This is a genomic window from Cytobacillus sp. T106 (genome assembly GCF_040492155.1).
Classification (GTDB): Bacteria; Bacillota; Bacilli; order Bacillales; family Cytobacillaceae; genus Bacillus_AB; species Bacillus_AB infantis.
Map to the genome: position 1 here is coordinate 1 of NZ_JBEUMK010000026.1, position 42,039 is coordinate 42,039.

The following is a 42,039-nucleotide window of genomic DNA, read 5'->3' on the forward strand; positions in this document are numbered from 1 at the left end:
AAGTACATGACTCCCCTTTGCAAGGCCGGGTCATGTATCCCAGGAGCCTGTTGAAGTACATGACTTCCCTTGCACTGCCGGCTCATGTACCTCAGAAGCCCAATGTAATACAGTACAACCCGTTAGAATGGGGAGTCATGTACCAGCCCTGACTTCCCCTCCCTTCTCATAGAACCGCCATAGCCAATAATACTATCAGTTCAAACAAAAAAGCCACAGCCATCAAGGCCATGACTAATCGCTATCTTCACTTACAAAACTCAGTCCCCCGGAATAATACCCTGCTACATCAGGATGACTTTCAAGCTCCTTCCTCCCTTTTTCTGTCAGGGAATAGGTTCCGCGGCTGATCCTTTCAAACCAGCTGTAGTAGTTTTTATGAAGGATTGATTGGGTTTTATCACCGGTGCCCATTTCGCGGAGCTTCTTTGGCGACAAGGGGCCAAAGCGCTTCAGGCAGCACGCGATGTGGATGCAATTTTCTTTATAGGCGGTCATGATCTTTGTCTGGGTGACTCCTCCAACATTATAGAATCCGTTCCGCCCGCTGATTTCAGAAAGCAATTTATCCTTCCTTTTCTTGTTGAGGCGGGAGCTTTTTTTGCGGTCGAATGCTCCCGGTTCAATCTGAATCTCCATTTTGGCGGAGCCCGCCTGGAAAGAAACTAAGATAAGGCCGAGCTCAAGCCGCCGGATGAGGTGGCTGATATCATTCCACTTTTTCGAGCGCATCCTGTACTTTGGCTTTGGGATCGCGATATACACCTGGTCGGACAGCTTTTGCCTTTTGGCCGCCTGCACCAGCAGCTCGACTGTCAGATTGAGCTTCAGCTCAACAATAATGAGCTCCTCTTCTTTCACAGCCACAACATCACAATCATGAACTTCTCCATAAACCTCGTAGCCGAGTGCAGAAAAATGCTTTTGTATGGGTCTGTATAAATCTGCTTCATATCTTTTCAAATTTGTGTTTTTCATTGCTGCTGCCTTTCTGTCTAATGGTTTCTCTTAAAGAAGTTCGAGGCCGCTATAAGGAGGATTCCTACTATAATGACAGGTATGGACAGATTGCTTACAGCTTCCGGCACATCCCCGATATCAAGCAGCGGATTGACGGCAAAACCAGCTGCAAAAAGGGCCATGCCAAGGAAATAGAGTGTCTTGCCTGTTTTTGAAAGGCGATTGATCATTATTATTTGCCTCCTTTATACTAAACGGCTTTAGTAACCGGCATCTCCCTCTGTTGATGATTCATGCGGTTAAGGAGGCTGCCGGCCGAAGCAGCCAGAATCTGCTGAAACAGCATGCCCATGATAACCGGAACTGCGACCGGGGCCGGAAAATAGGCAATGGCCAGAACGGCACCTGCACTGATGTTTCTCATGCCGCTGTTATAGGTAAGCGAGATAATTCCTGCTGTTTCTTCTTTCATGACCCTCCCTGCAAGAAAACCAAGGAGGTAAGCAGTGATAGAAAGCATAAGGACAGCAGCTGCTATCCCCCCCAGTTTGCTGGACAGAGTCTCAAGATACGGGGCAATCGCTGAACTGTTGATGGCGACCACCACCCCGATGCCTATTTTGGAAAACGGTGATAGGAATGGATTCAATTTTTTTGGGGCTGTGCCTTTAGACAGCTGGTTGGCTGCCATCCCCGCAATGGACGGGAGCACAATCATCCAAATCAGCCCTCCCATCATATCGGCCGCATTCATTTCTACCGATGCACCTGCAAAGAGATGCAGAATGAATGGCACTGCAAACGGGGCAATCATAGTGTCGACAAGAATGATGCATAAAGTCAAGAAGGTCTTGCCTCTATAAAGAGTCACCCAGACGAGGCTGGTGATGCCGGTTGGAATGACAAAGGAAAGGATCAAACCTGTCTTAGTGTAGTCATCATCCGGGAAAAACAGGGCTCCAGCGCCAAATGCTGCTGCCGGCATCACCAGGTGAAGGAGCAGCAGGCAGATGATGATCGGAAGCGGATGCAAAATGACCTTCTTCAAATCGCTGAAGCTTGAGCCGAGACTTCCGGAAAATGTCATGAAAGCAAATAGCCATGGCACGATAAAGACAAGATGATGAAGCTGATCTGCAAATGTAATGCCGAAAAGGACGGCCAGAGGCGTCATGAACGGCATGAATTTTTGTAAAAATCGGTTTAGCTTATCCAGCATAATTTCTCCTCCGGCCTTTGTGGTTTAAAAAGAGGGTGAACGGGTATTACCCTTTTGGGGCTGGAGGATTTCCGCCTAGTTCATCGATCAGCCTTTCAGCTGTCCTTCTATACATATTACCCATATGGACGAGCGAGAGGATCAGGAGGATTTGTTCAAGCTCGCTGCTTCCTGCTTCCAGCTCTTCTGCCTGTTCGCGGGCCAAGCGGCAGCGGAGCGGGACATCTTCTTTAAAGCCGGCCAGATTCTGTTCTGCCAGCTGGAGATAGCTGCTGTAAAATTCCTCGATCCGGAGATTCCCTTTCAATGCTTTATTATTCGCCCCATCCAGGGTCTGTTTGATATCCTGGATGGACAGGGAGCCTTTAAGCTGATAGATGAGGCTGATCATCATAAGCTGTTCACGGGAGTATTTTTTATTTTTGACCGGGGTAAACAGCTTTCCTTTGGCATAATTGTTGATCATCGTTTTGGTGAGGACCTTTTCCCCTTCATTGCGGGTGGCTGAACCAAATGTGTTCTCAAAAAGCTGGATCACCTGATCCATATACAGATCAATGCTTGGAAGCTCTTCAGGCAAAAGCTGCCTTTCAAAGCCAAGGGATTCGATCAGTTCTGTCATATTGTTTTTATCCATATTGTTTACCCTCTAGCTTTCTATGTAGTACGCTTCCTTTATTTTACCATAAGTGAGAACTATTTGTTGACGGGAAGGGATAATCGTTATATTATGATAAGTAGTTATCAATACTACGTATCGTTATGTAAGGGGGAATTGTCATGAATTCTTATATCCGCGAGCCAATCAACGGGCTCACACATCTTGCAGGCGCAATCCTGTCGTTCATCGGTCTGCTGGCAATGGTCATCAAAGCCTCGATGGTCACATCATCTGCCGTTGCAATCGCATCCTCTATCGCCTTTGGCGTCAGCATGATCCTTTTGTATTCTGCTTCAGCCACGTATCATATGGTGATTGCGAAGGACAAGGTAATCGCTTTCCTGCGCAGGCTTGACCACTCAATGATCTTTGTTCTGATTGCCGGGTCTTATACTCCCTTCTGCCTTGTGAGCCTGAACGGGACGACAGGCTGGGTCATTTTTTCCATTGTCACCCTTGTAGCCGTCTGCGGCGTCATTTTCAAAATGGTGTGGTTCAATTGCCCAAGATGGCTTTCAACTGTCCTGTATATCGCAATGGGCTGGATCATTGTATTGGCTTTCTCGCCGCTTTCAGAAGCCATGTCCTTTCATGGCGTATTCCTTCTATTGCTTGGTGGGATCTTCTACACGGTCGGAGGCATCATCTATGCAGTCAAGCCAAAGTTCCTGGAATTCAAACATATGGGCTTTCACGAAATTTTCCATGTCTTCATTATGATGGGCAGCATGGCCCACTTTCTCAGTGTTTACCTTTATGTGCTGTAAGCGAAGCTGAACGGATTATCCGTCGGCTTTTTTTATTGCCTTTTACACCAGGCCCTCAGTTATACTTATGCTGTTTATTTAGTAATGCAAAACCCTTAAATTCCTGTTCGCCTTTTGATGAGATTTCAGACAGCTCTTCCTGCGTCTGCCCCAATGCTGAAAGAACAGAACCGGCAGCCTGAATCCAGCTTCCTGATATATCGAGCGATTTGCCGTCATTCCTCACTGCTGCGTCCGGATGTGTTAGAAAGGTGCTGAGGAAAAGCAATGTGCCGAAGGCCTGAAGGGAATTGCCGATAGCCTGCAGGAAACTGCCGATGATTTGAAAGGTTCTCCCTTCTGCTGTCGGATCATTCAGTTCGTCCCCAAGCACAGTGAGAGATCCGAGTGCCTGAATCAGATTTCCTGTAATGACCAGCTTTAACTCGCTTTCTTCTCCGGGATCTAAGACTAGTCCGGCAATTACGGATAAATTGCCGGCCGCCTGCAGTTCATTGCCTATTTTCTCCAAGGAAGGACGGTCTTGTCCGTCCGCCTCCAAAGCGCTTCCTGCAGCCTGCAATTCATTGCCTATAATAATCAGTGCCTCGGCGGCGCTGTCATCCAGAACAAGCCATTCAGACGTACCAATCGCGGCTATGATCGTCCCGGCAGCCTGTGTCCAGGCACCGGCAATCTCCTTTTTTTGATTTTTCATAACAGATTCCCGCCTGTTCTGCTGCTGGCTTACCAGGGGGCAGATGTCCGCCCTTTCACCAGTATATTCAAGAGCTGCTCAGCTGGTCAGCTTTCTGTTAAGTTTAAGCTATTATTTCTTATAGCCATATTTTTTGGGGGAGAGTATAATAGGGAATAAAATTCAGTATATTGGGATAATTAGACCAGAAAGGAGCTGGCTATGAAAGAAATAATGATCGGCATTCTTGCTTCCGTGTTTTTTGCGGTCACATTCATTCTGAACAGAACGATGGAGCTTGCAGGCGGGAGCTGGCTTTGGAGCTCCTCCCTAAGATTTATGTTTATGGTTCCTTTTCTTGTCATCATTGTAGCTTTGCGCGGTAATGGAAAGCAGCTATGGGCAGAAATGAGGAAACATCCTTTCAGGTGGCTGTTGTGGAGCTTTTTTGGATTCGTCCTTTTTTATGCCCCCATCACCTATGCGGCAAGCTATGGGCCAGGCTGGCTTGTTGCCGGTTCCTGGCAGCTGACGATCGTCGCTGGCACCCTGCTTGCCCCCTTATTTACTTCAGGCAGCATTGAAGGAAAAAGAAATAAAATTCCCTTTAGGGCCCTTTGCTTTTCGCTTATCATACTGGCTGGTGTCATCCTGATCCAGCTTCAGAAAGCAGACACTTTGTCTCCCGCTGAAATGGCCGCAGGAATCCTGCCGGTCGTAGTGGCAGCCTTTGCCTACCCGCTCGGAAACCGGAAAATGATGGAGCTTTGCGGAGGAAGGCTTGATACCTTCCAAAGAGTGCTGGGCATGACAATGGCGAGCCTCCCTTTCTGGCTCATCATCGCAGGTGCCGGCTACGCAAGTGCCGGACTTCCTTCCTCAAGCCAGCTTTTGCAGACCTTCATTGTCGCCATTTCATCAGGCGTTATTGCGACAACCTTGTTTTTCATTGCAACTGACCGGGCGCGCCATGATCAATCAAGGCTTGCAGCAGTGGAAGCGACACAGTCGACACAGGTGCTGTTTGTGATGGCAGGTGAAGTTCTCCTGTTTTCTGCACAGTCTCCTGACACCCTTTCTTCAGCAGGACTGCTGGTCATTGTAATCGGAATGGTGCTGCACAGCCGGTTCTCGCAATCTAAGGCTAAGCCCTCTCTGGCAATTCCTGCTTCACCTGTTAAAAAACAGGCTTGAAAACCCAAAGGACGAGACATTTCAATTGTCTCGTCCTTTTTCTGTTATTGAAAAATCATTGCTTTTATCCCCTGCAAGCATCCGGTGGAACGGGCATTTGCTAAGTGCACTGTCATCATCCCTTAAGAAATATTGCTGCCACTCATAATTATTATCGCTTCCATAACTGTTTAAATGAGGATGGGCTCCGATACTGTCGTAAGCTGCCAGCCGATCGCGAATTTTGCTTTTTACTTTAGAAGCACGCTCCGGGGCCGAATTGAACTCATCCAGCACCCAGCGGGGTGTGATTGCAAGCATGAAATAGGGAAAATATCTGCTTTGCCTTTTTACGTGCGCAGGTGTGGCGCAATACATGAAATACTGTTCTCCATGGCTGCAGAACTCCCAAAGCGGATCGTGAGGGTCCTCTGGAATATGGTCCGGCCATTTTTCCCTGTCCCTTTCTGCCAAAAGGTTCATCTGCTGCCAAAAAAGGGTTTCAAACTCCTCCACCGTCCCCTGCTCAGCCAGCTGTTCATTTGTTTCAAAAAAGACAATGAGCGAAGTATAACTGCCAAAGCTCCTTGAAAGTACTGTAAACTCCCTCATCATTTCTGCCAATTCGCCTGCTGAAGAAATATTCCGCGGATCTCCGGCAAATCCATAGCGCAGCTGCTGAAGGGCATGACCCTGGGTAGCCGGGATACAGGGGAATCGGTCTTTTTTATTGCCCAGCTTTGCCTGGAATGCCCTCAGTGCATCTTCTTCCCAGCAGTCTGTTTTTTTTAAGCCGGATATGTCGCTGATTAATTGCATGATCATCCCTGCCTCCTGTTTGCTTTTTCATCTTATTCAGGATGGGCCGTAAATGGGTTTGTACAGCGGAAAACCGGGCTTATACAGCGGAAAATTGAATACCCGTTTCACAGTTGGACAATACTGATAAGGTTTTTTACTAACTTAAACCAAGGAGATCATAATGGAACATATCGCTTACACCCAATCTGCCGAAAAAGTTTTGAAGCTCCCTACAAGTGCACGGCCATTGGTGAATCCTGATGATGTGTGGGTTCCAGAAGGGTACAAAGTGGAGGTGGCCGCTGCCGGCCTGTCCTTTCCGACCGGGATGGGATTTGCGGAGGACGGCACACTTTACATATTAGAAGGCGTAAGCACATGGCCGACAAGGCCTGCTCTCCCGCCAAGGATTTTAAGCCTGGATCCTGGTGGAATGCTCGATGTTTTTGCGGTGGAGACACTTGGCGGACCGCGCGGAGTCGTCTGCAGGGACGGGAAACTCTATGTATCCTGCAAAGGCGGCTATCTTGCACGCATTGTGGCATATGACAGAAAAACGAAGGAGCGCACCGTCCTTCATGAAAAAATACCAAGCGGCGGCTGGCATGAACCCGGAGGACCCGTTTTTGGGCCGCATGACGGATTATTGTATTTTGCCAATGGATCGGTTTCCCAAAACGGCGTCTGCCTCCCTGCAGGCTTTACAGTAGATTTGGCGAAACACCCCGAAGCCCATGATGTCCCCGGAGCGGATATTACCTTGACAGGGCATAATGTTACATCCCGAAACCCTCTCATGCCCTTCCCTTTCTTAACAGAGACAGGCGCTTTCAAGCCATTCGGGACACCAGCGCAGAAAGGGGAAAAAGTCAAAGGGGAATTATGGTGCTCAACGGGCCTCTGGAGATCTAATCCGGATGGAAGCGAACCTGAACTATTGGCCTGGGGACTCAGAAACCCATATGGATTGGCTTTCAGTGAAGAGGGCGAATTATATGCTTCAGACAACTGCCTGGAGGAAAAAGGCGAACGGTCGATCGCCGGCGACCCTGATAGAATCTGGCATATCCGCAATGCCAAAACAAAGCATGGAACAGTAAAAACACCTGACTGGTACGGTTTTCCCGATTACCGGGCAGATGGCGTGCCTGTATGGGATGAACGCTGTAAGCCGGCAAAAGGCAAGGCTGCCGAGCAGCTGATTGAGAATCCGCCTGAATGGGCCGGCCCTCCGGTTTACCTGGAGAAGCCTCATTCGGCCATGACGAAAATGGAGTTTTGCACATCCGATTTCTTTGGTCACCGCGGGAAGCTGTTTGTAACAGAATGGGGTACCTACGCTCCCCTCAACACCCCGCACGAGAAAGACCTTAATAACGGATTCAGGGTGGCGATGGTTGATGTTAAAACAGGAACTTCCGAGGTATTCCTCCGCAACCGTGCCCCTGGTGCCGCTTCCTATTCAGGCACAGGCGGAATAGAAAGGCCGGTTGACTGCAAATTTCATCCGGACGGAAAAAGCTTGTATGTACTTGATTTCGGATACTCCCCTGTGACAAAAGGATATATTCAGGCATATGGCCATACGGGAGTGTTATGGAAAATAACAAAAGAATGATTGGAGGGTATGAATATGCAGGAACAAAAGGCCATTCTTATTGAACTGGGTGAGGATTATATTGAAATGCAGAAAAATGAAATGGAAAAATGGTTTGAACATATCCTCACAGCCCAAACCGCTCTTGAGGTTATGCTGGTAAAAGCTGTGCCCGCAATCAGGGAGCCCCATATCAGGGAAGCCATTGAAAAAATCCAGGAATCACAGCAGCATCATGCGGAAAGTGCGGATAATCTTTTTCGCTTTATCGGCCGAACAGCAGATGACCGTAAAGACCGGATTCTCGGCACGGTGATCGGCAAAGTGGAGGAAGCTTTATTATCTTTTCAGGACTTCCTCGCAGGTGCAAAAGGTTCCTGGCAATCCCTGCATCACCTTCTCCTGTTAAACCAGCAGGCAATGGGCGCTTTTGCTGTTGGTGAACAGCTCGGTCTTTCTGTCGGGAGCAGAGAAGTTGCCGACGCATGCTTTCTGATCGTCCATGATAAAACGATGCACCAGCTGCTTTTGCAGGAATATATGCTGGAGATGGCTCCTATCTCAATTTTATATAAAGAACAGGTATAATCCCGCACAGAAGCGCATTGCCTATAAGGGGGTGGAAAAATGAGCAGAAAATGGTTTCCGGGAATATCAGCGGCAGAAGAGATGTCCTACCATTCGAGTACGGTCAAAATGGTGATGGGCGCGATCCTTGGAGGCTTGGCGGCAATATTCCAGTCAGCAGGGCTTTTCGGGGGTGCAGGCTATGCGCTCAGCATCCTGACCACATGGCCAATCATTATAGCCTGCTTTCTATCGGTGCGGATCGGCCTGCTTACATATTTGCTCACAATTATGATGCTTGCTGTCCTCCAGCCTTCTGAGCTTTTCGTATTCCCATTTACCACCGGCTTGCTGGGCATCAGCATCGGCATTGCCCTCAATAAGCTGAAACATACTTTTACTGCCGTCTTATTAGGGGCTGCCTCCCTGACAGCCGGTATCTTATTCCTTTTGTATGTAGTGGGTTTTCCGATTCTTGGCCCTTCCCTGTCAGGTTATTCCGCATTGCTGACCGTCGGACCAATATTCCTGTTTGGCCTTGCCTACAGCAGCATCTGGCTCTGGCTATCACTGGCAGCAATGAAGGCCCTTAACCGGACAGTACGGAAGAAATCGCCTGAGCTGACATGAAAAAAGGCTGCCATTCAAGGCAGCCTTTGATCATGGACTTCATCTTGTCCTTCTTCAGCTTTACGGGCAAAGTATTCTTTCAGCATGGCTTTGTTTTCAACAATATCTTCTAGTGTATACTGATCCAGCACCTTTAAAAAACTTTCAAGCGCATGGTTTAAGATGTGCTTCAGAGAACATACCGGAGTGATCACACATTTATTTTTATGGTCAAAGCACTCAACAAGATAAAAATCCTCTTCTGTCTTCCTGACGATCTCCCCAATATTGATTTCCGCCGGGAGCTTAGCGAGCTTAAATCCGCCGTTGCGGCCGCGCACTGTCCTTATATAGCCCATCTTTCCAAGATTATAGATGATTTTCATTAGATGGTTCTTTGAAATATCGTAAGCTTCAGCGATTTCTTTTATGTTGACGAGCTTATCATTTTGATGTGATGCGAGATATATTAATACTCTTATTGAATAATCCGAATAGGTTGTAAGCCTCATGATTTTCCCTCACATTCTGTTCTCCCCCCCATCTTATCATAATTGTGAACAAATCATAAACTTTGCTGTCCTGCCCTCCAAAAGATGTATTTGCAATATTGCTTTTTAGTTATTTGGCCACTAAAATAAAGATGTATTCAATATACTACTTAAGCAAAGAAGGGATTCAGCAATGTTATCTCGAAAAACAATTGACACTATCGTATCAACCGTTCCTGTATTGGAAGTGAAGGGGACGGAAATAACAACCGTTTTTTACCGCAACTTATTTTCAAGCCATCCTGAGTTATTGAATATCTTCAATCATGCCAACCAGCAGAAAGGCAGGCAGCAGACCGCTCTTGCCAATACAATCCTGGCAGCCGCCGTTTATATTGATAACCTGGAAGCAATCATCCCTGCAGTGAAACAAATTGCCCACAAGCATAGAAGCCTTGGAGTCAAGCCGGAACATTATCCGATTGTAGGAGAACATCTTCTGGGAGCAATCAAAGAAGTGCTGGGCAATGCGGCAACTGATGAGATCATCGGAGCATGGGCAGATGCCTATGGCGTAATCGCCGACGCCTTTATCGGAATCGAGAAGGAAATGTATGAAGAAGCAGCCAGCCAGCCTGCAGGCTGGGAAGACTTTAAAGAGTTTACAGTTACAGATAAAGTAAAAGAAAGCGATGTTATTACCAGCTTCTACTTAAAGCCTTCTGACGGTTCAACTGTACCAGCCTTCTTGCCTGGCCAGTATATTACAGTTCGCATTGGCATCCCCGGTGAAGAATATCTGATGAACAGGCAGTACAGTCTTTCAGCAGCACCTGGCAAAGACTATTTCCGGATTTCTGTCAAACGGGAATCAGAAGAAAATACACCTGAAGGCAAGGTCTCCAATTACCTTCATGATGCCGTTGAAGCAGGCAGCATTATAGAAGTGACGGTCCCAGCCGGTGACTTTGTACTTGCAGCAGATGCTGATGAACCGGTTGTGTTCCTTAGCGGCGGTGTCGGCATCACTCCTTTCATGAGCATGATCAATTCTATTGCTGAACAAAACCCGGGACGCAAGGTAGAGTTTATAAATGCCTCCAGAAGCAGCAGCCACCAGCCCTTCAAAGAGGAACTTTCCTCACTTGAAGCTGAACTTGAAAACAGCAAGCTTCTGTATGTATACGAAAAAGCTAAGGAAACTGACCGCCAGGATGCCCGCTTTGCTAAAGAAGGCTATATCGATGCAGACTTCCTCCGCGAAATCCTGATTGATGGCGCAGACTATTATGTATGCGGGCCGGTGCCATTCCTCCGTGCAATTGTCAAAGGATTAAAAGAGCTGCATGTTGAAGAATCGAAGATTCACTTTGAATTCTTTGGTCCGTCATTGAATCTGGAAGTATAGGAATATTTGAAAAGAAAGAAGCCGGCGTCCCTTGATGGGCTCATCAGCTTCTTTTTTTTGCGGTTTGAGAGCAGATCTAGCGGCGGAGCTTGGGTACTCTCCGTGTGAAAAGGAGAAAATGCGGCTATTTTGGTGATTTTCAGGGAAATTCCGGCTGTTATTGTAAGCAGTCTTACAATATTGTAATTTTATTGAGTTGACAGCCGTAAGTGCTGGCTGCCTGGTTGGCTGACCCTTAGGAGCAGCAGCCAATTTCCGTTTTTTAATCGAAGTTCGGATCATTTCAATCATTTGCAGGATTATTTTAATCAATTCGCCCGATAATTCAATCAAACTGCCAATTATTCTACCACCAGGGCTCATTCGGCGGTTTCGATGGATCCCCGGCACAGCTGACCTTTCCTGAGCAGCAGCCAATTTCCGTTTTTTAATCGAAGTTCGGATTATTTTAATCATTTGCAGGATTATTTCAATCAATTTTCCCGATAATTCAATCAAACTGCCAATTATTCTACCATTTCAACAAAATCAGGGCACATTCAGCGGTTCCAATAACTCCCTTGCACAAACCCAGTTGCCTCAAATGATTTCGCCAACCTTGGGACAGCATCACCATACCGCCTCACTATCTTCCCTCACACTCTCCGCCATCCTCCTTATTTCCTCCGCCTTTTCCTCCTGCTTACTCTCGCTCAATCGGTATTCGTCCTCCAGCAGGCTCCAAAGCAGCCGGTCTTTTTTTTCGGCGGGAAGATCCAGCCTCTTTATGACCAACCGGCAGTTCCCGAGGAATTCTGTATACACTGACCATGTCTCGTCAAAGAGCACCTCTAATTCTTTTTTCAGCTTCCGTGTCAGCTTAGGGCTGGTTCCGCCTGAAGTCACAGCAATCTGGAGGCCGCCCCGCCGCACTCTTGCCGGGAAAGTGACATTGCCGGTTTCAAATTCGTCAACTACACAGACGAGCTGATTGGCCGGGAGAGCCTTCTGCAGCTCATCATTGGCACTCCGGTCGTTTGTGGCCAGAATGGCAAGGAAGGCATCCGTAAAATCTGCAGCCGCTGCCTTACGTTCAATGAGCCCATAACCTTTACTCTCGGCTATCAAAAGAGCTTCCTCCGAAAATGCGGGGGCAATGAAAGTGATGTCAGCTCCCTCCTCTTCAAGTACACGCGCCTTCCTGGCTGCAATCCTGCCGCCTCCTGCAATGACTACTTTTTTCCCTCTTAGATCAATGAACAGGGGCTGCATCCTTCTCCTCCTTCCCTGCTGCACGGGCAATGACGATTTCCTCTATCGCAGAATGCCTGCTCAATGCGCCGGTATGTACAATCTGGATGCCTTGCTTTTTCCTTTTCCTCACCGCATTCTCAATTTCACTGAGAAGGAGCCCGCCGAACAATAGATAAGGAACGACTATGACCCGTCCAGGGCTATCAGCACATGCTTCCTCAAGGCCTTCACCGAAGGATGGGGAAGCCGCAGCCAGAAAGCAGACCTTCACCGAGGCGCCAATCTTATCAGCGACGCCCTTTTTAATCTCTTCAAACGCTTCAAGAACAGAAGGATCGCTGCTCCCCCTCCCAACCAGCAAAACAGAATCGTCTTTGGAAAGCACCAATGCCTCCTGAAATATCATTTCACAAACTGCCTGAATGATCGCCTGCTGGACACCAAAGGGATCTGCCATTTCAACCGGTATATCCGGAAAATTATTTTTTAACTTTTCAAGAATATCCGGGATATCTTCTTTTATATGCCCCGCTGATAATAGAAAGATCGGGACCACCCTGATAGAGGTGGCCCCCCGGCGAATACAATTTTCGTAAGCCTCGCCGATTGATGGTTCTGCAAGCTCCAAAAAACTGATTTCCTGGATCGGTGCGGCAGATTTCCCAATGATCCTATTCAAAAAGTCCCTTGCTTCCTGTGCCCCTTTTTTCGAGCGGGTGCCGTGGCCTATATAAAGGATCGATTCCATGTTCCTCCTCCTATATTCCCTGGATGACCGGCAGCCTGGGCGCAATTTCTTCCTCAAACCAATGGAGTTTTTTGTGCAGCTTTACGACTTCCCCGATAACAATCATGCTTGGATTGCTTATGCCGGCCCGTTCAACCAGAGGCAAGATTGTCTCAAGCGTCCCTGCGACAGTCTGCTGGCCAGAAAGCGTGCCCCAGTGCACAAGTGCTATCGGCGTTTCCTTTTCCTTGCCGTTTTCAAGGAGCTTGTCGACAATATTAGGTAGATGGGAAACCCCCATATAGACACAAATTGTATCAACCGCCCTTGCAAGATGGGCCCATTGATGCTCTGCTTCCCTGTCACCAGCCTGGTGTCCGGTCACAAAGGCGAAGCTTTTGCTGAGGGTTCGGTGGGTGACAGGAATTCCTGCGTAGGCAGCAGCTCCGATGCCGGCTGTTATGCCTGGAACTACTTCAAAAGGGATATCATTAATGGCGCATTCCTCGGCCTCTTCCCCTCCGCGGCCGAACACGAAGGGATCTCCGCCTTTTAATCTCACAACATTCTGGCCTTTTTTGGCGAATTTAACAAGGAACCGGCTGATTGTTTCCTGTTTCATTGTATGATAATGAGGCAGCTTGCCGCAGTAAATCAGCTGGGCGCCTTCTTTTGCGTACTCCAGCAGCTCAGGATTAACGAGCCGGTCGTATAAAATAACATCTGCCTGCCGGATACAGCGCAGCCCTTTTACCGTTATCAGCTCGGCATCCCCCGGTCCTGCTCCGACCAAATATACTTTTCCTGGCATCACTACCACCCTTTCTCATCTTCATCAAAAATATAGCCTGCCGTTTTTGCAGCCCGCTTTTTTTCGCGGAGGGCCACTTCCTGTACGCCCGGTTCTTTTAAATAAAATTTCTCGAGCTCAACATCCAATTGGCGGAAGGCCGCCTCGTCATTTTCAGCGAGGATGACAGCGGATATCTCTTTTTCTTCCAGCTGTACACTGAATCTATAAAGGTAGGCCATGGGCTTCTCTTCCCAAAATAATATCAAGCTGCTGCTGGAAAAGCTCCAGACCGGCCCTGCCGACAAAATCGAAGAAGGATTCCCCTGCTGACTTTTCATTCTTGAAAAAGTGCAGCAATTCCTCAAGCACATCGGCCAGCTTTTCCGCTTCTACTTTCCCTTTCAGCTTTTCGTTGAATTTGCCGCCGGCATTAAGCGTTCCTCCTACATAGATTTCGTAAGCCTCCACCATTTCCTTGTTCTCATTCCGCACCTTCATTCCCTGCAGGCCGATATCGGCAATCTGCCTTTGGCCGCAGGAGTTCGGGCAGCCAACCATATGGATTCTGACCGGCACATCCAGGGTGATCCGGTTATCCAGCTCTTCAGCTATCACGCGCATCCTTTCTTTAGTTTCTACAAGTGCCAGATTGCAATATTCAATCCCGGTGCAGGAAACCGCGTGGCCGATAAAGGAATTGGGATTGATGGTGATGCGGCTGAAAATCGGCTCCTGGAGCAGTGCTTCAACGTTTTCCTCAGGTATATTGGGAATGATCAGGTTCTGCGAATTGCACGTCCTGATTTCTCCATTCCCATAATGGGCAGAAATGCGGGAAAGCTCGAATACTTCATCAGCCGACAAACGCCCCACCGGTACATTGAACCCAAGGAACTTCAGGCCGGGCTGTTTCTGGTCATGGATACCGTAAAAATAGCCGGCATTCCAGCCTCCTGCAGGCTCTGTTCCTTTTTCAGGAAGAGGCCCTGTGTACTCCAGCAGCTTTTCCTTGAATTTCTCCGGACCCCAGTCAGCCATAAGGAATTTCAGTCTGGCCAGATGCCTTTTTTCCCGGTAGCCGTAGTCCCTGAATATTGTTGTTACGGCAATGGCTGTTTCCAGTGTGCGTTCAGGCTCAATAAATACGTCCAGCGTTTCTGCCAGATAAGGCCGGGAAGAAAGTCCGCCGCCAACCTTCAGGTGGAACCCTTTTCTCTCATCGCCATCAATCACCTTGACCGCCGGGGTGAAGGATACACAGTTGATTTCCGCATTAGAAGCATTATGCAGATTAGCTGAAATTGACATTTTATATTTTCTGGGCAGATTGGAGAAATCTTCATTTTTCTGAAAATAGGTATATACTTCATTAACAATCTCAGTGGTATCAAACAATTCATGCGGATCAAGCCCGGCAATCGGATTGCCGACGATTGTCCTTGTGATGTCACCGCATGCCCCTGCACTCGAAAGGCCTACAGCCTCCAGCCTGTTGAAAATATCAGGGATCTGGCTGATTTCAAGCCAATGGAATTGGATGGCCTGCCTTGTTGTTATATCAAAGACGCCGCGCCCGTAGTCCCGGGCAATTCCGGCCAAAGCATCTACCTGCGGCTTCGTCAGGATGCCGGAGGGGACGTTCACCCTCATCATGAAATAGCCGTCCTCCTTCGGGCGCTGCAGGTACAAGCCTGCCCATTTGAACAGGTCCCACTGATCCTTTGGAATGGATTCAAAGCCGTTTGCTGCATAATAGGGAATATCATTAAGAATTTCGAGTCCGTCTTTTTCCAGCTTTGCTTTCTCCGTTTTGTTCAGCTTTTCATTATCAGCCCAATGCTTTACATATGCCATTCTTGCCCCTCCTTAAATGATTCCCTGCTCTTTTAAGTAGATTAATATCTTTTCAGCTGCCTCTTCTGGAGAAAGCTGGTCAGTCCGAATGATGATTTCCGGGTCTTCCGGCTCTTCGTAAGGAGCATCGATCCCCGTGAATCCTTTAATCTCCCCGCGCCGTGCTTTTTGGTACAGCTGCTTGGGATCCCGCTTTTCACATTCTTCCAAAGGGCAGTCAATGAATACTTCAATGAACTCCCCTTTTTCCGGAAAAAGGCTTCGCACCAGTTCCCTGTCCTTCCGGTAAGGCGAGATGAATGCTGTACAGACAATCTGGCCGCTGTCAGTAAACAGCTTAGCCACTTCACCGATCCGGCGGATATTTTCATTCCTGTCTTCTTCTGAGAATCCGAGGTCGCGGTTCAGTCCATGGCGGATATTATCGCCATCCAGGACATATTCATCAATGCCATCCTTGAAAAGCCGGTGGCTGACGATATTGGCTATGGTCGATTTACCTGATCCGGACAGCCCTGTCAGCCAGAGCACACAGCTGGCATGCCCGTTTTGCGCCCTCCTCTCTTCTTTTGTTACTGCTGCTTCATGCCATGTAAGATTCAGTGAATGTGCCATGCATTCTTCCTCCTTAAACCGTTTCTTTTTCCCGCAAGCCCTGAATCAGCACCTCAATTACTTCTTTCCTGCTGAAAGAGGATGGCGGGATTTCTCCGGCACGGAGCATTTCCCTGACCTTTGTGCCTGAAAGGATTACCCGGTCATCCGCTGTATGCGGGCAGGTCTTGTCGGAAGCCATGCCTTCACACACATTGCAATAGAAGCTGTGCTCGAAAAATAAAGGCTTGATCCCCAGCTCTTCTTCGGTAAACTCCCTGAATATATGCTGGGCATCATAGGTTCCGTAATAATTGCCTACTCCGGCATGATCGCGCCCTACGATGAAATGGGTGCATCCGAAGTTCTTTCTGGCGATGCTGTGAAAAATAGCTTCCCTCGGCCCCGCGTACCTCATGGCTGCTGGATAGACTGCGAGCTGGACACGGGTTTCAGGATAATAATGCTCCAGCAGCACCCGGTAGCTTTTCAGGCGGACATCTGCCGGTATATCATCCTCCTTCGTATCCCCGACGAGCGGGTTAAGGAAAAGGCCATCGACTGTTTCAAGGGCAGCTTTCTGGATATATTCATGGGCCCGGTGCACCGGGTTCCGCGTCTGGAAGCCGACAACCGTGTTCCAGCCTTTTTCAGCAAATAAGGACCGCGTCTCCTTCGGTGTCAGCCAGATATCTGTGAAATCTCCTTTATCAGGACGCTTAATCAGTGTAATTTTTCCTGCAGCATAGGTGCGGCCTCTTTCAAAAAGCTTATTAACTCCTGGATGTGCCCGGTCAGAGGTCCGGTAGACTGAAAGTGCCTCTTTTTCCAGATCTGGCTGGTAAAGCTCGGAAAGTTCAAGGATCCCGTAGGTTTCTCCCTTATGATTCAGCCTGCAGATATCACCTTTATGAAGGTCAGCTGCTATATCCGGAATGATCGGCAGCGTGACCGGTATCGGCCATACTGTACCATCTGCAAGGCGCATACTTTCAACCACAGATTCGTAGTCCTCCTTTCCCAGAAAACCTGTCAGCGGGCTGAAAAGTCCACAGGCGATCAGCTCCAGGTCACTTAATGCAACTGAGTCTATCTCTATCTCCTGATTCGTGTTCTGGATCGGATAATCCGGATTGAATGCTTCTATGAGTTTGCCTCCATGAGGCATAGGTAGTGACATTTTCATCAGCCTTTCCTTGCTAGTTTATAAGTTTCATTTTCCGGCAGGGCCGTATTCTGCCTTCCCATCAGGAAACGGACACCGAATACAGAAATAAGGACTCCAGCCATGGCAACAATCGGGTAAAAGTCATGCTTAATGATGATTTGGATCAAGGTATAGCTCAGTACCATCGACAGTACTGGCGACACAAGCCATACACCGAGGAGCCTGATGACAATTTCTTTCTGGAAAACAGAGCGCCCCTGGCCGGCAAAGCCGATTCCGATGATGGAGCTTGTCGTGATCTGGGTCAAGGGGACGGGAATCCCGAATAAGGATGCAGCAGTGACAATGCCTGCCCCGGTACCAGAAATGATGCATCCTTCTTCGAGCCTGATATCAGTGATTTTCTTTCCGTTTGTCTCCAGCACTTTACTGCCGAGAAAAACAGCGCCTGCGGCGACGAATATACCGCCCCAGAAAATCCCTGCCCCTGGCGGGAGGATGTCAGCACCAACAAGGGGGCCAACCGCATTGGCAACATTATTCATGCCGGCCGAAAAGGCTTCAAACAATCCCATGAGTGTGACCAGGAAGCCAAGGAAGCGGATGGTGCCCGGCTTTTTGGTCTTCTTGGTTGAGCGGAGTATCCTGATCAGCTTCGCTGCAATGACAGCAATGATAAAAGCGGCCAGCGGCGTAATCAGCCAAAAAGAAATGATCCACAAGAGCTTGGAAGCAAATAAAGATTGATAAGCAATCCCTGCCCCTACAACTGATCCGACTGTCACCTCACTGGTCGACAGCGGAATTCCGAAAATATTGGCCAGGAAAAGCGACAGTGCTGCAGAGGCAAGGACAATCAGGGCTATGCTCACGGTGAAAGTGCTTTTCGGCACAATCCCGCTTCCCATCGTTTTGACAACCTCACCCCCTCCGAGCCAGGCGCCAAGGAATACGGCGGCTCCGCACAGCAGGAGAGCAGTCTTTCGGCTTTTGATGGATCCTGATCCGTATGCAATCCCCATCGAGGCAGCTGCCCCGCTTGCTCCTATATTCATGGCAAAGAATAGTCCAATGGTCATTGCTATTGCTGCAAGCATGGTCATGCCCCCCTTTCACCCGGAATGCAGGCCGCATTCCGTCTTGCCGGTCCCAGCCCACCTGCCTGCCCTGCTGTCCCCGCCAACTCCTGCAGCCCTTGTACAGGGAAAGCATCCAATGCTTGGATACCCATTGTCATGGAGGTTATTATATGGGAGATCTTTTTTACGGATATGCTCCCAAACTTCCTCCCAAGTCCAGTGAATAAGAGGGCAGATTTTTACATTTTGAAATTTGCTGTCCTTGTTTAAAAATTGCGCCCCAGCCCTGGATGCAGACTGATCCCTCCTCAGCCCGGAAATCCAGGCGATTTTGTCTTTCATGGCTTCCTGGAGCGGAATGATCTTCCGGATGCTGCAGCAGCGGTCCGGCTCTCTTTTCCACAGTGCCGGTCCATAGGCTTCCCGCTGGTCATCCAAAGAAAGGGAAGGAAGCTTCCTTTCAATATTCAGCTCCGGAAAACGCTCCTGCACCCTTTCAATGACCTCATAGGTTTCCGGAAAATGGAGCCCGGTATCCAGGAAAATAATATGGGCATCAGGCTTTATCCCTGTGATAAGATCAATCAGTACAATCGCCTCAGCCCCGAAGCTTGAGGCGTAGCTGATATCTTGCGCGCTGTAATGGCTATAGGCCCATTCCAGCACTTTTTGTGCTCCTTTGAATCCATCGTTTTCAGGGAATGATGGCGGTTCCCAGCTGGTGTATGTTACGGTGGTGCTCATTTCAGTGCTCCTTTCATGGTGCCTTCTGTTTTTTGACTGATTTTTAACAAGAAAAAAGGCAGCCTTCCTCCCGCTTTTGGGAAAAAGACCGCCTCTAGTTTGTCTAGTCAGCGCGCTTTATTAGATTGAAGGCGAACCTTTTCATTCTTCTCAATTTGAATGACCTTGCCATCCTGCACCACAAGTGTGATGCTTCCAAACTTTACAGACTGCAGCATCCTTTGCAGATGTGCGGCCACTTCCTCCCAATCAGCATGCTTCAGATCGGCTCGCCTCCTTTTTGAATGGCTGGGATGGGGACAAGGAGGAAAAAGAAAACGCCTTTTCCAACAGGAAAAGGCGCATTTCGCATACTTGCACCTTATCTCCCAAAATGCTGGACATTTTGCTGGAATTGGCACCTTGCTTTTAGCAGGTTGCCGGGCTTCGATGGGCCAGTCCCTCAGCCACTCTAGATAAGTGATATAATCAGGAGCGTTTGCTCTGATTTATTTTATTGAAATTAATCCTACCATACCCATATGATTTGTCAACGAGTTAACGAAAAGTTTTCTAATAATTTTTTTAATTAGGAAAATATGCTCATTTTATCTGATTCTCAAATTCCCACTCCTCTTTCCCGATTAAATAAAGAACCAGCAGGATGTCTTCCAGCTGCCTGAATGACTTTCGTTCCGGATCGATATCGAGCTTTGGCAGGAGTGAATAAGAAAGTTTTTTTGTGAGCTCTTCTCTTTTGCCTATAGGGAGCTGGAGCAGCCTCTCACTATAGGTCTTTAAAAGCTTCCACTCCTCGGCGCCAATCTTCCTGACAGTCCACTCGTCCATATATATATCTTCCTTTTTCAGGCCTCTTTCCTGGATTTCTTTTTCAATCCCGGTCATTTTACCCGGCTTCTTCTTTTTCCGTTCATGCACGACCACTGTCCCGGCAGCCAGATCGCCGACCCGTTTATGCCTGGAATGAAAAAATACCATCAGAATGCCAAGCAGATAGTACACCGGCAGGGAGTCTATGATGCGGAGGAGATTTCGGATAAAGCTTGAGAGCAATGTGATGCTCTGGCCGTTATCCTGAATGACCCTTATTCCCATGATCTTTTTCCCCAGTGTCCTTCCTGCCCAAAAATATTCCAATACAAAAAAATATCCCCAGTTGACCAGAAAAAGGCAAATTAGCATAATGGCGAACGGCCATGAAAGAAAAGTATCATCAAGAAAGAATGCTGCGGCACTGGAAGCATAAAAAGCAAATAAAAGAATGCTCGCCAGATTGAATACCATAAGGATCAGCTGATCGATGATGAGGGCCCCGGCCCTGCTGCCAAGTCCGGCAGGCTGGAATTGAAGCGATACAAATTCAGGTGTTTTGATAAGAATTGTTTCTGTTTGCATGATGCACCCCATTTCCTGGAAGTTTTGCCTGTATCTCACTCTCCCTATGATTTATAATGGAGATACAACTTTTATGGTTACAGGCAGGTGATTAGATTGAATAGTAAACAGTTCATCAAGCAGCATCGGGAAAACTGGCAGGAGCTCGAGGAGCTGCTCGCCAGGATGAAAAGACGAAAAGCCGCAGGAACTGATTTGGCCCGGTTTGACAGGCTGTATCAGAAAGCAGCACAGAATCTTTCATTCTCCCGGACTTTCTTTCCAGACGAAGAAGTGACTTTTTATTTAAATGATCTTGTCGCAAAGGCGCATAATCTTTTATATAAAAGCCAATCCTCCAGTATGGCCCAGCTGAAAGATTTCTTCCAGATCAAGTTTGTGCGGCTATTGTTCGAGCAATGGAAATTTGTCGTTGCCAGCATGCTCCTTTTCACATTGGGCGGTTTGGGGAGTTTCTTTGCTGTGATCCATGATCCGCTTTCAATCCATTCGATTCTCCCGGCCGAGATGTCCGGGGCAATTGATCCCCAGAGGCTCGGCGAGAATGAAGGTGCGGTCGATTCTGCGGTCATGTCAGCAAGCATCATGACCAATAATATCCGTGTCGCAATCCTCGCATTTGCCGGCGGTATCACCTTTGGGATTTTGACCGTTTATCTTATGATTTATAATGGCATCATTGTAGGCGCCATTGCCGGCCTGTTTTGGTCTCACGGAAAATCTTATGAATTCTGGGCCTATATTGTCCCCCATGGGATGATAGAGCTTACCGCGATATTCATCGCGGGCGGAGCCGGCCTGCTTATGGGATATAAGCTTCTGGTCCCGGGCAAATACTCCCGGGGCTATCAGCTGAAAACCAAGGCAAAAAGGTCGGTTCAGCTGCTACTGGGAACTATTCCGCTCTTCATCATCGCCGGATTGATCGAGGGGTTTATCACCCCTTCCCCGCTCCCGCTGGAAATGAAGTATATGGCTGCCTTCCTGACGGTCCTTGGACTGCTGTTTTATGCCTGGTCAGGCTGGCTCCTGGATCAAAAGCGAAAACGCCTGGTTCATCCCCTGCAAGCTCCATAAATATTTGCAGGGGTATATGCTATGGATGCTCTAAAAAACAGTTTCGCGCTCCCGACAGCTCACTGAGTGCCGGTGAGATAAACAAAATCTCTCCATGTAAATGGCGGAAATTAAAGAAGCCCCCGATTCAACACATTGATATAATGGGACACAGCAGCTGCTGCGAGACTTCCTTCAGGCGCTTCCGCCATTTGCAGGCCTTGTTTTTCCCATCTCAGCTTTTCCCGCTTTGCAATAAGGATCTGCTGCTGCGCCATGCTTTTTAGCATGGCGCTTTTTATATTGTCCGGCCGATCTTTGGCCCGGGCTGACAGGATATTGTCTTCGATTCCGAGCATAAAGAACAGGTGCCGCTGCCGGATCCTTTTTAGATAAACAAGCGCACCTTCCTCCAGGGTGAAAGTCCTTACATCAGAAAAGAGAAGCAATAAGCTCCTTTTGTTCTGGACAGACTGCAAATATTGAAAGGCACCGCTATAATTGGATTCTGCAGCATCCGCCTGTATCGAATACAAAGCTTTCAGGATGAAGTTTAAGTGCTGCATCCCTTTTGAAGGCGGTACATACGATTGAATGTCTTTTGAAAAAGCAAGGACGGAAACATAATCACCGTTTTTGAGCGCCGCGGCTGCGGTAGTCATTGCCGCTTCCAGCGCCTTTTCAAGCCTGTTGCCCGTTTCCAGTTCCGCCCCCATGATCCTGCCGCAGTCAATCATAATGGTGACATATTTTCCGTGCTCCGGCTCATGGACATTGGCCATGACCTCCTGAAGCTTGGCTGTCTGCCTCCAATTGATTTTACGGGGATCATCTCCTGGCGCGTATGCCCGTATTTTTGAAAATTCCCCGGCTCCGCTCTGCTGCCTCCGGATTTTTTCTCCTTCATAAAGCAAATAGGACTGAGCATTCTCAAGATAGCGCCGGGTTTCGGTCAAATCAGGAATCACTTTGACCTGGCTTTCGGCTTCTTTCACCATCTGCTTTTCCCATAGGCCAAGGAAGCTGCTGCAGCGGATATAGATCCTGTTCAGCGTATAATGCCCCCTTATACTGGCTGCGGTTTCATATTGGACTGTCCCCCTCGTGTTTCCTGCGAGCTTTCTTTTAAGCGGAAATGGCCTGGCAAAGGAGTCGGAGAGATCATCAATGATCCGCAACGTTAAAGGCAGCTGGGAATGGTTTTCTATTTCAATGCCAACATCGGCAGGAAGCCCTCTTTCCATCTCTTCCGGGACTCTCCGTTTCAGCTTGATCTGAGAACTCTTAGGCAAAAAAGCCAGGTCGGCAAAGGAAAGCAGCAGAAAGCCGATATTGAGTCCTGCTGCCAGTTTCCACGGCACTCCCCAGATTGCTGCCGCAGCAGCCAGGGCCAGTGAAAGAATAAACATGCCGATGAGGAGCCGCTTTCCGGGAAGTATGCCTCTATCTCGGAACAGGAACCGATCCCACAAGCTCATCGATTGTCTGGTCAACAGTCCTTCCCTCCAATTCTGCATTTGGGGATAATTGGATCCTATGCCTTAAAGCAGGCTTGGAAACCATCTTGATGTCATCAGGGGTAACATAATCGCGGCCAGCAAGATAAGCCCATGCCCTACCTGCTTTTCCGATGGAAATGGCCGCCCTTGTACTGGCGCCGAACCGGATGGACTCTGCTTCCCTCGTCTTTCTGACAATCCTTATGACATAATCCAGAATATCCTGGCTTAAAGCCACCCTCTCGATATTTTTCCGTATGGACAGAAAGTCCTCGAGTGAAAGTGCCTGCATGATCGACCCGGCTTCCATCCGTCCTTCCAGCACAGACTGAAGCACAAGCTTTTCCTCATCAAATTCAGGAAAACCAATGATCAGTTTGAAAAGGAAGCGGTCCTGCTGGGCCTCAGGCAAAGGATACGTCCCTTCAAATTCTATCGGGTTCTGGGTTGCCGCAACAAAAAATGCTTCCGGGAGCTGATAAGTTTCCCCCTGAATCGTCACCTGCTTCTCTTCCATTGCTTCCAAAAGCGCAGCCTGTGTTTTCGCAGGTGTCCTGTTGATTTCATCAGCGAGCAGGACATTTGTAAAAACCGGCCCTTTCAGGGTTTGGAAGGAGCTTTCCTTCATGTTATAAATCATACTTCCGGTTATATCGCTCGGGAGGAGGTCGGGTGTGAACTGGATCCGGCTGAACTCACCGCCGAGAAGCCCGGCCAGTGTCTTGACCATCTGGGTCTTTCCGGTGCCAGGCACCCCTTCTATCAATACATGGCCCCCTGAGAGGATTGCGGCAAGCAGCAGCCTCAGGTTCAGCCCCTGTCCTTTTATTCGTTCTTCATACTGCTGGAGCAGTGAAGATGTATCTTGTTTCATCTGTTCTCCACCTCTTTCCTTAAATGATCCAGTTTTGCAGACCAGAGCAAATAATCTTTTTTATGCAAATTCTCTTCTTTCAATACAGAAGATATCCCCTTAGTGAGTGACTCTACCTCTTCTTGAGTCAAAGAAGATGCTTTTGCCAGGATGGAAACCCCGGCTTCTTCCCAGTCGCGGCTGAACGGGATGCCCCATTTTTCCTGGAGCAGCTCTTTTGTATATTCCGACTGGATTCTAAGCGAATCCTGGTAGCGCCTTCCCCTTAAATGCCATGCAGACAAGGCTGAAATCTTTTCATCTGTAAAACGGACCGTTTCCTCCCTCGGCCAGTCGACAGGGCCAAACCTTTTGCCTTTATAGAAGGCCCATAATATAGCAAGCAGGGCTCCCTGTACAAGAATCACGAGGAACCATTGCGGATAAGCCCCGGCCCCGGAAGAAGATTCCTGCCCATGCAAAAATTCATCTATGAATATATCCTGTGAGGCTGATTCGTCCAATAATGCCAGGATGAGCTCTAAATGGTTTTCATCCAGGACCATTCCATTAGTGAGCCAGGAAGGGGAATTGACGGCAATCAGGCTGCCTTTGCCGACGGGCCTTTTGACCGCTACCGCACCCAGTTCATCTGAAAGCAGAATTTCATCTCCACGTTCTTCTGTGATCCGGAATGCAGAGTGTATGGCTGCACTGTGCACCTTCCCGTCTTTATCAGCAACCTTCACGGCGTTATCCCCTTCAGCTGCCAATTGCTCTGTTTTTATCCCGAACATCGGTGCCGGATTTTCCTTGAATAGCAGAATTGTATGGCCATTCTCCAAAAATTCCGTATAAGCTGCCATCTCCTCCCGGTCAGGGACAAAGCTGGGCTCTGCCATGACCAGGAGGATGGGTTCTTCAGAGTTCGGGAGCAGACCGGGCTCCCTGCTCCATTTTCTGATGCTGGAGCGGTTTTGCTCCAAATATGTATACAGTCCCTTAATGCCTGTCGGCGAAGGGGATTTGGCAAGATAGGGAGGATAGCTGGCTGGGGCATCGCCGGCCAGGAAAAAGCTGGCCATAATAAACAGCAGCAGCGGAACTATCCAGTAAAAAGCCTTCTTAATCAGCTGATTCCGCAACTTCCGGATCCCTCCCTTCCTGCAGGTTTGCACTATAATCCATAAGTCTCAATGCTTCTCTCTTGAATTGCTGAAACTCACTGGCTTTTATGCTTTGACCCCCATAGGCAGCCCTGTCGAAAAGTGCTGAAAGTGAGTAGAAAACCTCAGCCGTTTTAGTGTCGGTTCTTTTAAGCTCCTCATAATAATCCCAGTTCGTTTTCCATATTTTCGCATTCAGCCACCCGTATTCATTGAACCAGAGCAGAAGGGCCAGGAAAATATGGCGTGCTCCTTTTGTCAAGTCCCCGGATTCCTCATGCTTTCCGGCTTCTTCAAGATGCTTCTTATAGGACCAGCTGATTTCAGCGGCCCTGTCAAGAGGCTGTTGCTCCTGCAGGATCTTTTGCCTTTTGGCAGCCCTTGCTGCCGCAAACACGACTATTCCAATGAATAGGACTCCCGCCAGAATCATGATGAACGGAAAGGCGCCTGAAGAGCCGCTGGAAAACTCTATCTGCGGGAACAGCTCTTCAAGCCACGTGAAGAATTTTTCCCTCAGCTTCTCAAGAAAGCTCTCCCCTTGATTCTGATAGACAGTATATTCCCTGTCTTCGAATATCTCAGACAGTTCTTTTCTTGCTTGTTCAGCATCCTTCATTGTCTCCACCTCTTGCCGGTATTCTCAGCCTTCATCCTACTGCACCCTGCTGTAGTCCTCTATCATGCTGTTAAGATCATCGCCGCCCTGCCTTCCTTTCAGGTCGAAATACATCACAGAAAATCCGATATAATACAAACATGTTGTGACAAGGGTTGCCAGATTCAAGATGATATCAAACAGTACACTGCCTCCAAGGAGAAGGCCGGCCGTCATCTCGATCGCAAAAGATACGATTCCGATGATCAAAAACAGCAGGGCATAAATAAGGAGCATATGCCAGGAGCGCCCCTGGGTCAATGTCCAGCTTTCGGAGAAACCCGGTGCTTTTTTTTCCAGAACGGTATATCCAAAATAAAAGCTCCACCTTGTCAGAAGGTAGCCTACTCCAACGGCAAAAGCGAGTAAAAACAGCCCGGCAAAAATAATGCCTATCACAGGATGGACCATTGACCCGAATATACCCGTGATGGATATAAATACAATTGGCAGAATGATGATGGCGAATGTGATGATGCTAAAAAGGATGCTTGTTCCCAGAATCGGCCAAAACCGCCTGAAAGCCTTCTTGATCACCATTCCCGGGGTGAATTCCATTCCTTTTCTCACCTGATCTACCGCTATAAGGACCGCCGCCCCTGCCAAAGGGATCATCAAAGCTGACAGCAGGCCGGCAAAAACCAGGCCCAGATCGGCAAAAAGCGAACCCGGTGCGTAAATATCTGTACCTGCGGTATCAGTTTCAAAGCTTGCGGCAATCTGTTCAAACCAGCTTCCCCCGGCATTTATGTCCCTGAAAAAACTCTGTCCCGCTGCCAGGCTGAACAGTGCCTGGAGAAGATAGACCGGCCCTACCAGAATGAGAAAGATGGCTGTAAAGGAACCAAATTTATTCCTGGCCAGGCTGAAGGTAAGATCAAGGATCTGGCCGATGCCTTTTGGCTTGTTTAATTGTGAATTCATATTTCAGCCTCCTAAATGAATGGAGAGGACCCCAGATAAATATCCGGATTGCGGTGATGCCTCTCCTGGATGAAAAATTTGTCAATCTATTGGATATTCTAACATTTTTCTTCCAGCAGCGGGGAGTAAAACCGTAAAACCTGGCAGTTTCCCAATATAGCAGGATACTATGATAGAAGTTTGTAATAAAAGACGGTTGTATGGAGGCTGCCGTCTTCCGAGCGGGCATAGCAGGGAATCATGCCTGATTCTGTATAACCCAGGGAACGGTAAAGAAGGTTGGAAGGATCTCCTTCCCTCGTATCGAGTACAATCAGCGAAACTCCGTCATCCATTGCCCTTTTCTCTGCAGCTTCCATCAGCCTGCGGCCAATTCCTTTGCGGCGGAAGTTTGTATGGGTCATCAGCTTGCCTATTTCAGCACGGTGGGTGCCATTTTCCTTTGTGCAAAATTGTAGCTGGACAGACCCTGCTATCATTCCTTCTTCTTCTGCTATCAATAGGGCAGTCTCTTTCAGCTGGAGTTCCTTCCAGTAGGAAAGGGCGGCTGCTTCATCCATCGGAGGCAGAAATCCAATCGACGCTCCGCTGTTGACTGCATCAGCCAGCAGCACGGACAGCTGTTTCAGTTCTTTTTCACCCAAGCTCTTAAGCTCTCTGACTTTCATTTTTAAATCCTCCTTTATTTTCTTTTCCAGATTCATTTGATTGTTCAGCCATGGAAAAAGGGGCCCATACATGGCCCCTTTCCTTCGCCTTTTCCATTTTATTCGCTGTCCTCAGCTATTTTTCCTTTTTTCAGGTCATAATAGGCCTTCATGATGCCCTGGCCGATTTTTTTATTGATAGAGTTTTTATCAGAAGACACATAAGGCACAACGATCGAGAAAGCAACTTCCGGATCACGTGAAGGCGAATAGCCCGCCAGTGTGAGATTATAGGTTGGAGTATCTTTGTACAGCTTTTTCTCTTCCATACTATAATAAAATGATTGCGCTGTGCCGGTCTTTCCTGCCAGGTCATATTCCCGGTAAGGGCTTCCGCTAAAATAGCTTGCTGCAGTCCCGCCCTGTTCCTGGAAAACCTTCTTGAAGCCGGCCTGAACCTGCTGGATTTCCCTCTCGCTCATGTCGATGCGGTTAAGCGTGACAGGCTCGAAGCCCTTATAGACAGGGCCAAGCTCTTTTGCAGGTGATGGTTCCCTGATTTCCCTGACAAGCTGCAGCTTCATGCGGTTCCCGTCATTGGCTATCGTCGATATATATTGTGCCAGCTGAAGAGCTGTATAAGTATCATATTGTCCGATTGATAAGTCGAGCAGAAGCCCGGGCCTGTAATCGGTGCCTGGAAGTCCGCTGGATTCGTTCGGAAGGTCGATCCCTGTCTTGACTCCAAGGCCGAACTGATTGAAATAATAGCGGAACTCCTCAAACGCTCCTGGATCGTACGGCAGCTTCATTCCTGGGGTATATTCCTTGCCGAGCGCCCTGATTGCCGTTTTAAACATATAAACGTTCGATGATTTCTTCAGTGCTTCAATATCATTAGGTGATCCCAGCGCAAGGCTGTATGATTTTTTCACTGGTGTCTGATACAAATTAAGGGGCTCATCTTTGAATCTGGTGCCGAGCTGAAGTACGCCCATTTCATAGCCGGCAAGGACAGTCGCCCCCTTGACGGCTGACCCGACTTCATACGATGAAGTGAAAGCGCCCAGTGCATAGTCATCCACCTTATAGCCGCCGTTTTCGTATTTAAGCTTCTTGCCTGATATAGCCAGGACTTCGCCTGTCCTAGGATTGGTCATGACAACGAAGGCACTGTCGAGGAATCTGCCTCCGCCGCTTGCTTTAGCAGCTTTCAGCTCACGCTCGATGACTTCCTCCACCTTCTCCTGCAGCTCAAGATCAATGGTCAGGATCAAATCCTTGCCGCTTTTTCCTGTTGATATCTCTACTGCTTCTTTCACTTTCCCGCTTTTATCCACTTTGTATTCTGTTTTCGTTTTTTCTCCAGCAAGCACATCTTCATATTGATATTCGATCTGGCTTTTACCGACCCGGTCATTCAGACTATAGCCGCGTGAAGTGAAATATTCCAGCCGGTCCTGAGGAAGGCCTTCTTCGCTTGAACTGATATTCCCAAGTATCGAGCGGAATGTATCGCCGTTTGGATATTCCCGCTTCCAGTCCGTGAAAACATCGACACCCGGCATATCCTGAAGATGCTCACTCACAAGGGCGGCTTCTTTACTGGTTACATTTTCATTTTTGACGATCTGCGGTGTGAGCGCATAGCCTTTTGCCATTTCCCTGAAGATGGCGGCTACCTTTTTATCCTGAGGCGTCATTTTAGCCAGATGATTTTCCGGAGAAATTCTTTTGAGCTGAAGCTTATAAAGGTCTTTGTCTGTCAGCTTCTCATTTTCCAGCTCTTTCTTTTTCAGCAGCGCCTTTGCCTCTTCTTCATGTGTCAGGATCCAAAAATCCTTCAGATCCCTTTCCGTCAGTTTTTCTGTGCTCATTTCAATATATTTGGCAAGCTCTTCCGCAACATTTTTGATGTCCTCTTGCTTCGTATTTTGATCTTTTATATAGGAAATGGCATTCTGCCCGACATTGCCGACAATTAGCCGCCCATCCCTGTCAAAGATTTTTCCCCTTGGGACAGATTCTTTGATGACATGATTCTCGGTCCTGTTCAGCTCGTTAACGAAATCCTCCCCTTTAACGATCTGGACGACGCCAAGCCGGACGATCAGAAGGCTGAAGCATACGAAAACAAAGAAGAAAAGCAGATTGAGCCGGAATGGCAGTTTGTTTTTTATCTTTTTTTTCTCTTTTTCCACTTCCACTTTTAAGGCCCCCTTTTATTTTTTGAACTCAAATAGCCTTGAGACAGACATATCAGCCATCTCGCCCTCTGCCTGTACAATCAAAAAGTATTCGCCCCCGCCTTCAATAATGCGGACAGGATTTTCCATCGACACCTCGAGCCTGCCGTCATCATCTGGTATGAAATAAATATCGTCCTCAATCGAACCTTCCGCTATATCAATATTTTCAGCCGGTCCGAACACAACGCCAGCGTTTGCGGAGGACTTCAGTGTAACCGTATACCGGCGGCCGGGAGTGAGACTTTCAAGCGAAATTCCGCCAGTGAACTTCTGTGTACTGTCCATTGAAATGAAAGCCTTACCTTTACCTTTTTCCATAGGAACGACCGTTTCCCCTTCCTGTTTTATGGAGATCACAGGTGTATTCTTTACGATTGATTTGATCCTCGCAGTATTGTTTGAATCCGAAGGGGCAAAGCGGATGGTATAGGCGTCTATGACGACTTGAATTCTCCCGCCTTCTTCCGCGGCCATTTTAATTTTATCTGAGAATTCTTCCTGATTTTCAAAAGTAATCCAGCTTTCCCTGGTATCTCCCTTAAAACGCGGCAGGAGAGCGTCAGTACCTGCATCAGGCTTAAAATAGAATTGGCCTTCAAGAAAACCGGAGGAGCTGCCGAAACTTTGGACTGTGCCGCTTAAAAGCTTCTCTCCCTTGAATTCTGCATATACTGTCTGGAAAGCCCCGTGCCTGCCTTCACTTTTAAGGTCCGATAAAATCATTGCCGCTACAGAATCGCCCGCCTCAGCTTCATCAGGGTCAAATATATTCCGTCCGGCGTCGATGGGGACCTCTTCTATAACAGCGTCCTGCGGCGTTGAACTCTGTCCTTCTGTCTGCAGGAGTCCCAGCTGATAGCCTGCAAATCCGCCTATAGACAGAAAGAATACACATGCAGTGAGCCATGCGGCAGCTTTGGGGAAAAGAGCTGGATAAGGTGCCTCTTTTTTTCTCTTTGCTGTGGCAATCTTTTGCCTGACCAGCCTTTTATCTTTCTCTGTAAAAACCGGGTCCTTAGAGATATAGGGATCAAAATGCTGCTTCAAATCTCTCAGCCTGTCATCCACTGAATTCATTCCCTTCTTCTTCAGAATAAAAGACTTTCAACTTATCCCGGCCCCTCCTGATCCTTGTTTTAACCGTTTCAATATGAAGATTCAGGATCTCCGCAATTTCCAGCATTGAAAATTCCTTTACATAGTAAAGGAGGATGCTCTCCCTGTATTTGACCGGCAATTTTAAGATATTTTCCATCAGGCGGTCCTGCCCATCTTTTTCAATCAGTTCATCCTCAGCCGATCTCTCCCTTTTGTCAAACCAGAATAGTTTGTCAGTAAACTGGAGATGGAGGTAATGCCAGCTTCGCAGATGATCTTTGCATTTATTTGCGGCAATTCGGAAAATCCACGTCTTAAAGGACGATTCACCCTTAAAATTTTCCAGATTCATATAAACGCTCAGGAATACATCCTGAAGAACATCCTCAGTCTGCGGCCAGCTTTTCGTATATGTATAAATAAATCGCTTCAATTTCTCGCCATACAAGTCCATGGCAAATTCTATGGCTTGGTCTTTTGTAAGCTTCAGCCAATCTCTATCGATGTCAGGGTTCAAAGGCTCCCTCCTTGCTGCCAAAAAAGCCGTTTGTAATATAGACGCAACACAACTGTAAAAAGGGTCAAAAAATAGGGAATTTTTTCTGGGGAATATAGGAGGACGCTCAGAAATCTTAAAAAATAGGGAAGCTCTGTCTGGATTGAGGATATACAGTCTGAGTTTAGCAGTGTGGGAATATATACTTCAGCTGATTCAGGATGATTCTGCATATATTTGCAGTTTTTCTGCCTGAATATGGAGGAGTTTTGCCAGCACTTTGAAGGATTCTACCTAAAACTCCTTTCTTTCTACCCGGAATCGGCAATAATTTTTCCAGCTTACAATTTTTTCAAAACTTAAAAAGAGCTGGAATCCATCCAGCTCTTCTCATTATTTGAACCATCCCTTTTCACGGGACCGTGTAATCGCTTCTATCCGGTTTTGTACTTCAAGCTTTTCCAGAATGGCAGACACATAATTGCGGACAGTCCCGCTTTTAATGGACAGCTCTGCTGCAATTTCATTTGTGTTCTTTCCGTCCGCGACCAGTTCCAGTACTGCTTTTTCTCTTTCGGTCAGCGGATTTTCTTCGGCATACATATCATCCATCAGCTCCGGGGCGTAAATGCGGCGGCCAGCCATGACACTGCGGATGCTGCCTGCCAGCTCTTCGCTCGGGCTGTCTTTGAGCAGGTAGCCGCTCACGCCGGCTTTGATCGCCGATTGAAAATAGCCTGTTCTGGCAAAGGTAGTCAGGATAATGACCTTGCAGATGCCTTTCAGTTCTTCCGCTGCCTCAAGTCCCGTTTTCAGCGGCATCTCAATATCCATGATGCAGATATCCGGCTGGTGCTGATGGACAAGGGCGACGGCTTCCTCGCCATTTCCTGCCTTGCCGACAACTTCCATATCATCTTCAAGGCTCAGCAGCGAACCAAGTGCACCAAGCATCATACGCTGATCTTCTGCTATGACAATACGAATCATTGCAGCTCCTCCTTTTGTCTGATCTTCACAACATTCGGCACCCGGACAATCAGTGTAGTTCCCCCGTCCTGGTACACCTCCATAGTGCCATTGACAAATTCAGCACGCTCCCTGATACCGAGCAGTCCGCTTCCTTTGCCAATGTCCCGGTCAGGATCAATGCCAACGCCATTGTCACTGACTGTGACTGCAGTTTCGTCATCGGCCTGCCTGATTTCCACGATAACCTCGGTAGCATTGGAGTGCTTCACCACATTATTCACTGCCTCCTTCAGGCACATGCTGAGGATGTTTTCCACAAACAGTGAAACATTGACAAGCTGCCGCTCCTGTTTAAGCACAAACGAAATCCCTGCAGCCCCGAGTATTTGTTCAATCAGGACTACCTCCTCCTTCAGCCGGATCCCCCTCATCTGCGAGACCATCTTCCTGACCTCATTCAGGGCGGTCCTGGCTGTCTGCTGCACATCTTTCAGCTCGGAACGGGCCTGCTCTGGATCTTTATAGACTAATTTCCCCGCCAGATCGCTCTTAAGCCCGATCAGTGAAAGCTTCTGGCCGAGCGTATCATGCAGGTCCCTGGCTATCCGCTGCCTCTCTTCCATCTTAACCAGCTCTGAAATCCGTTTATTGGCATCTTCCAGCTGCGACTCCAGCTTGCCCCGCATATTCCGGTTTTTGATGCTGAATGGCAGGAGGATGACGCTGAGCCAGCTGATGATTATAAATGGGATCTGCTTCACGAATAATGGATCCTGCAGGACAAACTGATAGTTGATTGCCGCAGAAGCTGCTGTCAGGTGAAGGATATAAAGAATGGCGAAAGCGGCCTTCCCTGTGATATTGCCGATGAAATAAGCAATGAAAAATGAAAAATACACATAACCGAAAAGTGTTGTCATCGCTGTTGAGATCCCGATCAGCACGATGGCCCAGATATAAACAGTCCATCCCCTCGAAAGGAAGGCCAGCCGGAAGAATAAATAAAAGATGACAGTTAAAATGATGCCGGCAACGATTTCCGCTGTTGATGAAGACTGAAAGATGAAATAGAAAGGCAGTATCGTTAGAATCGCCCATATATAAGGGGAAATCCCGGTGCTGCTGTTAAAGACAAGCAATTTTTTCTTCATTATACATCTCCAATATCTTTTGTATCCTTATTTTACATAAAAATGTCTTTTCAAAAAAGGACAGAGCCATGATATTCGGGCTCCGTCCTTTGAACTGGCTTTTTAAACTGAAACGCTTTTCTTCTTCTGTGCTTTCAGCAGGTGATGGATTTCCCTGAAAGAAACAAAGCTGCGGCTCTGTTCATTCCATAATCGGTATTTCAGCGACTTCAGACTAGTTGACAGTGTGATCGTCTGGACATTATTGAGCAGCGGTTCCTTATTATGGGCATCCTCCAGAAAATAGTTCGGAACCCTGGGGCTGAGATGATGGACATGGTGGAAGCCGATATTGCCAGTCAGCCACTGCAGGAGTTTCGGAAGCTTATAAAAGGAGCTTCCATCAACAGCTGCCCTGACAAATTCCCATTCTTCGTCGTATTCGAAATAAGAATCTTCGAACTGATGCTGTACATAAAACAGCCAGATGCCAAGCGCACCGGAAATATAGAAAATCGGTCCCTGGATAAGAAGGAAGGCCTTCCAGCCTACCAGCCAGCACATAAATGCAATCACAAGGACAATCAGGATGTTTGTGAGATAAGTGTTCATTTTTTCCTTAGGCCGTGCTCCCTTGCGGTTGAAGCGCTGGGCAATGAGGAACTCATAAATCGGTCCGAGGCCGAACATCACAAGCGGATTGCGGTAAGCGCGGTACTGCATGCGCTGCCAGAAGCTTGCGTCCAGGTATTCATCAACCGTCATGACCCAGATGTCACCGGTGCCCCTTTTATTCAGGTTGCCGCTTGTTGCATGGTGGACAGAATGGCTGTGCCTCCATTGATGGAAAGGGAATAGTGTCATCACTCCTGTGATCATGCCAAGCACTTCATTCGCCTTTTTGCTTTTGAAAAAAGAGTTGTGGCAGCAGTCATGGAAAATGATGAAGATCCTCACCAGAAATCCTGCATTCACAACAGTCAATATAAACGTGATCAGATAAGATATTTGCATGGTTTCATAGGCCAGATACCAAATGAGAAAGAAGGGCACCAGCGTGTTCATTAGCTGGAAGATACTGCTCTTTGTATCGGCTTTTTCGTAAGGAGAGATATTTTTCCTTGATAATTTGCCAGGTTTTGACGTTTTTTTATCCATATAGTTAATCCTCCTCGTACTTGCTTATTTCATTATGTAATACATGGAGGCATGATGTAAGGCATACATGTCATAGGGTGGACATGATAAATGTCATGGGTGGGGTTTAGAACTTCAAGTAGTTTCTTCCCCGCAAAGCACATACGGGGTCTTTAGCTTTCTGCTATTTTCGCTGGAGTCTGCTTATTCCTCTCAATCAACAAGGTCTCCATAAAATCAGATATCACTAAGTAAATACTACATTAAAAAGAGCACGGAAATTTTCTCCATGCCCTCTTTTTCCATGTTATTTAATAATCTTTTTATCCCTTCCCTGCCTGGAATCCGGGATACTGCGTCATACCTCCGTCAGCGAAGAGTGTGAGCCCGGTGACATAGCTTGCTTCTTTTGATGCCAGCCAGACGGCGCAGGCTGCGATTTCTTCGGGCTTTCCGATATAGCCCATCGGAATGAGCTCCAGGACGCCTTTTTCCAGTTCCGGATCCGAGAATTTTTCTGCGTTGATCGGTGTGTCGATGGCGCCGGGTGCAATGCAATTGACACGTATTCCTTTAGGGGCAAATTCTAGTGCGAGTGTTTCGGTCATCAGCTTCACGCCCCCCTTGCTGGCAGCATAATGGACGAAGTGAGGCCAGGGGATACGCTGGTGGACGGATGACATATTGATGATAGAGCCTTTTATGTCGTTCTCCAGCATATAGTTGATTGCTTCTCGGGAGCCAAGGAACTGACCTGTCAGGTTTGTGTTGATGACTTTATTCCAATCATCCAGTGAGAGTTGCTCTGATGGAACTTCATTTTCAATCCCGGCATTATTGACCATAACGTCAAGGGAACCAAAGGTATGCACAGCATGTTCAATGATCCGCTTGACATCTTCCTCGCTGCCGACATCCCCCTGGATGCTGCTAGCCTTTCCTCCTGCGTTTTCAATCTTCTCAATGATTTCGTCGATATTATCATCATTGCTGTGATAATTAATGACGACATTCGATTTTTCTGCTCCGAATCTTTCGGCCATTGCCCGCCCAAGCCCTGAGTTTCCACCTGTTATCACGACTGTTTTTCCTTCAAGGTCTTTGTACATATCCATTCTCCTTTTCTTATCCTTTTGTAAATCCAATCAGCACTCCGCCTGCTATGATGAGCAGGCACCCTGTGATGATAAGGATTGTTTGCTTTTTGGATGTTTTCTCGCCGAGAAGGAAAATCCCTCCCAGGGTAGAGATGACGATTCCTGTCTGAGAAAGCGAGAAGCTTGTTGCCACGCCGATTTTCGGGAGCGACAGCAGAAGCGTCAGATTTCCGGCTGCCCAGATCAGCCCTGTCAGAAGATTCCTGACAGCATATTTATTGAACGGCTTATTTTTGATTGTGAGTGCCGTACCGCCAATCACCATTCCAAGCGCCTGCGGAAGCAGCGCAGACCATCCGTCGATTTCGAGCCAGTTAATGATGACAACATATCCGACAAAACCAACAGTTGAAATAAGCAGGGTGACCAGCCCTTTTTTCAGATTCTTAGACTCATCATTCCCCTCCTTCTGGCCCCAGGAAGTCATGACTGCTCCGGCGATGATCAGGACAAGGGCAATGATGCCGAGCGTAATCTGAACCCCTGTCGACCATTCATTGAAAACGACAATCCCGAAAAAGCTTGTCCCGATAAGCTGGAGTCCGGTCGATAGCGGAGTAGTCTTAGCGACTCCAAGGTACTTCACTGCCCCAAACTGATTTTTTTGTCCCAGGGACCAAAGCGCCCCTGAAGCAAGTCCTGCACCCCATACAAGCGGTGACAGTTCCGGTCTGACAAAGAGAAATACCGCTCCTGCAAAAATCAGTGCGCCGATGGTTGTCCCAAAGGTCTGGCTATTATCATCCCCTCCGAGTTTATTGCTGACCAATATAATGCTGCCCCAGCATGCTGCTGTTATGACAGCCAATAAAATTCCTGACATGTATGCGGTCCCCTTTCTCGCTGATAAAAAACAAGATGCTGATATTAGCTTTTCCCTGATTGGGCTAAAAATGAAACCTCGAGTTAATAAGCACAATAAAAGGAATTTTTTTACAGATAGCAGAGTAATTGGACATATCTTTGCGGACATATGATCTAAGATAAGTCGGGAAGGTGAAAGAAATGAGAAAAGACGGGCAGTTTATCTTCTTCGTAATTGAAACGTCTTCCATCAAAAAATTCCTTACTTTGGAGATGGGTTTTGGGACAGCTTTCTATTATGGGGCAAAGTTTATTTTCGCCAATGAGATTACTTCAATATGTACTAGCATTTTGGCAGTGGAGGCTTTAAAAAAAGGTCTGAAACAGCTCGAGAGGTAAAAAGTTCATACAGTTTGAAGTGTACTTGGATAGGTCTAAAAAGACACTGTTCGCTTTAATGTAAAATATTCCTTGGCTCTACAAAAATAAGGCCCGGCATAATGCCAGGGCCTTCTATTTCATTTCTTCAGCCTCATTCTTCCCATTGCGACTGATTGCCTCAGGAGGGAAAATCATCCTGCAGATGATTCGGGCTGCTTCCAGTGTATTGAGCGGCGAAGAACTTTGCTCCTCTTTATGAGGTCCATTTTCGGCCAAAATGAGGGCAGACCATGCGGCAGTGTCAAGATCTATGTCCTTCCAGGTCAATCCTTTTTGCCTCGCCTGTTCTAAACCCTGCACAATCTGCATATGTATATTTCTCCGAGCCTCCTGCAAAATGCCGGCCAATTCGGAATCCTTGGGCAGCAATTCAGGCAGCACACGATGGATGCCGACGGCTTCAAGCCTTTTGTAGTGCTCATCCAGCAGCCGGGCAAGGAGGAGAACCGGGTCTCCATTTAGCCAGTCGGGCTCAGGAATTATTAGAAAGTCGATTTTGTCCTGCAGCAGTGCCATCAGCAGCTGGCGCTTATCAGAGAAATAGCGGTAAAAGGTGCCTGTGGCCACATCGGCTGCGGCTGCTATTTCTTTTGCTGTTGTCATTTCGTAGCCTTTTTCTATGAATAGCCTCCGCCCGCTTTCCAGGAGTGCCTTTCGTTTTTGAAGTGCTCTTTCCTGTTTGGGCAGTGATGGGAATTCGCCCGGAAACGGGCCGGCATTTTTATCCGCCATAGGCTCACCTCCAAACTCATCATATCATATAAAGAACATAGCAGAGAGCTTAAAATCAGGCAGCGAAAAAACATGAACCGAAGTTCACCTTATTGTTTGACAGGGGTTTTTTATGGTGCAATAATGAACTTAATTTCACTAGGATAGTCCTTACGTCATAGTTTTTTACTGATTGAAAATTTAACGATAAGGGGTTGCACATATGGCAAAAGAGGGAGATACAATCAGATTTAAAAGGCATGACCTTACCATTACCGGAACGGTTGTGAAGGTTAAAGAAGAAAGCGTTCTTGTCCAAATAAGCGATGAGGATGCACTGCTGTTAAAAATTGATACACCAATAACGGTTGTATCGCATAAAAATTACAAGATTGTCTGAAAGCGTGATATGTATAATGGCGGCCGAAGATATTAATAGAAAAAAAGCTGCTGAGTTTATTTGCTTTTACATGAAAAAATACGCAGGATTTAAGCTATAAAGGTAGAATTGATTTATATGTTTAATCATTCTGCCAATTGATCAAAATTCATACCCTGGGAGGATTCTGGCATGGAAATCAGCAAAGACTCAAAGAAATTAGCGGTAGATTCACCTGTTTTGCTAAAAGGGATTGTAAAGGCTATTTACAAAGATACCGTTCATATCCAGATCGGCGGCAAAATCATTGCTCTGCCAGCTTCCAATATGCCCGCCGCTTCCTCTTAACCTGCAGCCTGATGAAGGCTGTTTTTTATACTCACATAGGAATTTTCACCTTGTAAAAGGAGCCGGTATACCGGCTCCTTTTGTGCAGACTTATTCAGAAACCTTTTCAGCATATCTGAAATCCGGATTATTGAGCGGGCTGAACCGGATTCCCTTAATATTTTCTTTTACAACCGCATTCTGAGAAGAAAAGTAGATTGGGATGATCGGCATCTCATCCATCAGGACAGATTCAGCCTGATGCAGCAGTTCAAATCGCTTTGCTTCGTCCTGCTCTGTCAGTGACTGGTCAAGCAGCTTGTCAAATTCAGGATTGGACCAGTTTGTAAAGTTGCTGGAACTGCCTGAGCTGTACAGATCCAGAACAGGGTACGGATCCAGGAAGTCCCCTACCCAGCCCATGCGCGCCGCCTGGAAGTTTTTCTGCTTGAAAGTATCTATGAATGTTTTCCATTCCTGGTTCTCCAGCTTCACTTCAACCCCAAGGTTCACCTTGAACATTTCCTGCAGAGCTTCGGCAATCTTCTTGTGGTTTCCTTCTGAATTATATTTCAGGGTTACAGAAGGAAGCTCCTTCCAGCCTTCTTCCTTCATTCCTTCTGCAAGCAATTCTTTTGCTTCGTCCGCATCAAAAGAGTAGTAAGGTTTCTTCTCATCCCGGAAGTCCTTCCCTGACGGCCCTTCCACACCGTAGCCCACATAGCCGTAGGCTGGCTCTTCGCCGCCTTTAGAAATGTTTTTTGTGATAGCTTCACGGTCGATTGCCAGGCTGAAAGCTTTGCGGATTTTACTGTTATTGAAAGGCTCTTCATTTACATTGAATGTATATGTATAGACACTGAATTGCGGAGAGTTGATAAATTCCTTGCCCCCCTTTTCGATATCTATCGCATCGGCGGCAAGATTCTTGATCAAATCAATATCGCCTGATTTATACATCTGATATTCGGTGTTGGCATCAGCCACCATTTTAAAGTTTACGGATTCAATAGTAATATCTTTACTGTTCCAGTATTGGCTGTTCTTTTTCAGAGTAAGAAGATTATTATGTTCCCATTTGCCGAGTGTATAAGCGCCATTGGTCACAATGGTTTCCGGCCCTGCAGCCCAGTTTTCGTCTGCTTCGACTGTTTTCTGGTTCACCGGCATGAAGCCCTGTCCCATCAGTACTTTCGGAAAGAACTTGATCGGGGTGTCCAGCTCCACCTTCAGGGTATGATCGTCTTCTGCAGTAATTCCTACATCTTCCACAGAACCATTTTCCCTGTTATATTCTTCAGCCCCTTTTATGTAAAAAAAGCTAGAAGGATCATAGGCGCCTGTTTCAGGATTCAGGACCCTTTTCCATGCAAACTCAAAATCCTTTGCTGTCAGCGGATCTCCATTGGACCACTTCTGCCCGTCCCTGATTGTGAAGGTATATATTTTACCGTCTTCTGAAACATCAACCTTGCTGGCTGCCCCTTCCACTGCATTTCCGTCTTTATCATAGCGGTATAAGCCTTCATATAAGTTATCGATCACCCAGAAGGAAGTTGTATCAGATGCAAAAGCAGGATCAAGGGTATACGGCTCCCCTCCAAGATTGGCATTCAATACTTGTTCAACGTCATTTTCTCCGGATGCTGATCCTTCTTCACCATTGCTGCACCCTGCAAGAACAGCCAGCGCAAACAGCAGGATGGCCAGCGATACCAGTGATAATTTTTTCATAATTTTATCCTCCTTTTATTTTAGCGCTCTAAATCGATTTATCATATTAAAATACTAAGATTTAAATTAGCAATCCCCCCGTCCTTTATGGCTTATTCCGAAAATATCCTTTACTTCTTTACCATACTAAAAAACCTCCCGGCAAAGACAGCTGAGAGGAATGGTCTCTGCTTATCTTTCCGGTATACCGGTGGAATTGGCACAGTGTCAACAGACCTGCTGCCGAGGCTTCATCGGGCCAGTCCCTCCGCCTCTCTGGATAAGTGATATAGTTTTTTAGCTGGCAGAAATAAAAAAGCCCCTTCTGCAGATAGAAGAGGACAGTATGTATGAACAAGATCCCTTCTTATCTGCCAGGCCTTTGCCTGATGGATTTGGCACAGTGTCCGGATGAACCTGCTGCCGAGACTTCTTCGGGCCATACCCCTCCGTCTCTCTTGATAAGAAATTATAGATATATAATTTTTCGGTGCACTAAGAATAACCAATTTAGAAAATTTCGTCAACAGAAAAGATAAAAGTTCTACTTTTCTATATTTTCAAACAACAGAAGGGCTAAAGACATAATTAGGATAGTTCCTGCCTTATAATTCCTCCCTAAATTGCAAACACTATTTTCATACTGATTGAAGGAGTCTTCCTATGGACAAGAAAACCCCCCTTACATCGGCAGAAATCGCGATGCTCTGGACTACTTATATGAATGACAGCATGTCAAAATGTGTTCTTGGCTATATGATTACCCATGCAACAGAAGCTGAAATTGGCGCTGCCCTCCAATTTGCCATTGATCTTTCGACCAGCCACCTGCAATACCTGGAACCCCTTTTCAAAGAAGAAAAAATGGCTGTTCCGAATGGCTTCGGCGGAGGCGATGTCAATCCTGATGCTCCTAGTCTGTTTTCAGACACCTTCTGCCTGGCATATATCAACCATATGGCAAAAGCGGGAATGCTTGCTTACAGCGGCATGCTTGCTATGTGCGCCAGAAATGATATAAGGAAATTCTTTACCGAAGGATTGGCAGAAACGGCCTTGCTCTACAATATGACTACAAACCTGATGCTTGAAAAAGGGATTTACATAAGAGCTCCCTACATCTCGTATCCGCATGAAACGGATTATGTGGATACAAAGAAATATTTAAGCGGCCTGAACCCCTTTGCGACTAAAAGACCTTTGAATGCGGTGGAAATTTCTCATCTGACCGTGAATATACAGACAAATTCCATCGGGCTGCAGATTGCCGCAGCTTTTGCACAAACAGCTCGGCTGAAAGAAGTACAGGAATTTATGCTGAGAGGAAAAGAAATTTCCCAAAAGCATGTTGGCATTTTTACGAAGATTCTGCTGGAAAGCAATATACAGGCTGTAGGTTCACCTAATATAGCCGTATACGATACAACTAAGCAGGTATTTTCCGATAAGCTGATGATGTTTCATATGTCTTTGTTAAGTGCAACCGGGTCCGGAAATTATGCTACAGCAGGTGTTGCAAGCCAGCGTACTGATGTAGCAGCCAGCTATCAGCGGCTAGCCGTTGAGATTGCCCTGTATGCTAAAAGCGGAGCAGACATTATGATCAAGCACGGCTGGCTGGAGCAGCCTCCCGGAACGACAGACCGTGATGCATTGGCTAAAAAAGGAACACCCTGACCCCATCTTTAAAAGCTGGGGTTTGTGCTGTTCTTTTTTCGTTTGCTTCCATGATTGAATACAACCGGATTATACCAGCAGATAAGCAATTAAGGAACCTGGACAAAATATACCCAAGACTCCAGCTGGGAGAAAGTTTTAAGACTGAAAAAGGGACATCAGGCAAATCTAAAAAGGATACCAATGAGAGGAGGGCTTCTCATGACACAGTCTAAAAAGCAGGAAGAAAGACAGTGGCGGCAGAGAAAAGAAACTCAGCATCCGCATGGTAAGGTTAAATCATTTGATCAGCTGGCTGATGAACCCGGCAAAGGCGGACGCTCCTGAAAGAAAGGGTCCGGGACATAGTCCCGGGCCTTTATTTAGACTTTACATTTCCTTTCTGGCGCTGAAGTTGCTAATAAACTGGGAAAGATGCTAGTAAAATCG

Annotated in this window: 47 protein-coding genes and 3 riboswitches; of the genes, 12 read left to right on the forward strand and 35 right to left on the reverse strand. The window is 47.3% G+C overall.

Annotation, left to right across the window (positions count from 1 at the left end; genetic code table 11):
- Positions 1–234 precede the first annotated feature (234 nt).
- The 4 genes from ABU165_RS24275 to ABU165_RS24290 are packed head-to-tail and all read right to left on the reverse strand — an operon-like array spanning position 235 to position 2,816.
- Complete coding sequence (locus ABU165_RS24275) at positions 235–978, reverse strand: DUF2161 domain-containing phosphodiesterase (protein WP_009793623.1); 744 nt, start codon at positions 976–978, stop codon at positions 235–237.
- A gap of 17 nt (positions 979–995) precedes the next feature.
- Positions 996–1,190, reverse strand: coding sequence for a hypothetical protein (locus ABU165_RS24280; protein ID WP_009793622.1), 195 nt, complete (start codon positions 1,188–1,190; stop codon positions 996–998).
- Positions 1,191–1,210: 20 nt separating this feature from the next.
- On the reverse strand, positions 1,211–2,179 hold the full coding sequence (locus ABU165_RS24285; protein WP_009793621.1) for a bile acid:sodium symporter family protein: 969 nt from the start codon (positions 2,177–2,179) through the stop codon (positions 1,211–1,213).
- A gap of 46 nt (positions 2,180–2,225) precedes the next feature.
- Positions 2,226–2,816, reverse strand: a complete 591-nt coding sequence (locus ABU165_RS24290; RefSeq protein WP_306009132.1) for a DUF1836 domain-containing protein — start codon at positions 2,814–2,816, stop codon at positions 2,226–2,228.
- A 143-nt stretch (positions 2,817–2,959) separates the two neighbouring features.
- Here ABU165_RS24290 and trhA point away from each other — a divergent pair, with 143 nt between their 5' ends.
- On the forward strand, positions 2,960–3,607 hold the full coding sequence (gene trhA / locus ABU165_RS24295) for a PAQR family membrane homeostasis protein TrhA (RefSeq protein ID WP_009793619.1): 648 nt from the start codon (positions 2,960–2,962) through the stop codon (positions 3,605–3,607).
- Positions 3,608–3,662: 55 nt separating this feature from the next.
- Here trhA and ABU165_RS24300 read toward each other — a convergent pair whose 3' ends face one another.
- Positions 3,663–4,304: a DUF6944 family repetitive protein gene (locus tag ABU165_RS24300; RefSeq protein WP_318061058.1), complete on the reverse strand. Its 642-nt coding sequence runs from the start codon at positions 4,302–4,304 to the stop codon at positions 3,663–3,665.
- A gap of 201 nt (positions 4,305–4,505) precedes the next feature.
- On the opposite strand from ABU165_RS24300, the gene ABU165_RS24305 reads away from it, so the two are divergent.
- Positions 4,506–5,477: a DMT family transporter gene (locus ABU165_RS24305; RefSeq protein WP_318061057.1), complete on the forward strand. Its 972-nt coding sequence runs from the start codon at positions 4,506–4,508 to the stop codon at positions 5,475–5,477.
- A gap of 21 nt (positions 5,478–5,498) precedes the next feature.
- Here the strand turns inward: ABU165_RS24305 and ABU165_RS24310 are convergent, their stop codons facing one another.
- Positions 5,499–6,281, reverse strand: a complete 783-nt coding sequence (locus tag ABU165_RS24310; RefSeq protein WP_009793615.1) for a YqcI/YcgG family protein — start codon at positions 6,279–6,281, stop codon at positions 5,499–5,501.
- A 157-nt stretch (positions 6,282–6,438) separates the two neighbouring features.
- Between ABU165_RS24310 and ABU165_RS24315 the strand changes: the two genes are divergently transcribed.
- The 3 genes from ABU165_RS24315 to ABU165_RS24325 are packed head-to-tail and all read left to right on the forward strand — an operon-like array spanning position 6,439 to position 9,051.
- Positions 6,439–7,875: a PQQ-dependent sugar dehydrogenase gene (locus ABU165_RS24315; protein WP_318061056.1), complete on the forward strand. Its 1,437-nt coding sequence runs from the start codon at positions 6,439–6,441 to the stop codon at positions 7,873–7,875.
- 15 nt (positions 7,876–7,890) lie between these two features.
- Positions 7,891–8,442, forward strand: a complete 552-nt coding sequence (locus tag ABU165_RS24320; protein ID WP_318061055.1) for a hypothetical protein — start codon at positions 7,891–7,893, stop codon at positions 8,440–8,442.
- Positions 8,443–8,481: 39 nt separating this feature from the next.
- Entirely contained in the window at positions 8,482–9,051 is a 570-nt protein-coding gene (locus tag ABU165_RS24325) for a hypothetical protein (RefSeq protein WP_009793612.1), read from the forward strand.
- 14 nt (positions 9,052–9,065) lie between these two features.
- On the opposite strand, the gene ABU165_RS24330 is transcribed toward ABU165_RS24325, so the two are convergent.
- Positions 9,066–9,542 carry an RrF2 family transcriptional regulator gene (locus tag ABU165_RS24330; RefSeq protein WP_009793611.1) on the reverse strand — a complete coding sequence of 159 codons (477 nt, stop codon included), beginning with the start codon at positions 9,540–9,542 and terminating at the stop codon, positions 9,066–9,068.
- A 172-nt stretch (positions 9,543–9,714) separates the two neighbouring features.
- Here ABU165_RS24330 and hmpA point away from each other — a divergent pair, with 172 nt between their 5' ends.
- The gene (hmpA, locus tag ABU165_RS24335; RefSeq protein WP_094767538.1) at positions 9,715–10,929 is read left to right on the forward strand and encodes an NO-inducible flavohemoprotein; all 1,215 of its coding nucleotides are present in this window, start codon (positions 9,715–9,717) and stop codon (positions 10,927–10,929) included.
- Here hmpA and ABU165_RS24340 read toward each other — a convergent pair.
- The 12 genes from ABU165_RS24340 to ABU165_RS24395 all read right to left on the reverse strand — a co-directional run bounded on the left by ABU165_RS24340 (position 10,909) and on the right by ABU165_RS24395 (position 20,516).
- A complete protein-coding gene (locus ABU165_RS24340) occupies positions 10,909–11,427 on the reverse strand; it encodes a hypothetical protein (RefSeq protein WP_318061054.1) in 519 nt (172 codons plus the stop codon). The genes hmpA and ABU165_RS24340 overlap by 21 nt on opposite strands.
- Before the next feature lie 111 nt (positions 11,428–11,538).
- Entirely contained in the window at positions 11,539–12,180 is a 642-nt protein-coding gene (locus tag ABU165_RS24345) for a precorrin-2 dehydrogenase/sirohydrochlorin ferrochelatase family protein (RefSeq protein WP_009793608.1), read from the reverse strand.
- Positions 12,161–12,910 (reverse strand): sirohydrochlorin chelatase, encoded by a 750-nt coding sequence (locus ABU165_RS24350; RefSeq protein WP_318061053.1) that lies wholly within the window; start codon positions 12,908–12,910, stop codon positions 12,161–12,163. The genes ABU165_RS24345 and ABU165_RS24350 overlap by 20 nt, the downstream gene beginning before the upstream one ends.
- Positions 12,911–12,920: 10 nt before the next feature.
- Positions 12,921–13,700, reverse strand: coding sequence for a uroporphyrinogen-III C-methyltransferase (gene cobA / locus ABU165_RS24355; protein WP_009793606.1), 780 nt, complete (start codon positions 13,698–13,700; stop codon positions 12,921–12,923).
- Positions 13,701–13,702: 2 nt separating this feature from the next.
- Positions 13,703–13,921: a DUF3906 family protein gene (locus tag ABU165_RS24360; RefSeq protein WP_009793605.1), complete on the reverse strand. Its 219-nt coding sequence runs from the start codon at positions 13,919–13,921 to the stop codon at positions 13,703–13,705.
- The gene (locus ABU165_RS24365; RefSeq protein ID WP_129612761.1) at positions 13,905–15,536 is read right to left on the reverse strand and encodes a nitrite/sulfite reductase; all 1,632 of its coding nucleotides are present in this window, start codon (positions 15,534–15,536) and stop codon (positions 13,905–13,907) included. Before ABU165_RS24365 ends, ABU165_RS24360 begins: the two co-directional genes overlap by 17 nt.
- Before the next feature lie 12 nt (positions 15,537–15,548).
- Positions 15,549–16,151 (reverse strand): adenylyl-sulfate kinase, encoded by a 603-nt coding sequence (gene cysC, locus ABU165_RS24370; protein ID WP_094767545.1) that lies wholly within the window; start codon positions 16,149–16,151, stop codon positions 15,549–15,551.
- Between the two features lie 13 nt (positions 16,152–16,164).
- Positions 16,165–17,310, reverse strand: a complete 1,146-nt coding sequence (gene sat / locus ABU165_RS24375) for a sulfate adenylyltransferase (protein WP_318061059.1) — start codon at positions 17,308–17,310, stop codon at positions 16,165–16,167.
- Between the two features lie 5 nt (positions 17,311–17,315).
- The gene (locus ABU165_RS24380; RefSeq protein ID WP_094767546.1) at positions 17,316–18,395 is read right to left on the reverse strand and encodes a sulfate permease; all 1,080 of its coding nucleotides are present in this window, start codon (positions 18,393–18,395) and stop codon (positions 17,316–17,318) included.
- Positions 18,396–18,410: 15 nt separating this feature from the next.
- Positions 18,411–19,121, reverse strand: a complete 711-nt coding sequence (locus tag ABU165_RS24385) for a phosphoadenylyl-sulfate reductase (RefSeq protein WP_318061052.1) — start codon at positions 19,119–19,121, stop codon at positions 18,411–18,413.
- Between the two features lie 107 nt (positions 19,122–19,228).
- Positions 19,229–19,360, reverse strand: a complete 132-nt coding sequence (locus ABU165_RS24390; protein WP_009793599.1) for a YezD family protein — start codon at positions 19,358–19,360, stop codon at positions 19,229–19,231.
- 119 nt (positions 19,361–19,479) lie between these two features.
- Positions 19,480–19,583: riboswitch (SAM riboswitch) on the reverse strand.
- Positions 19,584–19,703: 120 nt separating this feature from the next.
- Positions 19,704–20,516, reverse strand: a complete 813-nt coding sequence (locus tag ABU165_RS24395; RefSeq protein ID WP_022543914.1) for an RDD family protein — start codon at positions 20,514–20,516, stop codon at positions 19,704–19,706.
- A 96-nt stretch (positions 20,517–20,612) separates the two neighbouring features.
- Between ABU165_RS24395 and ABU165_RS24400 the strand changes: the two genes are divergently transcribed.
- Positions 20,613–21,593 carry a stage II sporulation protein M gene (locus ABU165_RS24400; RefSeq protein ID WP_148949400.1) on the forward strand — a complete coding sequence of 327 codons (981 nt, stop codon included), beginning with the start codon at positions 20,613–20,615 and terminating at the stop codon, positions 21,591–21,593.
- A gap of 110 nt (positions 21,594–21,703) precedes the next feature.
- Here ABU165_RS24400 and ABU165_RS24405 read toward each other — a convergent pair whose 3' ends face one another.
- The 14 genes from ABU165_RS24405 to ABU165_RS24470 all read right to left on the reverse strand — a co-directional run bounded on the left by ABU165_RS24405 (position 21,704) and on the right by ABU165_RS24470 (position 36,381).
- Positions 21,704–22,981 carry a DUF58 domain-containing protein gene (locus ABU165_RS24405; protein WP_396349998.1) on the reverse strand — a complete coding sequence of 426 codons (1,278 nt, stop codon included), beginning with the start codon at positions 22,979–22,981 and terminating at the stop codon, positions 21,704–21,706.
- Positions 22,982–23,015: 34 nt separating this feature from the next.
- Positions 23,016–23,945, reverse strand: coding sequence for an AAA family ATPase (locus ABU165_RS24410; protein WP_009793593.1), 930 nt, complete (start codon positions 23,943–23,945; stop codon positions 23,016–23,018).
- Positions 23,942–25,069, reverse strand: a complete 1,128-nt coding sequence (locus tag ABU165_RS24415; protein ID WP_009793592.1) for a DUF4350 domain-containing protein — start codon at positions 25,067–25,069, stop codon at positions 23,942–23,944. Before ABU165_RS24415 ends, ABU165_RS24410 begins: the two co-directional genes overlap by 4 nt.
- The gene (locus ABU165_RS24420) at positions 25,050–25,709 is read right to left on the reverse strand and encodes a DUF4129 domain-containing protein (RefSeq protein WP_318061050.1); all 660 of its coding nucleotides are present in this window, start codon (positions 25,707–25,709) and stop codon (positions 25,050–25,052) included. The genes ABU165_RS24415 and ABU165_RS24420 overlap by 20 nt, the downstream gene beginning before the upstream one ends.
- Positions 25,710–25,745: 36 nt before the next feature.
- Positions 25,746–26,672 (reverse strand): hypothetical protein, encoded by a 927-nt coding sequence (locus ABU165_RS24425; protein WP_009793590.1) that lies wholly within the window; start codon positions 26,670–26,672, stop codon positions 25,746–25,748.
- A 167-nt stretch (positions 26,673–26,839) separates the two neighbouring features.
- Positions 26,840–27,340 (reverse strand): GNAT family N-acetyltransferase, encoded by a 501-nt coding sequence (locus tag ABU165_RS24430; RefSeq protein ID WP_022543916.1) that lies wholly within the window; start codon positions 27,338–27,340, stop codon positions 26,840–26,842.
- A gap of 98 nt (positions 27,341–27,438) precedes the next feature.
- The gene (locus ABU165_RS24435) at positions 27,439–29,526 is read right to left on the reverse strand and encodes a peptidoglycan D,D-transpeptidase FtsI family protein (protein ID WP_009793588.1); all 2,088 of its coding nucleotides are present in this window, start codon (positions 29,524–29,526) and stop codon (positions 27,439–27,441) included.
- 15 nt (positions 29,527–29,541) lie between these two features.
- The gene (locus tag ABU165_RS24440) at positions 29,542–30,645 is read right to left on the reverse strand and encodes a hypothetical protein (protein WP_318061049.1); all 1,104 of its coding nucleotides are present in this window, start codon (positions 30,643–30,645) and stop codon (positions 29,542–29,544) included.
- The gene (locus ABU165_RS24445) at positions 30,629–31,183 is read right to left on the reverse strand and encodes a sigma-70 family RNA polymerase sigma factor (RefSeq protein ID WP_022543918.1); all 555 of its coding nucleotides are present in this window, start codon (positions 31,181–31,183) and stop codon (positions 30,629–30,631) included. The genes ABU165_RS24440 and ABU165_RS24445 overlap by 17 nt, the downstream gene beginning before the upstream one ends.
- A 372-nt stretch (positions 31,184–31,555) precedes the next feature.
- Positions 31,556–32,152 (reverse strand): response regulator transcription factor, encoded by a 597-nt coding sequence (locus ABU165_RS24450; RefSeq protein ID WP_009793584.1) that lies wholly within the window; start codon positions 32,150–32,152, stop codon positions 31,556–31,558.
- Positions 32,149–33,285 (reverse strand): sensor histidine kinase, encoded by a 1,137-nt coding sequence (locus ABU165_RS24455; RefSeq protein ID WP_009793583.1) that lies wholly within the window; start codon positions 33,283–33,285, stop codon positions 32,149–32,151. Before ABU165_RS24455 ends, ABU165_RS24450 begins: the two co-directional genes overlap by 4 nt.
- 102 nt (positions 33,286–33,387) lie before the next feature.
- Entirely contained in the window at positions 33,388–34,422 is a 1,035-nt protein-coding gene (gene desA, locus ABU165_RS24460) for a Delta(5) desaturase DesA (RefSeq protein WP_009793582.1), read from the reverse strand.
- Positions 34,423–34,724: 302 nt separating this feature from the next.
- Positions 34,725–35,510 (reverse strand): glucose 1-dehydrogenase, encoded by a 786-nt coding sequence (locus tag ABU165_RS24465; RefSeq protein ID WP_009793581.1) that lies wholly within the window; start codon positions 35,508–35,510, stop codon positions 34,725–34,727.
- 16 nt (positions 35,511–35,526) lie between these two features.
- Complete coding sequence (locus ABU165_RS24470; RefSeq protein WP_009793580.1) at positions 35,527–36,381, reverse strand: GRP family sugar transporter; 855 nt, start codon at positions 36,379–36,381, stop codon at positions 35,527–35,529.
- Positions 36,382–36,563: 182 nt separating this feature from the next.
- Between ABU165_RS24470 and ABU165_RS24475 the strand changes: the two genes are divergently transcribed.
- The gene (locus ABU165_RS24475) at positions 36,564–36,761 is read left to right on the forward strand and encodes a hypothetical protein (RefSeq protein ID WP_009793578.1); all 198 of its coding nucleotides are present in this window, start codon (positions 36,564–36,566) and stop codon (positions 36,759–36,761) included.
- Between the two features lie 114 nt (positions 36,762–36,875).
- On the opposite strand, the gene ABU165_RS24480 is transcribed toward ABU165_RS24475, so the two are convergent.
- Positions 36,876–37,535, reverse strand: a complete 660-nt coding sequence (locus ABU165_RS24480; protein ID WP_094767550.1) for a TetR/AcrR family transcriptional regulator — start codon at positions 37,533–37,535, stop codon at positions 36,876–36,878.
- A gap of 202 nt (positions 37,536–37,737) precedes the next feature.
- Between ABU165_RS24480 and ABU165_RS24485 the strand changes: the two genes are divergently transcribed.
- Positions 37,738–37,914, forward strand: a complete 177-nt coding sequence (locus tag ABU165_RS24485; protein ID WP_009793576.1) for a YkvS family protein — start codon at positions 37,738–37,740, stop codon at positions 37,912–37,914.
- A 171-nt stretch (positions 37,915–38,085) separates the two neighbouring features.
- Entirely contained in the window at positions 38,086–38,241 is a 156-nt protein-coding gene (locus ABU165_RS24490) for a hypothetical protein (RefSeq protein ID WP_009793575.1), read from the forward strand.
- 90 nt (positions 38,242–38,331) lie between these two features.
- Here ABU165_RS24490 and ABU165_RS24495 read toward each other — a convergent pair whose 3' ends face one another.
- Entirely contained in the window at positions 38,332–39,954 is a 1,623-nt protein-coding gene (locus ABU165_RS24495) for a peptide ABC transporter substrate-binding protein (protein WP_009793573.1), read from the reverse strand.
- 168 nt (positions 39,955–40,122) lie between these two features.
- Positions 40,123–40,220: riboswitch (SAM riboswitch) on the reverse strand.
- Between the two features lie 77 nt (positions 40,221–40,297).
- Positions 40,298–40,401, reverse strand: a riboswitch (SAM riboswitch).
- Positions 40,402–40,596: 195 nt separating this feature from the next.
- Between ABU165_RS24495 and ABU165_RS24500 the strand changes: the two genes are divergently transcribed.
- Positions 40,597–41,610 (forward strand): DUF3231 family protein, encoded by a 1,014-nt coding sequence (locus tag ABU165_RS24500; RefSeq protein WP_094767552.1) that lies wholly within the window; start codon positions 40,597–40,599, stop codon positions 41,608–41,610.
- 201 nt (positions 41,611–41,811) lie between these two features.
- The gene (locus tag ABU165_RS24505) at positions 41,812–41,937 is read left to right on the forward strand and encodes a DUF6254 family protein (protein WP_009793569.1); all 126 of its coding nucleotides are present in this window, start codon (positions 41,812–41,814) and stop codon (positions 41,935–41,937) included.
- Positions 41,938–42,039: the final 102 nt, after the last annotated feature.

Excerpts from the sequence above, each read along its gene's own strand:
- ABU165_RS24275 (WP_009793623.1), bottom strand. The coding sequence starts at position 978 with ATGAAAAACACAAATTTGAAAAGATATGAAGCAGATTTATACAGACCC.
- ABU165_RS24280 (WP_009793622.1), bottom strand. The coding sequence starts at position 1,190 with ATGATCAATCGCCTTTCAAAAACAGGCAAGACACTCTATTTCCTTGGC.
- ABU165_RS24285 (WP_009793621.1), bottom strand. The coding sequence starts at position 2,179 with ATGCTGGATAAGCTAAACCGATTTTTACAAAAATTCATGCCGTTCATG.
- ABU165_RS24290 (WP_306009132.1), bottom strand. The coding sequence starts at position 2,816 with ATGGATAAAAACAATATGACAGAACTGATCGAATCCCTTGGCTTTGAA.
- trhA (WP_009793619.1), top strand. The coding sequence starts at position 2,960 with ATGAATTCTTATATCCGCGAGCCAATCAACGGGCTCACACATCTTGCA.
- ABU165_RS24300 (WP_318061058.1), bottom strand. The coding sequence starts at position 4,304 with ATGAAAAATCAAAAAAAGGAGATTGCCGGTGCCTGGACACAGGCTGCC.
- ABU165_RS24305 (WP_318061057.1), top strand. The coding sequence starts at position 4,506 with ATGAAAGAAATAATGATCGGCATTCTTGCTTCCGTGTTTTTTGCGGTC.
- ABU165_RS24310 (WP_009793615.1), bottom strand. The coding sequence starts at position 6,281 with ATGATCATGCAATTAATCAGCGACATATCCGGCTTAAAAAAAACAGAC.
- ABU165_RS24315 (WP_318061056.1), top strand. The coding sequence starts at position 6,439 with ATGGAACATATCGCTTACACCCAATCTGCCGAAAAAGTTTTGAAGCTC.
- ABU165_RS24320 (WP_318061055.1), top strand. The coding sequence starts at position 7,891 with ATGCAGGAACAAAAGGCCATTCTTATTGAACTGGGTGAGGATTATATT.
- ABU165_RS24325 (WP_009793612.1), top strand. The coding sequence starts at position 8,482 with ATGAGCAGAAAATGGTTTCCGGGAATATCAGCGGCAGAAGAGATGTCC.
- ABU165_RS24330 (WP_009793611.1), bottom strand. The coding sequence starts at position 9,542 with ATGAGGCTTACAACCTATTCGGATTATTCAATAAGAGTATTAATATAT.
- hmpA (WP_094767538.1), top strand. The coding sequence starts at position 9,715 with ATGTTATCTCGAAAAACAATTGACACTATCGTATCAACCGTTCCTGTA.
- ABU165_RS24345 (WP_009793608.1), bottom strand. The coding sequence starts at position 12,180 with ATGCAGCCCCTGTTCATTGATCTAAGAGGGAAAAAAGTAGTCATTGCA.
- ABU165_RS24350 (WP_318061053.1), bottom strand. The coding sequence starts at position 12,910 with ATGGAATCGATCCTTTATATAGGCCACGGCACCCGCTCGAAAAAAGGG.
- cobA (WP_009793606.1), bottom strand. The coding sequence starts at position 13,700 with ATGCCAGGAAAAGTATATTTGGTCGGAGCAGGACCGGGGGATGCCGAG.
- ABU165_RS24360 (WP_009793605.1), bottom strand. The coding sequence starts at position 13,921 with ATGGCCTACCTTTATAGATTCAGTGTACAGCTGGAAGAAAAAGAGATA.
- ABU165_RS24365 (WP_129612761.1), bottom strand. The coding sequence starts at position 15,536 with ATGGCATATGTAAAGCATTGGGCTGATAATGAAAAGCTGAACAAAACG.
- cysC (WP_094767545.1), bottom strand. The coding sequence starts at position 16,151 with ATGGCACATTCACTGAATCTTACATGGCATGAAGCAGCAGTAACAAAA.
- sat (WP_318061059.1), bottom strand. The coding sequence starts at position 17,310 with ATGTCACTACCTATGCCTCATGGAGGCAAACTCATAGAAGCATTCAAT.
- ABU165_RS24380 (WP_094767546.1), bottom strand. The coding sequence starts at position 18,395 with ATGCTTGCAGCAATAGCAATGACCATTGGACTATTCTTTGCCATGAAT.
- ABU165_RS24385 (WP_318061052.1), bottom strand. The coding sequence starts at position 19,121 with ATGAGCACCACCGTAACATACACCAGCTGGGAACCGCCATCATTCCCT.
- ABU165_RS24395 (WP_022543914.1), bottom strand. The coding sequence starts at position 20,516 with ATGCAAACAGAAACAATTCTTATCAAAACACCTGAATTTGTATCGCTT.
- ABU165_RS24405 (WP_396349998.1), bottom strand. The coding sequence starts at position 22,981 with ATGTTTATTCTTTCACTGGCCCTGGCTGCTGCGGCAGCAATCTGGGGA.
- ABU165_RS24410 (WP_009793593.1), bottom strand. The coding sequence starts at position 23,945 with ATGAAACAAGATACATCTTCACTGCTCCAGCAGTATGAAGAACGAATA.
- ABU165_RS24420 (WP_318061050.1), bottom strand. The coding sequence starts at position 25,709 with ATGAAGGATGCTGAACAAGCAAGAAAAGAACTGTCTGAGATATTCGAA.
- ABU165_RS24425 (WP_009793590.1), bottom strand. The coding sequence starts at position 26,672 with ATGAATTCACAATTAAACAAGCCAAAAGGCATCGGCCAGATCCTTGAT.
- ABU165_RS24430 (WP_022543916.1), bottom strand. The coding sequence starts at position 27,340 with ATGAAAGTCAGAGAGCTTAAGAGCTTGGGTGAAAAAGAACTGAAACAG.
- ABU165_RS24440 (WP_318061049.1), bottom strand. The coding sequence starts at position 30,645 with ATGAATTCAGTGGATGACAGGCTGAGAGATTTGAAGCAGCATTTTGAT.
- ABU165_RS24450 (WP_009793584.1), bottom strand. The coding sequence starts at position 32,152 with ATGATTCGTATTGTCATAGCAGAAGATCAGCGTATGATGCTTGGTGCA.
- ABU165_RS24455 (WP_009793583.1), bottom strand. The coding sequence starts at position 33,285 with ATGAAGAAAAAATTGCTTGTCTTTAACAGCAGCACCGGGATTTCCCCT.
- desA (WP_009793582.1), bottom strand. The coding sequence starts at position 34,422 with ATGGATAAAAAAACGTCAAAACCTGGCAAATTATCAAGGAAAAATATC.
- ABU165_RS24465 (WP_009793581.1), bottom strand. The coding sequence starts at position 35,510 with ATGTACAAAGACCTTGAAGGAAAAACAGTCGTGATAACAGGTGGAAAC.
- ABU165_RS24470 (WP_009793580.1), bottom strand. The coding sequence starts at position 36,381 with ATGTCAGGAATTTTATTGGCTGTCATAACAGCAGCATGCTGGGGCAGC.
- ABU165_RS24475 (WP_009793578.1), top strand. The coding sequence starts at position 36,564 with ATGAGAAAAGACGGGCAGTTTATCTTCTTCGTAATTGAAACGTCTTCC.
- ABU165_RS24480 (WP_094767550.1), bottom strand. The coding sequence starts at position 37,535 with ATGGCGGATAAAAATGCCGGCCCGTTTCCGGGCGAATTCCCATCACTG.
- ABU165_RS24485 (WP_009793576.1), top strand. The coding sequence starts at position 37,738 with ATGGCAAAAGAGGGAGATACAATCAGATTTAAAAGGCATGACCTTACC.
- ABU165_RS24490 (WP_009793575.1), top strand. The coding sequence starts at position 38,086 with ATGGAAATCAGCAAAGACTCAAAGAAATTAGCGGTAGATTCACCTGTT.
- ABU165_RS24495 (WP_009793573.1), bottom strand. The coding sequence starts at position 39,954 with ATGAAAAAATTATCACTGGTATCGCTGGCCATCCTGCTGTTTGCGCTG.
- ABU165_RS24500 (WP_094767552.1), top strand. The coding sequence starts at position 40,597 with ATGGACAAGAAAACCCCCCTTACATCGGCAGAAATCGCGATGCTCTGG.
- ABU165_RS24505 (WP_009793569.1), top strand. The coding sequence starts at position 41,812 with ATGACACAGTCTAAAAAGCAGGAAGAAAGACAGTGGCGGCAGAGAAAA.